Consider the following 55,788-nt stretch of genomic DNA (forward strand, 5'->3'; position numbering starts at 1 on the left):
CAGCCCGATCCTGCGGAACGCGAAGCTCCAGCACCCCGACCCGCGTCACCAGCTTGCGCTCGTAATAGCCGGACCGGTAACTCGTCCGCTCCGCCGTCCGCTCGCCTTTCTCGGCCCCGATCGCCTCCGTCATCTCGGCTTCAAGAACCTCCTGCACGACACTCTGCAATGCCTGGCGAAAGCCGTCCTCGTCCGACAACAGCAACGCTTTCAACTCGCCTCTGCTCAGTCTAACTTCTCGATTGGTCATGGCACTTCCCCTTCCACGGGAATCGGTGATCGCAACGTCACCACCGTGCCATGGCCGCTCGCCCCTCAGAGCAGGCGCCGTTCTCTCTCCAAAACTTTTTGCAGAACCTTCAGCACACTATCCTAAACTGGCGAATGAAGCCGTTCAACGGCAGAACATCGAATGACCGCTCATGGCGCAACTACGCCCTCAAGCGCGGTCGCCGGTGATGTCCGCTGTAAGGCGGTGGCACAACTAACTTTAACGGCCGACATTAGGCGCAAAGCGGCCATTTAGGCCCGGGCGGACGTCAGTCGCCTTTGGATCATGGGCGTGAATTCGCGGGGCGGACGAGCGGCCGCTTAAGATCAAAACTCGGTCGCTCGAGGTAATTGGGTTTTGACCTCAGCGATACTCGAAGATCGACCTGAAAATCCCGGGCGCGATTACCGATAGCGGATTGACGTCGAGGATCGGCTTGTTGGCGTTGCCCTTGAGCCTGTAGGTGACGCCGATCAGGCCGCGGTCGCGGCCGTTGCCGAGCAGTGCGCCGATCAGCGGCAGTTCGCCGAAGATGCGGTTTACGCCGTAGGCCGGCATGAACGTGCCGGTCATGTCCATATTGTTGTTCTGGTCGTACAACGTGCCCTGGAAGGTGGTGCCGATGCGTGAGCCGCGCAGCACGCCGTTGCGCAGCTTCAGATAGCCGCTGCCCTTGTCGATTTCGCTGAAACCGCGCTCGAACTTCACCCTCGACGTGTCGAGATTGCCTTTGACCGCTTCGTTGAGGCTGCGGTTGTCGCCGGCCGGCGTCGTCGACACGATCGAGGCGAGCTTCGGCTCATTAACGATAAAGAAGTTCTTGGCGTCGACCTGGCCTTTCATCGGCCCGTCGCCGGCCCCGGTGAGCGCCAGCGTGATCGAGCCGCCTTCCATATGCTCGTAGATGTTGAGGAAGCGCAGTATGGCGCCGGCGTCGGCCGACTTCATGTTGAGCGTGCGCAGGCCGCCGCCGGTCGTGTTGCTGATGGTGATGGCGGCTCCCGAACTTGCCGTGGCGCTCACCTTGAGCCCGTTCACCCGGGACCCTGCGGCGCTGTAGTCGAGTTTCAGATTCGACAGCACCTCGTCGTGGAAGCCGGTCAGGGAGCTGACGTCGGCGCTGACCGAGATCGCATCGACGCCGGTGGTCTTGGTGGCGGTATCGACATCGGACGTGAATTGCTTGATCAGCGAGCGTGCGTCCAGCGCGCTGCCGCTGACCTCGACCGCATAGGCCTTGCCCGACCGCTTCACCGAGACGGCGACGTCGTCGCCCCTGTTCAAGGTGACCTTGCTGAACCGGGCCGAGGACAAGGCGCCCTTGACCAGCACCGCGCTGCCGTCGATGGAAAAGGTCTTGCCATCGAGTTCGAAATTGGAGAGCGTCGTGGTGTCGCCGGTCTTCGCCATGGCGAAGACGACCTTGGCGGGAATGCCGGGGCCCTTGCTCCAGCCGGCCCAGGGGATGTCCAGCCTGGCATTGGTCAGGTCGGCCGACACGTTCTGGTTGCCGGTGCCACTCTTGTCGATCGCCACCTTGATGGTTCCGGAAAGCAGCGTCGACAGGCCAGGCATGGCGGTGGCGCGCGTCTTGTCGTCGAGCACCAGCGCCACTTTACGACTGCGCGGCGGGCCGCCATCCCTGAGCGGCTCGATCAGGTCGAGCTCGGCCGGAATGCCGTTGAGCAGCGCCTTCGCCGAGATCACCGCCCGGTCGGGCGCGACCGTGATCGAGCCGTCGGCATGGCTGACCGTCTGGCCCTCGAACGGCTTGCCCAGCGACAGGTCCTTGTAGTCGAGCGCCACCAGCCAATCGAGTTTGGAAGAGTCGACACCGGACTGCAGCGGAATATCGGCCTTGACGTGGCCGGTCACCGTGCCGGACAGGTCGTCCGGCAGCAGGCCGACATGGCGCATGGCATTGATCGGGTCAAAGGATGCCAGCTCGGCGATTGCCGGCGCCTCGCCGGCGACATCGATGTCGAGCGCGCCGATCACCGGCGGATGGTTCGCCGCCTTGACGGTGAGCGTGCCGTTGCTCGCCGCCACCGTGCGGCCGCTCGGCATATAGACGCTGCCCGACGACAGCGCGACGTCGACGTCATTGCCGTGGAAGCCGACGACGCCAACGGCATCGCGGATCGGCGGAATGCGGCCGGCCGTGTCGAAGCGCGATCCTTCGACCTGGAATCGGCCGAACACTTCATCGGCGGAAAGCGGCACGCCGTTGCCGAGCCGTCCGGGCACGACCTGGAACTGCAGGCTGCCATCGACGACGCGGCCGCCGAACAGGTTCTTAAGCACCCACAGCCTGGCATTGCGCGCCGAAAACCAGGGCCATAATTGCTTGACGTGCGAGACCGGCATGTCGTGGACATTGAGCGCGACCGATATGCCCGGCGCCTGGTTGGCGACGAATGAAACCGAAGCCGTGCCCAGCACTTCGCTGCCCGGTCCGGACCGGACGCCGATCTGCTCGGCGACCAGTTTTTGGCTCGTCGGCTGGTAGACGCCGGCAATACGGGCAATGAAGCTGAGCGCCGGCTCCGGCGAATCCGAAGGCGCCAGGGTCGAACCGTCGCTGGTCAGGTCGTAACGATAGGATGGCTCCTCGCCCGCTGCGCCGGTAGCCGGCTTCGGGCCGATCGAACCGGCGAAATCGAAGGTCGAGCGGCCGGTTTTCACCAGCAAGCTGTCGACCTGGATCTTGTTCGACCCGGCGACGAGCGTCGCATCGAGATCGATGTCGGCCGGAAGCAGGCCGCGCGAGCCGAGATCGAGCACCGATCCGGTCAGTGACAGGGCAGCGGTCAGCCGCGAACCGTTGTCGCCGGTCCCTTCCGACCCCGCCAGCTTCAAGGCGATCGCGCCCAATTTGCCGCCTGTTGCCGCAGCGTCGGCATCCGCCGCCTGGATGCTGGCGTCCAGCGTGGTGATGCGTCGCGTCGCCGGATCGCGGGTGGCGGAAGCGGCGATGGTAAGTGCCCTGCCGTCGACATCCGCATCGGATGAAAACTCCATGCTTCCCGGTCCCGTCTGCGACACGGAGGCGTCGGCGATGGTGACCGACTTGACCGATCCGGTCTCGGGCAGTGCCAGCTCGACGTTGCGCAGATCGATCTGGCGCATCGAATCCTCGCGCACCGCATCGAGCGCGCGGTTGAGGTTGGCGAAGACGGCGGCGGAAAGTTTTTCCGGATCGATGAGGCCGTCCTGGTTGCGCAGCTCGGCCGTCCAGTCGCCGCCGGACGGCATCGCCGCCATGACGATGTGCGCGTCGGAAATCCGGGCGCTGGTCAGCCGTACCTCGCCCGAAAGCAGCGGGATCAGCCGGATGCCGAAGCGGACCCGGCCGGCATCGGCCATCGGTTTTCCGTCGGCGGTCTTGAGGCTGACGTCGCTGACCTGCAGCGCAATGAAGCTCGACCCGTCAAGCGTCAGCCGTGCCGGCCCGACGGCAACGTCGACATCGAAGCCGGCCAATTTCTCGATTGCCGTTTCGGCTTCCGCGCGAAGCCGCTCCGAGCCGAAGCCGGACACGCCGATCGCATAGACGCCGGCGGCAGCCAGCAGCACAAGGGCGACAAGACCGGCAAACAGCCGCGCCATCATACGGATGCCGCGACCGATCGACGCCTGGCCGAGCGGCGGGACGCGGCACGCGGACGGAAAGGTTCCCAGGTCGGTGATCTCGTCACGCCTGAACCTGATCTTCTCGTGCTGCGGTAGCTCCTGATCCACGCAATCTTCCGTTGAAACGAATTCGATCGTGGACGAATCCCCGCTCGACATTATATCGATGCAGCCTGGCGCGTAACCTCAAACAAGGGCATCGATATGGCTGACCTCGACGTGGGCGATGTTGCGCCGCAGTTCGATCTTCCGCGCGACGGCGGCGGTTCACTCAGCCTCGCCGCATTGCTGGGAAAACCCATCGTACTCTATTTCTACCCACAGGACGACACCACAAGCTGCACCAACGAGGCGATCGGCTTTTCGCAGTTGAAGCCGGAGTTCGAAAAGGCCGGGGCTGTCGTCATCGGGCTCTCGCCGGACAGCGTCAAGAAACACGACAAATTCAAGGCGAAATACGATCTGAGCGTCGACCTTGTCGCCGACGAAGAGCGCAAAGTGATCGAGGCTTACCGTTTGTGGGTGGAAAAGAAGCTCTACGGCCGCACCTATATGGGCGTCGAGCGGGCGACGTTCCTAATTGGCCGGGACGGACGCATCGCAAGGATCTGGCGCAACGTCCGCGTAAAGGGGCACGCCGAAGAAGTGCTGGAGGCGGTTCGCGCCCTTTGAGAGCTGCGCCAGGCCGCTGCAATTCGATGCCCGTTTTGCGCGAAGACCTTTGGCTGTCGTTCGATCCGGCAAAACTTTGTTAACCCTAATAATGTGTAATCAGGCTTGTCGTTGGTGTCGTAACGAAAGCTTGGTCCCGTGAACGTAGCCAGTCAGTCAGCGGTCTTCGGCAGACGCAAAGAGCCCCACACGGTCATCATCGCCCGGGGCGACCAGATAAGGCATTTCACCATACGCCCGTGGCTGGCGGCATTTTGCGGCTCGGCGCTGGCGGCGATCGTCATTGGCTACCTGCTGGCGACCTCCTATCTGGTGCTGCGCGACGATCTGATCGGCGCCACGACGGCGCGGCAGGCGCGCATGCAGCAGGCCTACGAAGACCGCATCTCGGCGCTGCGCAGCCAGGTCGACCGCATCACCAGCCGGCAGCTACTCGATCAGCAACTGATGGAAACCAAGGTCAGCGAATTGCTGGAACGGCAGAGCCAGCTCAGCCTGCGTCACGGCCGCCTCGGCCCGATCCTCGAACGAGCCGAAAACGAGGTCGCAACGCCGCCCGTGCCGGCGGCAAAGCCGGACGAACATGCCGACGCGACCGGGAGTATCCAGCCGACGGCGTATACTGTCGCCAGCCTTGCCGCTCCTGTGGGCGTTGACGACACTAGGCCGTTCTCGCTGTGGTCGACCCGCGCCGATCCGCTGCCGAGCGAAAGCGCGGCCGACCGGGCAGACAAGCTCTTCGTTTCGATCAACAACTCGCTGAAGGCCATCGAGAGCCAGCAGCTCACCCGCATCGCTACACTTGCCGACAATGCCTACAAAAGCGCCGACGCGATCTCGCAGGCGCTCGAGGCCGCCGGCCTGCCCGTCGATAGCGAATTCGAAAAGAGCGACGTTGGCGGCCCGCTGATACCACTCGACAGCTCGTTGGTCTTCGACAGCAAGGTCAAGGAGTTGGACGAGGCTCTTGACGCGCTGGATCATCTTAAAAAGGAAGCGCGCCGGCTGCCGCTCGCCAACCCCGCCCCCGGCCGCAGCGTTACCAGCCCGTTCGGCGTGCGCACCGACCCCATCCTCGGCACGGCCGCCTTGCATTCCGGCATGGATTTCAGGGCGCCGGTCGGTATGCCGGCCAAGGTCACGGCAGGCGGTGTCGTCGTCAAGGCCGGCTGGAACGGCGGCTACGGCCGCATGATCGAGGTCGACCACGGCAACGGCTTTGTAACGCGTTACGGGCATCTCAGCGAAATCGACGTCGCCGTCGGCCAGAAGCTCGATGCCGGAGACATCATTGGCAAGACCGGCAACAGCGGCCGCTCGACCGGCCCGCATCTGCACTACGAGGTCCGCCACAATGGCGAGGCGATCGATCCGCTGCGCTTCCTGACCGTCGGCAAGAAGGTCGCGCAGTATCTGTAGAGCCGGCGATTCATTCGGCGTGAAGCCTGGCGCGCGGTCAACCGCCCGCCAGGCAATATCAAAGATAGATCGCTTTCAGCCCTCAGCAGCAGCCATGAACGCGCCGAGCCGCCGGTTGAACGGCTCACCGGTCTGCTGAACGCTGTGCCCCGCGCCGGCGATCACGGCACGATCGGCACCAAGCACGTTTTCGAGCACGTCGCAGACGGCGTCGAATGCTGCGCTGTGCCCGCCGGATACCACCAGTTTCGGGAACGGCGCATCGGCAAGTTGCCGAAGCGGAATTTCGGCCTCCCATGGCCCGCGTTCGACGACGAGCATGGCCGCGCCTTGCGCGAGCGGGGGCGGCAGCGGGTCTGGCAATTGTGTCGCCGAGCCGACCAGATGGAGGAACTGGCGCAAGAAAAGCGCGGGATCGTCGCGGGGTCCGCTTTGCCAGTGGGTCTTCAGGCGCGTCACGAGTTCATTGACGGCAACATCCCCGCGCGCAAGGTCAAAGGCCGGCGGCTCGATCACCGTGAGCGAACGGATTGCTCGCGGGCGCATCGCTGCTGCAAGAAGAGAGATGACGCCGCCATAGGAATGCCCGACCAGATGGACGCGGCTTTCGTCCCAGAGGTCATGCGTCCGATCGAGGAATCCGGCAACCAGTCTGGCGTCGACGACGAAATCCTCGCGTTCGGCAGGGGAACTTGATCCGTATCCGGGCCGGTCGACCACAACCAGCTTCCAGCGCTCCGCAAGCGGTAGCTGCGCGGACCATGTCATCATGCCGTTCGTGACGCTGCCGTGGACGAACAGCACCGGCGGCCCGTCGCCCCGCACCTCATAGCCGAGATCAATCCCGTCGAGGGTCAGCTTCGGCATCGCATCTCCTCCCGCACACCGGCGAGAGGAAGTATGCTCCCTGCAACGGAAAGGCGCAACGAACTCCGATCCTTGGCCGGCTCACAACCGGTTCCGAAATGGGCTTCAGGGCGCTGATCGGAATGCCGGCCAAGGTCATGCCTGGCGTCCCGTCCAACCGGTGGCGCTTCATGCTGGAAAATTGCCAGAGTTGGGCCCATCCGCCGGCGGGCGCGAATTCGCCGGCGTTAGAAGGACCTTGGCCACAGGCGAATTATTTTTGAATTCCATTTGACTGAATAAATATTCGGTGCGAACCTCTGCTCTCTCGAGAGGGCGCCAGACATGGCATTGCGCGGGACCAATCAGGAGTTCGGGCGGCCGTATAACCGGCGTATCGTGCTCGAATCCATCCGCCTTCACGGACCGATCGCCCGCGGCGACATTGCCAGGCGGGTCGGACTCACCGTGCAGACGGTGTCTACCATCGTTCGCGAGCTGGAAGAGCACGGTTACGTGTTGTCGCTGCGCGAAGAGCCCAAGGGGCGCGGCCTGCCACCGGCAACGCTGCGCATCAATCCCGAAGGCGGCTATGCCGTCGGCATCCACGTCACCCCGCTGGGCATCAATGCCGCCCTGATCAACCTAAGCGGCGATGTTATCGAGAGCACCTACCGCGAAGCCCCAAATGCAACGCCCGACCACGCTTTCGAGCTGATCGGCGCCATGGTGCTCGAATTGACGGCATTGCGGCCCGGTGGCCGCGTTCTCGGCATTGGCATGGCGCTGCCCGGACCGTTCGGCGTGGAGTCCATGAGCTTTGTCGGGCCGACCACCATGACCGGCTGGAAGGATGTGGCGCTGCGCGAGCGGCTGGCCGCCTCGACCGGACTGCCGGCCTTTTTCGAAACCGATATGGCGGCGGCTGCTATCGGCGAGCGCCTCTACGGCCTCGGAACGGCATATTCCGAGTATTACTATCTTTATTTCGGCGTCGGTCTCGGCGGCGTCATGGTGCATGACGGGGCGGCATTGCGCGGCGCCTGGGGAAACGCCGGTGAAATCGGCCACATTCCCGCGGTGCCGGGCGGCGAGCCCTGCCCGTGCGGCAATCGCGGCTGCCTCGAACGGTATCTCTCGCTCGAGGCGCTGCGGCGCCGCAACATCGCCGACGCCGAGTGGGTGAGCGAGATTGCGCCGATCTTCCGCAACGCCGTCACCATCATCGAAAACCTGTTCGATCCCGAAACCATCATCCTCGGCGGGCTGGCGTCCACCGACCTGCTCGAAAGGCTTGCCGGCGCGGCCGCGCACCTGCCCAATTCGGTCTCGGCGCGAAGCGACCGCACGACGCCCCGCGTCAGCGTCGCACGCGGCGGCCAGCACGCGGTGTTGCGCGGCGCCGCCGCGCTTGCCGTCTCAGGAGTGCTTTCGCCGCGCTTCGGCCAGATCTTCACCGCCGAGCGCGAACGCGGTCGGGATCTCTTGCATAACAAGGGGATCGCAGCATGAGTGAACCGCTGCTGGTGCTCGACAATGTAGCCAAGAATTACGGCGCCATCGAAGCGCTGAAAGGCATCAGCTTTTCGATCGACAAGGGCGAAGTGGTGGCGCTTCTTGGCGACAACGGCGCCGGCAAATCGACGCTGGTCAAGATCATTGCCGGCGGCCTCGAGCCGACCTCCGGCCGCATGCTGTTCGAAGGCAAGGAATTCCTCGCCAAATCCCCCGCCGAGGCCAAGGCCGCGGGGATCGAGACGGTCTACCAGGACCTGTCGCTCTGCACCAATGTCGACGTGGTCGCCAATTTCTTCATGGGCCGCGAGATCAGCAGGAAGGTTCTCGGCATTCCGGTGCTCGACGAGCGCGCCATGGAGCAGGTGGTGCAAAAGGCACTGGCCAGCGCCGGCACCCGCATTCCCTCGCTTCGCACCAATGTCGAGCATCTTTCCGGAGGCCAGCGGCAGGCCATCGAGCTCAATCGGTTCGTGCATTTTGGCGGCAAGCTGGTGCTTCTCGACGAGCCGTTCGCGGCGCTCGGCGTCGAGCAGACGCGGCGCGGCCTCGACATGATCCGCCAGGTGGCGAGCCAGGGCATCGGCGTCGTCATAATCACTCATATCATGCAACAGGCCTTCCAGGTCGCCGATCGGATCGTGGTGATCCGGCAAGGCGTCGTGGCGGGCGACGTCGCACGCAACAAAACAAGTCCCGACGCGGTGATCAACATGATCACCGGAGAGACGCTCGCCGGTGCCGGACCGACGAACTGAGGGACAAACGAGGGGTCCGGCGCAAGAGGAGCGAACGACATGAAGAAAATACTTCTTTCCGTCTTCGGTATCCTGGCACTGGCCTTTGCCACGCTCACGCCGGCATTCGCCCAGTCCAAGGGCACCGTCTACTACATGGTGCCGACATTGCTCGATGAGTTCCAGACCGGCTCGGTGAGCGCGCTGGAATTGTTCCTGAAGCAGGTCGGCTACGAGATGAAGACGCTGAACGCCGACAACAAGACCGACGCTCAGCAATCGCAGATGAACGACGTCATCGCGCTGAAGCCGTCGGCGATCATTCTTGCCGCCGTCGATTTCAATGCGCTGAAACCGTCGATCGAGGCCGCCCGCGCCGCCGGCATCCCGGTCGTCGAGTTCGACCGCCAGATCACCTCGACCCCGTCCGACTTCACCTCGGTGGCCGGAACCGTCGAGATCGGCTACGTCGCCGCCGACCAGGCGCAAAAGCTCCTGACCGCGAAAAACGGCTCGGTGAAGGGCAAGATCCTGCAGGTGCTCGGCGATCCGGGCGACCCCTACACGCTCGATATCCAGAAGGGTTTCGAGGAGAAGATGAAGGCGTTCCCGGACGTCAAGATCATCTCGCTGCCGGCCATGCAATGGGCGGCGGATGCAGCCGGGACCATCGTGAACGACCAGCTGCTCGCCAACCCCGACATCGACCTGATCTTCAGCCATGCAGCGCATCTTTCGGTCGCTGCCGTCGCCTCGCTCGAGGCCGCCGGCAAGAAACCGGGCGACGTCATGCTGATGAGCTCGAACGGCGCTCCGGTCGGCCTCGACCTGATCCGCAAGGGCTGGCTCAACGTCGAAGTCGAGCAGCCGCTCTATGCCCAGGCCGCGGCGGTCGCCATGTTCATGGACAAGGTGGTCAACAAGCAGGAGATCAAGCCCGGCGAATATGATGTGCTTGGCCTGAAATCGACCCTGACCAAAGAAGCGTGGGGGCCGAACATCAAGATCCCCGGCGCTGCGATCACCAAGGAAAATGTCGATAACCCTGCCTTCTGGGGCAACATGAAGCCGCCGACCGAAACCATAAAGCCGGTCGAATAGCAAACTCGCCAGAAGCTCCGGGCCACACAGGCCCGGAGCCAAGCCCTGCAGCCCGGTGCGTTCAAGCGGACGCGCACGGGAACGTTGCAGCAAATTTCAACCGCGCCTGATCTTTCCGAAAACCGAGTGGTTTTTTCGGGGTCGGCGCCAACTGGATCCGCAGATGAATCCCCGCACGCGCCAAACCCTCGAGTTCATCCTCGACAATCTCGTCTGGTTCATGCTGGTCTTCGTGCTGGTGGTCTTTTCCATCCTCATCCCGAACTATTTTCAGCTCGGCATCTTCGCCAACATCATCGAGGCATCGAGCGTGCTCGGCGTCATGTCGATCGGCCTGGCGCTGGTCATCATTGCCGGCCATATGGACCTGTCGGTCGAATCGGTGGCGGCGCTCAGCGCCATGGCGGTCGGCATCCTGTTCTGCTCGTCGGGCATCGGCCTCGGCATCCAGTTGCAGCCGCAATGGCTGATGGTTCCGGTTTCGCTGCTCATCGCGCTTGCGGTCGGCGGCCTCATCGGCGCCTTCAATGGCTACCTGGTGATCAGGGTCAAGATGAGCGCCTTCATCATCACCCTGGCGTCTTACATCTGGGTGCGCGGCCTGGTGCTGGTCATCTCCGGCGGCCGCTCGGCGCAGGACCTTGCGCCGGCGATCCGCTGGTTCGGCATCCAGCGCCTGGGTGGCCTGCCGCTGACAGCCTGGATCGCCATTGCGTGTTTCGTGGTGTTCTCGCTGATCATGGCCAAGACGCCCTTCGGCCGGCACCTGGTCATGATCGGCGGCAACGAGACGGCGACCTTCCGCGCCGGCATCCGCGTCAACCGCAACCTTGTCATAGCCTTTGTCCTTGCCGGCGCCATCGCCGGCCTTGCCGGCTGGGTGCTGGCGATCCGCACCTCCGGCGCGACAGCTAATCTCGGCGTCGGCCTGTTGTTCAATGCCTTCGCCGCGGTCGTCATCGGCGGCGTCAGCCTGAAAGGCGGCGTCGGCACCTTGCCCGGCGTCTATGCCGGCGTGCTGCTGCTCTCGGCCATTAACACGGCGATCAATTTGATGGGCCTGCCGGCCAACTTCACCCAGGTGATCCACGGCCTGCTCGTCCTCGCCGCGGTGCTGCTCGACGCATTCAAGCAAACCATCCGCCAGAGGCTCGCATGACCGGCCGTCTGGAAGATAAGGTCGCGCTGATCGTTGGAAGTGCGCGCGGGATCGGCAAGGGCATCGCACAACGCTTTGCCGAAGAGGGCGCGACGCTTGTCCTGGCCGATACCGAGGCTGAGGCCGGGCAAGCGACTGCGGACGAGCTCGGTGCCGCCTTCATCCGCACCGACATCTCGCAGATGGCTGATGCCGAGGCTGCTGTTGCACTGGCGCTCGACCGTCACGGCCGGCTCGACATCATGGTGCAGAATGCCGGAATCTATCCCTGGCAATTGCTGGAAAACACCAGTCCCGACGATTGGGACCGGGTCATGGCGGTGAACTTGCGCGGCAGCTTCATCGCTGCTCGCGCCGCACTGGTGCCAATGAAGGCACAGCATTTTGGCCGCATGCTGTTCACCTCCTCGATCACCGGCCCGCATGTCACCAGCCCCGGCCACGGCCATTATTCAGCGACCAAGGCCGGCATCAATGGGCTGATCCGTTCGGCTGCGCTCGAATTCTCGGGCTACGGCATTACAGTCAACGGCGTCGAGCCCGGCAACATCCTCACTGAAGGCATAGAGCAGCATCGCGGTGCGGCCTTCATCAAGAACATGGAAGACGCCATCCCGCTCGGCCGTCTCGGCAGCCCTCGCGATGTGGCCAATGCCTTCCTGTTCCTGGCCTCTGACGATGCCAGCTACATCACGGGCACGACCATCATCGTCGACGGCGGGCAGCTTTTGCCCGAGGGCAAGGATTTCCGGCTGCTGCCGCCATGATCCTCGATTTCGGCGGCGGTTTCTTCCTGCGCCGGGCGACCACCGCCGATCATGCAGCGCTTGCGATGATCTGTCTCAAGACCGGCGATGCCGGCAAGGACGCCAGCGGCCGCGAGGACGACCCGGAACTGCTCGGCCTCCTCTACACTATTCCCTACCAGGTGCTCGAACCCGAGCTGGCCTTCATTATCGATAGTCCCGCAGGTGCGGCCGGCTACCTGCTTGGCGCGGCCGATACGGGCGCTTTCAATGCCAGCCTGGCATCAGAGTGGTATCCCGACCTTCAGCGGCGCGTGGCGGACCCGGGACCCGACAGCTCGCGCTGGCGCGGCAGCGACTGGGCGCGGCATCGGGTCCATCATCCCGATTTCGCTGTTCCGCCTGCGCTGACCGCCTATCCGTCGCATGGCCATATCGACGTGTTGCCGCAAGCGCGCGGGAAAGGCATCGGCAGGCGCGCGATGGCCTTCCTCGAGCAGGGGCTTGCCGCGAGCGGCTCGACCGGCATCCACCTCGAAGTCATGCCGGAGAACGATGGTGCGCTAAGGTTCTACAAGGCGATTGGATTTGCGGTGGTGCAGGACGCTGATTCATCGAAGCGTTGTGTTTATGTGGCGAAACGGATTGCTCACGCTCCGGCGATTGCAGGCTGATCTGCGACAAGCCAATCGCCCAAGTTGCAAAGAACCGGGAGGCCTATGGAAGTACAATGCTGCCGTTCTGTAGCAGCCAGTTGCCCCGCGTGAACACCTTTGCCGCGGGAACGAAACCTTCGTCGCGTGCTCCACCGCAGACACGAAAGTCACCAGCATCACGGTGCGGGGCTAATTCGAGTGTTGGCGGAGCGTCTACTAGTTCATATGGGCGGCAGGGGAACATCCGCGACCGTTCCCCCGGCCACAATCGAGAGCACATAAAGCAGATAAATGGCTAATACCAACAGGGCGAGGAATGAACCGCTGGCAAAGACTCCTGCAACCGCGGCGTCGGGATAAGCTTCGACTTGTTCTTTCTTGAAGGTGTCTTCTTCGTTACGGGTTGTGTTCACAACCCGTTCGCCTGGAAGCCGGTTTTTTTCAGCTTCCTTCGATATCTTATCCGCGAGATCTCCTGCGATCACGGGATCGTCCGGAAGATGACTCACAAGCCATCCAGGAATATTTTCGCTCCCGCCCATGCCCATACGCAATTGAGATACTGCAAGTTGTAGCTTTCGGCAATCGTTTCCCTCATGAGAGGCAAGCAGATCAGACTTAAGTCCCTGCGGAAAGACAGTTCGAATCAGACCAAAGTCCGAGTAGCACAGTGGTCGGATGCGTCTCACCTGGGCGATCAGCTTGAGCGGTGTAGCCCAAACTGAACACATCGAGGAAAATGGTGGGCGATGACGGGCTCGAACCGCCGACATCTTCGGTGTAAACGAAGCGCTCTACCAACTGAGCTAATCGCCCGCCCCGGGCCGGACCTTTAAGCAGTTAGGACCGGCTTCGCAAGGCCAAATGAGCGGCGAGTGGCTTGGCCGGGAGCCGGTTTCGGCAACAAAGTTCGGCTTGTCAAAAAACCTTCTCCTGTTTGCTGTTATGCTGTCCGGGTCCGCTTGACACCCGGTGGCTTACCCCTTATCCACCGCCCCAACGACGAACACGGCTGACACGTGCTCGTCTATGCGCGGGTGTAGCTCAGTTGGTTAGAGTGCCGGCCTGTCACGCCGGAGGTCGCGGGTTCGAGCCCCGTCACTCGCGCCATTTCTCCTTTGGGGTCACGTCCCCTTGATGTCGGAGAAATGTCGACGTTGATTTGTCAAAAACCGTCTTCGTTCATGATGTAATCCATACGGTCTCACCCCTCGGCGAGCAGCGCCTCGACCTCCTGCAGCGTCGGCATGGACGGCGCGGTGCCCGGGCGCGTCACCGAAATGCCTGCGACGGCGCAAGCGAAGCGCACCGCCTGCAGGGGTTCCATCCCCCTCGACAGCGCCGCAGCCAGGCCGCCATTGAAGGCGTCGCCCGCACCCGTGGTCTCGATGACCGGGCCGGCGGCGACCGCTGCGACATGCTCGGAACGGTCGGCCGTGTGCAGCAGCGCGCCCTTTTCGCCGAGCGTCACGATTACAGCGCCCACGCCCTTCTCGAGCAGGCTGTCGGCGGCACGGCGGGCATCGTCGATGGAGGATACCTTGATGCCGGTCAGTTCCTCGGCCTCAGTCTCGTTCGGCGTGACATAGTCGCAAAGCGTGTAGATACGGTCCGGAAGCCTGGCCGCCGGCGCCGGGTTGAGGATGGTGGTCACCCCTGCCCCGCGCGCGATCTCCAGCGCCCCCAGCGCCGCCTCGATCGGCTGTTCGAGCTGGGTGACGAAAACGCCGGCCGCGCGGATCAGGCCGGCATTTGCCTCGATATCGGCGGGCGAGATCAGCATCGCCGCACCAGGGCTGACGATGATCGCGTTGTTGCCGCTCGTCTCCTCGATGAAGATATAGGCGGCACCGGTGTAGCTTTCCGGCGTGTCGATGACGGCGCTCTTCACGCCGGCGTGCGACCAGGTCTGTCTCGCCATATCGGCAAAGGGATCGACGCCGAGGCGGGTAAGGAAGGTGATATCGGCGCCGAGCCGGCCGGCTGCCACCGCCTGGTTCGAGCCCTTGCCGCCGGGGCCGAGCGTGAAGGACGTGCCCAGGATCGTCTCGCCCATGCGCGGCTGGCGGGCGGCGCGGTAGGCCGTATCGGCGACGAAGACGCCCAATATGACAACCGGCTTCATGACGATCGGTTTCGCCGGCATGCCGCTACTCCGCATCCGGTGGCACGACGCCCTTGCGGAACGCAAAACAGCCATAGAAGCGGCGCTCGCCGGTCTGGATGACGCAATAGGCCTTCTTGGCGCGTTCGTAGAAGGCGTAGCGCTCGACCGAGATCATCGGCCAGGCCTTGCCCTCGGCGGCATCGATCTCTTTTTGCACTTCCTGCTGCACGGCGGGAATGTCGTCCGGCTTGCCGACGATCTCCATGCGCGCGGCCGCGTCGTCGACGAAGGTGTCCAGCGGATAGAGCGACAGTACCGCCTTGACCACGTCGGCCGCCGACGCATCGATGCGCAGCAGCCGGCCAAGCACGGTCTGGCGCGCCACCGAATCGGACGGGAAATTGGTGTCGGCGATAATCAGATCGTCACCGTGGCCCATCGCCCGCAGCGCCTGCAGCACATCGGCATTGAGCAGCGGATCGATTCCTTTGAGCATGGTATTCCTCGCGAAGTTTGCTGGGGCGAAATCAGAGACGCTTGCCGGTCTCTGCGTCGAAGAGATGCACCTGGTCGAGCCGCGGTTTCAGGTGCAGTGTGTCGCCCGGCTTGAAGTCGTGGCGCTCACGGAACAGCGCCACCATCTCGCCCTCGCCGAAGCGCAGGAACACCAAAGTCTCGGAACCGGTCGGCTCGACCACCGAAATCTTCGCCGGAACACCATCGGGATGGATTTCGAGATGCTCGGGCCGCACGCCGTAGACGACATTACGGCCATCCTCGACGGCACTGGTTGCCGCAATCGGGAACGGCGTCCCGGCGATCTCGACGACGGGCTTGTCGCCCTTGCGCACGACGCCCTTGAGCAGGTTCATCGAGGGCGAGCCGATGAAGCCGGCGACGAACAGGTTGGCCGGCCGGTCGAATAATTCCAGCGGCGCGCCGACCTGTTCGATGCGACCGTCGCGCATCACCACGATCTTGTCGGCCATGGTCATGGCCTCGATCTGGTCGTGGGTGACGTAGATGGTGGTGGTCTTCAGCCGCTGGTGCAGTTCCTTGATCTCGGTGCGCATCTGGACACGCAGCTTGGCGTCGAGATTGGAGAGCGGCTCGTCGAAGAGGAACACCTGCGGGTTGCGCACGATGGCGCGGCCCATGGCGACGCGCTGGCGCTGGCCGCCAGAGAGCTGGCGCGGATAGCGCTTGAGGTAGGGATTGAGGTCGAGGATGTCGGCGGCGCGCTTGACCCGCTCAGTGACCACCGCCGGGTCGGTTTTGCGCAGCTTGAGAGCAAAGGCCATGTTCTGCTCGACCGTCTTGTGCGGATAGAGCGCGTAGTTCTGGAACACCATGGCGATGTCGCGCTTGGCCGGCGGCAGATGGTTGACGACGCGCTCGCCGATGGCGATGGTGCCGCCGGAGACCGTTTCCAGCCCGGCCACCATCCTCAGCAGCGTGGACTTGCCGCAGCCGGAAGGCCCGACCAGCACCACGAACTGCCCGTCGGCGATGTCGACGCTGACATCGTGCAGAACCTTGACGGTTCCGAACGCCTTGGCCACATTGCGGATCGCGACTTGAGCCATCATTCCCCCTTCAGTTGCCGTGAAGCTAAACAACGCAAACGGCGAGGGCAAGTCAGTCTCTTATAGATAAAAAACCCATTCACGTTGACACCGCACTTCGTTGTGCGAATAGTGACAGTGTCCGGCTTATGACCCTGTTCCGGGCGCACCGGTACGCTTGTCCGGCACTGAATGCCAAGCGTCGCGGGAGGGAGAATTCGGGCCGCTATTTACGGGAGTCGCTGTCGTTGGGGAACATAATCGGCGCTCCACCATCTGAACCAATTCACAATTGACCTTCTGGGAGGAACGAAATGAAAGTCAGCCTTTATAACCAACTTGTCCGCGCCGGGGCCACCCGCCGCGACGTGCTGAAGGGAGCGGCCAGCATGGCCGCCCTCGCGGCGGCCTCAAGCGCCGGACTTGGTGCGCTGACGCGCACGGCTGCGGCCGCCGACGACCTGCGTGCGCAGATCCTGCAGATCCCGGGTGTCGGCAAGGGTCAGCCGACCGATGCCGACTTCCAGCAGGTCGGCGAGCTTTGCCTTGGCGCCACCAAGGCCAATGTCAAGGAAGGCGAATTCGCCGGTGTCGAACTCACCTTCATGGGCCTCAACAACCAGAACCTGCACAATGTGCTGTTTCGCGGCTTCCTGAAGCCGTGGGAGACCTATACCGGCGCCAAGATCAACTGGATCGACCTGGCGCAGGCTGACTACAACGCCCGCCTGCAGCAGTCGATCGCGACCGGCACCGTCGATTTCGACATCATCGAAATGGGGGCACCGTTCGAAGGCGACGTCTGCGGCAAGGGTCTCACCTCCGAGATGCCGGACTGGGTCAAGGACCAGATCGACATGAAGGATGTCGTGGCCTATCTGCAGCCGCCGGTGGGCACATGGGACGGCAAGCAATATCGCGTGACCGTTGACGGCGACGCGCATAACTTCAACTACCGCACCGACGTGTTTGCCGATGCCGACCTCGCCAAGGCCTGGAAGGACGGCGGCGGAGAAGGCGAATGGGGCGTGCCGAAGACCTGGCAGCAGGTGCAGGCGGTGACGAAATTCCTCAAGGGCAAGCAGGTGAAGGGCCAGGATGTCTTTGGCTATCTCGATGCGCCCAAGCCCTGGGGCGGTTTCGGCTTTTATTTCCTCGGCAGCCGCGCCAGCGCCTACGCCAAGCATCCCGACGACAAGGCCTGGCTGTTCGATGCCGACACGATGAAGCCGCGCGTCAACAATCCGGCATGGGTGCGGGCGATCCAGGACGTCATCGATGCCCTGCCCTCCGAACCTGCCGACCAGATCAACGCCGACCCGAACACCACCGCCTTCCAGCAATTCTTGGCAGGCACCGGTTCGATGGTTACCTGGTGGGGCGACGTCGGTTCGAACGTCAAGACCAACGATTCCTCGGTCGTCGGCGACATCACCGGCTTCTCGATCCTGCCGGGCTCGGACGATGTCTACAACTCCAAGACCGGCCAGTGGGACAAGCTCGCCAGCGGCCCGAACCATGCACCGAACTGCGCCTATCTCGGCTGGGGCGTTTATGTCATGGCCCGCGTCGACAGCGACGAAAAGAAGAAGAAGGCGGCATGGTCTGCCGCTGCCCATCTCGGCGGCAAGGACCTGTCGCTCTGGTGCGCGGCCTATCCGTCGGGTTTCCAGCCCTATCGCAACTCGCATTTCAACATTCCGGAATGGGTGGCGGCGGGCTACGACGAGGCGTTCATCACCTCGTATCTGAAGTCGGAAGCCGACAGCTACAACCATCCGAACGCGGCGATCGAGCCGCGCATCCCCGGCATCTTCCAGTACTACAGCGCCGCCGAGGACATTTTGGCCAACACCTTTGCCGGCAAGATGAAGGCGCAGGAAGGCGCCGACGCCATCGCAGCCGCCTGGGAGAAGCTGACCGACCAGATCGGCCGCGACAAACAGGTCAAGCTCTACAAGGCCTCGCTCGGCATGTAGGCTGAGATAGTGAAACTGGTTCGGCGGCGCACAGCCGCCGGACCTCACCTTGACCGACTTGGCCTCGACCGGCTCGGCCGGTCATCGAGCCTCCTGTGAACGGGCAAGAACGCGTGGCTGACCGGACCCTGGCTGACCAGACTTTGTCGACAAGTGAATGGCCGGCAGGCGCCGTGCCATCCGACCTGATACCGCGGAGCCGCAAACGGCTTGGCTGGGCTCTGATGGCTGCTGCGACGCTCGGCCTTCTGGCGGTGATCGCACTGCAAATCCTCTACAAGAGCGAGGTCGACACTATCGGCTTCGAGACCTGGCGGCCGGTGGTCTACGCCTACGTGCTGTGGGGTGTCGCGCTCGGCATCGGCCAGGTACTGACGCGCGGCGAGGACGGCCAGCGCGCGCTGTTCCTGCTGCCGGCGCTGCTGTTTACCATTGCCATGGTGATCTTCCCGACGCTGTTCGGCTTCTATATCGCGCTGACCGACTGGAACCTCAGTTCCTTCAGCGGACGGCAGTTCAACGGGCTCGACAATTTCTGGCAGATGCTGAACGACGCCTATTATCGCAACGCGCTGTTCAACATGGTGCTCTACGTGCTGGCGGTGTTCGTCGAATATGTCATCGCCTTCGGCCTGGCGCTGCTGCTCAACGCGCAGATCCGGGCGCGAAAATTCTTCCGCGTCGTGTTTCTCATGCCGCTGATGCTGTCGCCGGTGGCGGTGTCGTGGATGATCGGCAAGTCGCTGATGGAATACCGCTTCGGGCCGGCCGCGACACTAGCGCGGCATCTCGGCTGGGAAAACCCCGCCTTCTTCTCCAACCCGATCACCGCCCGCATCTCGATCATGGTGCTCGACGCGTGGACGTTCATCCCGTTCATGATGATCATGCTGCTCGCCGGCCTGCAGGCGATGTCGCGCGAGGTGCTCGAGGCAGCGCGTGTCGATGGCGCCACTGCCTGGCAGACCTTCTGGCAGGTCACCTTCCCGCTGATGCTGCCGGTGTCGGTGACGGCGGTCATCCTGCGCATCATCTTCAAGCTGAAGCTCGCCGATATCATCATCACCGTCACCTCCGGCGGCCCCGGCGGCGCGACCGATTCGGTGTCCAGTTTCATCTACCGCGAATATCGCGACCGCTCGAACGTCGGCTACGGCACGATGCTGGCGATGGCCTATTTGATCATCATCATCGTGTTCGTGACCTGGCTGCTGAAATTCGCCAGCCGCTTCGTGCGCAACGTCAACTGATCGGGCTGGCAAGATGAGCGTTCAGACCACCGACTATGCCGCTTCCGAAATCCGCTCGCCGGCGAGCTTCGTCGCCAACCGCGTCTTCATCTATGGCGCGCTCATCTTCTGGGCTTTCATCTGCCTGTTCCCGATCTATTGGACGATAACCACTTCGTTCAAGACCGCGGTCGACGTCACCCAGGGCCATCTGATCCCGTTTCTCGATTTCAAACCCGACTGGAAGGGCTGGCGTTCGCTCGGTCTGTCGCCGGACTCGATCTTTCGGACGTCGACGGTTCGCGACGAGTTTATCAAGCGCTTCATGAATTCGGTCATCACTTCGGTCGGTGCGTCGAGCCTCGCCATCGTCATCGGCAGCCTCGCCGCCTACGGGCTGACCCGCTATCGTTACAAGTTCGCCTGGTTCAGGAACGAGGATATTTCCTTCTTCTTCCTGTCACAGCTGATCCTGCCGCCGGTGGTTTTGGCCCTGCCCTTCCTCGTGCTTTACCGGGAGGTCGGCCTGCTCGACACGCGCGTCGGGCTGATCCTGCTCTACACGCTGATGGTGCTGCCGATCGTCATCTGGATCATGCGCGACCAGTTCAACTCCATTCCGGTGGAGCTGGAGGAGGCAGCACTCGTCGACGGCCTGTCGATCTGGGGCGCCTTCTTGCGCATCGTCATGCCGATCGCGCTGCCGGGCATGGTCGCCGCCTTCATCCTGGCGATGGTGCTGTGCTGGAACGAGTATTTCTTCGCCGCGCTTTTGACCTCGACCGACGCAAAGACCATTCCTGTCATGGTGGCCAGCCAGACCGGCTCACAAGGCATCAACTGGTGGTCGATGGCAGCGCTTGCCACCGCCGCCATCACACCGCTCGCCGTCATCGGCATCGCGCTCGAGCGTTACCTGATCATGGGCGTGACAGCGGGCGCGGTGAAATAACTGCGCCGGTTCTCCCTTCTCCCCTTGTTGTGGGAGAAGGGAAAAGTGCGCTAACCCGAAAGTGTTGCCCGCAAATGCTCGAGGATCATGGCAACCCCTTTTTGCCCCAATTCCGCCGAGGCTTCGGGCGCACTTGCCGTGTACCAGCCGGTGTTGTCGGCGAAGCGGCCGGCATCGACCGCTTCCGGGCACAGCGCCAGCATCAGTGACGTCTCGCCGGTGCCGGCATGGTCGAACGGGTACCGGCTGTGCATTGAAGCCGGCATCAGCGGATGCACCTGCACCCAGTTGAAGAAATTGCTGCCCTCGGCGTGCTCGGCATAATAGTCGGCCATCGCCGGAGAGCCCCACCAGCCTTCGCCACGTTCTTTCTCCAGGAAGCGGAAGATCGCCTGCCGGCCGGCGGCCTTGAAGGCGAGATCGGTTGGCATGCCGGCGGCAAAATTTTCGGTCTGGTGGTGAATGATGGCGTGGATGTTGCGGAAGCCGACGCGCAGCAGGCTATAGAACAGTTCTTCCGCAAATGGCGCCAGCACATTGCCGCCGACCTGCAGCGAACCACTGCCCTCCGGTGCTGCAACAGCATAGCTCGCCGCGCCGTAATGGAAGGGCGGCAGAATGACGATTTCGGCTTCTTTTTCGAACAGTTCCAGGCTCTTGACCACCGCCAGCGTGTCCATGCCGACGGCCATGTGCTCGCCGTGATATTCAAGCACACCGAGCGGCAACACGACCGGCCAGTTTTCGGCGATCACCTTGCGTATCTGATGCGGCAGCATCAATTCGTAGCGCATGACACCTACTCCATATTGGTGTGGCGGGCGCGCATCGCTTCCGGCGAGACGCCGGTCAGATCCCTGAGCTTCAGCACCATCACTTCGAAGAGGACGAACAGCGCGCCTTCGAAAACCGAGCCCATCGGCAGGACGGATGTCTTTTCGGGACCCTGGTCGTCGGCCATGGTCTGAGCCGGGATAAGCAGTGCGAAATCGGCCAGCTTCGCGGCAGTGCTGTCGGCTTGCGCGGTGAGCAGCAGGACTGTGGTACCGGCCTCGCGCGCGACCTGCATCAAGGTCAGCACGGTCGACGTCTCACCCGGGCCGGAACTTGCGAGGAAGACATCGGCCTCGCCCAGCGGCGGCGTGGTCATGTCGCCGACGACCGACACCGGCAGACCGAGATGGTAGAGCCGCATGGCAAAACCCTGGACCTGCAGCGCCTCGCGGCCGCAGCCATAGGTGACGATCTTTTTCGCGCCAGCCAGGATGGCGCAAGCGGCGTCGATGCGGCTTGCGTCGATACGCTCCAGCACGGTGCCAAGCTCGTTCAGCGCAATCCCAAACAGGTTTTCGCCGGCGTCCGTCATAACATTTGCACCAGCTTGCAGGTGCCGGAGAACCATTTGAATATCTTAGTCACCTCTGCCCCGAACAGCTTGTTTTCACTCATGCTATCACCGCGAAAATCGGTGTCCAACGACACGCAGTGCTTTTGATGCGCTACAGCCGTGATAGTGTCACGGCAAATCCAAATGAGGAAACGACAGCATATGAAGACACGGCATTTCGACCGCATCGGTAATGGCGGCATCACCTTCACCGAGCTCGGCTTCGGCACTGCGCCGCTCGGCAATCTCTACCGCGCCGTCTCCGACGAGGATGCCAATGCTACGCTGGAGGCGGCATGGCGGGTCGGCTGCCGCTACTACGATACCGCGCCGCTCTATGGGCTGGGCCTAGCCGAAACGCGACTCAATCCGTTCCTGCGTTCGAAGAAGCGCGACGACTACGTGCTGTCCAGCAAAGTCGGGCGCATCATGCGCGCCTGCCCGCCGGAACAGCGCACCGGCATCGGCAAATTCTTCGACACCCCATCGCGCCGCGAGGTCTACGATTACAGCTATGACGGCGTCATGCGCTCCTTCGAAGCCTCGCTGGAACGACTCGGCGTCGACCGCATCGACATCCTCTTCGTGCATGATGTCGACATCTTCACCCATGGCAGCAAGGAAGCCTCGGACCAGCGCATCCAGGAATTCATGAGCTCCGGCTATTACGGATTGCTAGCATTGCGCGACCAGGGCGTGATCAAGGCGTTCGGCGGCGGCATCAACGAGTGGCCGGTTGCCCAGACGCTGGCCGAGCGCGGCGATTTCGATCTGTTCCTGCTTGCCGGGCGTTACACGCTGCTGGAGCAGGAAGCGCTGCAGTCTTTCCTGCCGCTATGCCAGCAACGCGGCATCGGCATCGTTCTCGGCGGGCCGTACAATTCCGGCATCCTGGCAACCGGGCCGAAGCCCGGCGCCTACTACAACTATTCGGAGGCGCCGCAGGACATCATCGACCGCGTCACCCGCATCGAGGCCGTCTGCAAGCGCCACGGCGTGCGCCTGATCGAGGCGGCGCTGCAGTTCCCGCTGCTGCATCCTTCGGTCGTCTCGGTAATCCCCGGCGGCCAGCGGCCGGGCGAAGTCGAAAGCAATCGCTCGCTGCTCGACGCGAAACCGCCATCGGCGCTGTGGGCCGATCTCAAGAAGGAAGGCTTGATGCGCACTGACGCGCCGACGGCATAGCGCCGCCTTTTCCAACGACGCTGCGGGCACAGAAAAGAAAAACCGGATATACCGGCTTTTCTTTTCTCTGAAAGACTTAAGGAGGCGCTTAGTTGACCGCGTCCTTGAGGCCCTTGCCGGCCGAGAACTTCGGCACGGTGCGCGCCGGGATCTTCACTTCCGCACCGGTCTGCGGATTGCGGCCGGTCGACGCGGCGCGTTGTGACACGGTGAAATTTCCGAAGCCGACAAGCCGGACATCGCCGCCCTTTTTCAGTTCGCCGGTGATGACGGAAAACACCGCATCAACCGCCGACTGCGCGTCACCCTTCGAAATACTCGCGGCATCGGCGACAGCGGACACCAGTTCGTTCTTGTTCATAAAAATTCCCTTCCATGAGAAAACCGGAACACTCGACTCATCCGGCAGGAAACGGACTTTAGAAAGAAGCGCTCCGGCAACCAAGTCGAAAAGCGCCGGGAAAGTCGAAAAAAGCCCGGAAATCCGGGGTTCTTCACATGAAAAAGCCGGGCTCAAGGCCCGGCTCTCTCTTTGTGCATTGCAACTTTAGCAAGAGCTAATGCGCCAGCGATTTACCAGCTTCGTCCCCGACATCGACCACGGCCGGCGCATTGACGGGTTCAACCCACTGGATCGGTTCCGGCATGCGCACCAGCGCATGGCGCAACACTTCGCCAACCCGTGAGACCGGAATGATCTCCATGCCGCTCTTCACGTTCTCCGGAATCTCCGCCAGATCCTTGGCGTTCTCTTCCGGGATCAGCACCTTCTTGATGCCGCCGCGAAGTGCGGCAAGCAGCTTCTCCTTGAGGCCGCCGATCGGCAGCACCCTGCCGCGCAGCGTGATCTCGCCGGTCATCGCCACATCGGCCTTGACCGGGATTCCGGTCAGCACCGAGACGATCGCCGTCGCCATCGCCACGCCAGCCGACGGTCCGTCCTTGGGCGTTGCGCCTTCCGGCACGTGGACGTGGATATCGCGCTTGTCGAACAGCGGCGGCTCGACGCCGAAATCGATGGCCCGCGAGCGGACGTAGGACGCCGCCGCCGAAATCGATTCCTTCATAACGTCGCGCAGATTGCCGGTCACGGTCATGCGGCCCTTGCCGGGCATCATGACACCTTCCACCGTCAACAGCTCGCCGCCGACTTCCGTCCAGGCGAGCCCGGTGACCACGCCGACCTGATCGTCGCTCTCGACCTGGCCGAAGCGGAAGCGCGGAACACCAAGATAATCGGCAAGATTGTCCGCCGTGATGTTGATCGTCTTCTTCTTCGTCTTCAGGATCTCGGTCACCGCCTTGCGCCCGAGCTTCATCAGCTCGCGCTCCAGGCTCCTGACGCCCGCTTCACGGGTGTAGGTCTGGATGATGCCGCGGATCGCGTCCTCGCCGACGGAGAATTCCTTCGGCTGCAACGCGTGGTCGCGGATCACCTTGGGCATCAGGTGACGCTTGGCGATCTCGATCTTCTCGTCCTCGGTGTAGCCGGCGATACGGATGATCTCCATGCGGTCCATCAAGGGCGCAGGGATGTTCAGCGTGTTCGCCGTCGTTACGAACATCACGCTCGACAGGTCGTATTCGACCTCGAGGTAATGGTCCATGAACGTCGAATTCTGCTCGGGATCGAGCACCTCGAGCAAAGCCGATGACGGATCACCGCGGAAATCCTGGCCCATCTTGTCGATCTCGTCGAGCAGGAAGAGCGGGTTGGATTTCTTCGCCTTCTTCATCGACTGGATGACCTTGCCGGGCATCGAGCCGATATAGGTGCGGCGGTGACCGCGGATCTCGGCCTCGTCGCGCACGCCGCCCAGCGCCATGCGGATGAACTCACGGCCGGTCGCCTTGGCGATCGACTTGCCGAGCGAGGTCTTGCCGACGCCGGGAGGTCCGACGAGGCACAGGATCGGCCCCTTCAGCTTCTTCTGACGGCTCTGCACGGCGAGGTATTCGACGATGCGGTCCTTGACCTTGTCGAGGCCGAAATGGTCGGTATCGAGCACGTTTTGGGCAAAGGCCAGATCCTGCTTGACCTTGGAGTTCCTGCCCCACGGGATCGACAGCAGCCAGTCGAGATAGTTGCGCACGACGGTCGATTCAGCCGACATCGGCGACATCGTCCGCAGCTTCTTCAGTTCGGCTTCCGCTTTTTCGCGGGCCTCCTTGGAGAGCTTGGTCTTCTTGATGCGCGCCTCGATCTCGGCGGCCTCGTCGCGGCCGTCCTCGCCCTCGCCGAGCTCCTTCTGGATCGCCTTCATCTGCTCGTTGAGGTAGTATTCGCGCTGCGTCTTCTCCATCTGGCGCTTGACGCGCGAGCGGATGCGCTTCTCGACCTGCAGCACCGAGATTTCGGCTTCCATGAAGCCCATCGCCTTCTCCAGCCGTTCCTTGACGGAAAGCGTGGCGAGCATCTCCTGCTTCTCGGGGATCTTGATGGCAAGATGCGAAGCGACCGTGTCGGCGAGCTTGGAATAGTCGTCGATCTGGCTGGCGGCACCCACCACTTCGGGCGAGATCTTCTTGTTCAGCTTGACGTAGTTCTCGAAGTCGGTGACGACGGAACGGGCCAGCGCCTCGACCTCGACCTCTTCCTCCTCCGGTTCGACCAGCGCCGCAGCACGGGCTTCATGGAAGTCGGGACGGTCGGTGAACGCGACGATTTTCGCGCGCGAGGCGCCTTCGACCAGCACCTTCACGGTGCCGTCCGGCAGTTTCAGCAATTGCAGCACATTGGCGAGCGTGCCGATGTCAAAGATGGCATCGGGCTCCGGATCGTCGTCGGCGGCATTCATCTGGGTCGCAAGCAGGATCTGCTTTTCCTGACCCATCACTTCTTCCAGCGCCTTGATCGACTTTTCACGCCCGACGAAGAGCGGAACGATCATGTGCGGGAACACCACGATGTCGCGCAGTGGGAGGACTGCGAAGACGCCGTCGCTGGGAGCCTTGGATAATTTGGCCATTGTCCAACCTTTCATGTCGCGGCTGCCAATCGGCCAACCGCGAATCTCATATTAACGACCGGGGATCGTTCCGCCTACCACCGTTTGTGACGGGAGTTTTACAGCACAGAATTCGGCACCACGGCCTTCTGCCATTAGTTGGAGGCACGGGGGGTAAAGATCAAGGGTCAACACGGTCCGTCCCTCCAATCCGCAGCCATTACGCGGCGCCGTACGCGGTCTGCGACAGCAAAACGGCGCCCTGCGGCGCCGTTTCGGAAAAAAAATCCATTGCCGGCTCACGTCAGGCGCTGACGTTGCCCTTCTTTTCCTTCTGCTCGGAATAGATGTAGAGCGGCCTGGCGTTGCCTGACACCACCTCTTCCGAAATAACGACTTCGCGCACGCCTTCCAGCGCCGGCAGTTCGAACATGGTGTCGAGCAGGATCGCTTCCATGATCGAACGCAGGCCGCGCGCGCCGGTCTTGCGCTCGATGGCGCGCTTGGCGATCGCCGAGAGCGCGTTCTCGTGGAAGGTCAGGTCGACATTCTCCATCTCGAACAGCCGCTGATACTGCTTGACCAGCGCGTTCTTCGGCTCGGTCAGGATCTGGATCAGCGCCGGCTCGTCGAGGTCCTCCAGCGTCGCCAGGACAGGCAGACGGCCGACGAACTCTGGAATGAGGCCGAACTTCAAGAGATCCTCAGGCTCGACCAGGCGGAAAACATCGCCGGTGCGGCGATCCTCGGGCGAAGCGACGATGGCGCCGAAACCGATCGAGGTCTTCCTGCCGCGATCCGAGATGATCTTGTCCAGGCCGGCGAAAGCGCCACCGCAGATGAACAGGATGTTGGCGGTGTCGACCTGCAGGAATTCCTGCTGCGGATGCTTCCTGCCGCCCTGCGGCGGCACGGAGGCGACAGTGCCTTCCATGATCTTCAAAAGTGCCTGCTGCACGCCCTCGCCCGAGACGTCGCGGGTGATCGAGGGATTGTCCGACTTGCGCGAGATCTTGTCGATCTCGTCGATATAGACGATGCCGCGCTGGGCGCGCTCGACATTGTAGTCGGCCGACTGCAACAGCTTCAGGATGATGTTCTCGACGTCCTCGCCGACATAGCCGGCCTCGGTCAGCGTCGTCGCGTCGGCCATGGTGAAGGGGACGTCGATGATACGGGCCAGCGTCTGCGCCAGCAACGTCTTGCCGCAGCCGGTCGGGCCGATCAGCAGGATGTTAGACTTCGCGAGTTCGACGTCGTTGTTCTTGCCGGCATGGGCGAGGCGCTTGTAGTGGTTGTGGACGGCCACCGACAGCACGCGCTTGGCGTAAGGCTGGCCGATGACGTAGTCGTCGAGAACCTTGAGGATTTCCTGTGGGGTCGGCACGCCCTCTCGCGACTTCACCATCGAGGTCTTGTTCTCCTCGCGGATGATGTCCATGCACAGTTCGACGCATTCGTCGCAGATGAACACCGTCGGCCCGGCGATCAGCTTGCGCACTTCGTGCTGGCTTTTGCCGCAAAACGAGCAATAAAGCGTGTTCTTGGAATCACCGCTGTTGTTGCCGACCTTGCTCATTTTCCTGTCCTTTCATGGCCGCCCGCCGATGGTCTGGTTGAAAGGGCGCATATTCAATCTATCGCGGGAATCCGCTGCCGCCAGTGCCCCGGCTCCCGCAACGCATTCCGTACGAAACACAAATCGGAAAACGGGGCAATGATTCGAACAACCCCACGCAAAGCTAAGCCGTCGAAAATCAACATAGCCTTAACGTAGGCAATTGCACCCGTCGAGGGAACAGCCAATTGTGGCCGAAATGCCGCAAGCTGCGCCAAAAGCGCGTGATCCCGCCACTCATTGCCACCGCAGGGCCACCGCGGGCCTATAAGGCAATACCTTCGACCGGCTCACGTGACGAAATGACCTTGTCGATGAGGCCGAAATCCCTGGCCTCGTCGGCAGTCATGAAATGGTCACGGTCGAGCGTTTTTTCAATCTCATCGTAGCTCTTGCCGGTGTGCTTGACGTAAACCTCGTTGAGGCGACGCTTCAGCTTGATGATGTCCTGGGCATGGCGCTCGATGTCGGAAGCCTGGCCCTGGAAGCCGCCGGAAGGCTGGTGGACCATGATGCGGGCGTTCGGCGTGGCAAAGCGCATGTCCTTGTGGCCCGCCGTCAAGAGCAGCGAGCCCATCGAGGCGGCCTGACCGATGCAGAGCGTCGACACGGCAGGCTTGATGAACTGCATGGTGTCATAGATCGCCATGCCGGAGGTGACGACGCCGCCGGGCGAGTTGATATAGAGGTTGATTTCCTTCTTCGGATTCTCCGCCTCGAGGAACAGCAGCTGCGCGCAGACCAGCGTCGCCATGCCGTCCTCGACCGGGCCGGTGATGAAAATGATGCGCTCCTTGAGGAGCCGCGAGAAAATGTCGTAGGCCCGCTCGCCGCGATTGGTCTGTTCGACCACCATCGGAACGAGGTTCATGTAGGTTTCGACGGGGTTCTTCATGGACTATCCCTTTTTGAGGATGGGATTCCGGCGCCGGAGATTTGCAATCGGGCAGAATCGGTTCTGGATCGTTATTGTGTAAATAGGATGCCGGCTCACCCTAGCGCAAGGCCGCCTCTCCTAGCCATCCGGTTAAGTCGAATCAAGGTTTCCAAACCAGTTTCGCCTGTCGCCGTGCCGGCAGCCCCTCTCCTGCCGTGGGAAGGGGCGCTCATGCTTGGCCGTTGTTTAGCAGTTTCTTAACCGCATCGCTTAACGAAAAGTGGTGAAACCGCTTTTTCCGGCCACGGCTTACCCTACAATTCAACGTTGAACTCGCTTCACGCAGTTCAAACAGGGGGAGTGCGATGATCAAGAAAGTTGCTTCCTTGGCCCTTGCCGGCATCAGCGTTCTCGGCATGGCGTCCGAAACGGCTGCCGGCGGACGCGCGGTCGAATGCTACGAGCAGGTCAATCGGCCGGCCGTCTACGACACCGTCTACGAGGAGGTGCTCGTCAGCCCAGCCGGCCAGCAGGTGCAGTATGAAGCGCCAATCTACGGGACGCGTGAGCGCGTGGTGCAGATCGCGCCGGCGCGCGTCAGCTACGAGATCGTGCCCGCCATCACCCGCACCATCTACCGGTCCGTGAGGGTCGATGACGGCGGCTATTCCTGGGAATGGCGCATCATCGATGGCCGCAAGGTGCTGTGCAAGGTCAGGCACAAGGCGCGCTATGAACGCGTGGCCGAGATCGTCGTGGTTGAGCCGGAACGCCGGCGGCGCGTTGTCCTCCCCGCCGAATACGAGAGCGTCGCCGAAGAGGTTCTCGTGCGGCCGGAGCAACGGCGCATCATCGACATTCCGGCGTCCTATCAGACAGTGGCTCGCCGCGTGGTGGTCAGGGAGGGCTCGTCGAGCTGGCGGCGCGTGCATATTCCGAGGCATTGCCAGTATTAGCGCTCAGGCCGCCTCGGCCCTGAGCCATTTCTTCAGGCCGTCGACATCGCCATTGCCGACGCAGGCCGCAACCCTTCTGCCGACCGCCGCGCCGAACTTGTAGCCGTGGCCGGAGCAGGCCGATACGACCAGGCATCTGCCTTTCCGGTGGGCCAAAAACTTCTCGTCGGCGGTGAATGTATAGGCGCAGGTGACCACGTCGGTGACCTTATACTCGTCGATGCGGGCAATCGGCGGCGAAAACAGGTTGCGGATCGCCTCGCCCTCGCCCGGCACCGGCTGGCGGTTCCAGTCGGCATCACTGGTCGGCACCCTGTGCAGGCCGGAGCCGAATTTCATGCCGGCCCCGCCCGAGGGCGGGATGGCATAGCCGTCGACAGTGCCGCCGATGTTGAGGACGACCGGTGCTGCCTGCCAGACCGCTTTCAGGTCCGCCGGCGGTTCGACATAGGCGAGCGCGGTGCGCCAGGTTTTCAGCTCGCCATCCAGCTCCGGGAACAGTTTTAGCACCCAGGCGCCGGCAGCGACGACGATCCGTTCGGCCTGCATGGTTTCGCCGCCCGCCAGCACGACATGCCCGGCCTCGGCGTCGATCTCGACCACCTTGCTGTTCTCGTAGACATTGGCGCCGTTCGCGCGCAGCCATCTGGCGAGGCCCGAGGCGATCTTGCGGCAGTGCAGGGCGCCGCCGTCCGGCGAAAAATACGCATAGCGGAATGAACCGGGCTGCAGGAACGGCCAGCGTTCGACCGCGGCGTCCGGCTCGAACAATTCGAACGGGTAGTTCCCGGCCTCCATGCCTTCTCGGTATTCCTCGGCCTCGTCTCCCGGCTGGCGCGAAATACAGATGAAGCCGCGCGGATCGAGATGGGTTTCACCGAGATCGGCCCACATCTCATCCCAAGCTTCATAGGCTTCGGTGATCAGCCGGCCGTAGCCCGTTCCGGCCCGGTAGGCGCGGCGGATGATGCGATGATGGTCGCCGGAGGCGGCGAGCGGATTGGGGATCGGTCCCTGCTCGACGATCGAGACGAGGTGCCCGGCCTTGACCAGCGACCAGGCCGTGGAAAGCCCGGCAATGCCTGCACCGACCACGATCACATTCATGAAAACCGTCCTTCCGCAACCGCTTCGGCGGCTCACCTCACGGGAGGGCCAACATACGGTCTGGCACCAGACTGGCAAGCCGCGCTAATGATCTGGCATGACCGAATTGAAGCCGCCCTATCTTGCCTTTGATCCAGCCTCCCGCCGCCTGCGGCTCGATCCGCACGAACCGGCTTTTTTCCAGAACCCTTACGAAGCCTATGCCTTCCTGCATGGCGCATCGAACGCCTTCTTCTGGGAGGAGTTTGGTTTCTGGTGCTTTGGCAGCTTCGACGACGTCAACCGGCTGCTGCGCGATCGCCGCTTCGGCCGCCAGAACCCGGCCGGCATTCCGGACAGCCGGGGCATCGGCCAGGACCGCACGCATCTCAGCGCCTTCGACGGTGTCGAGGCCAATTCGATGCTGGAGTTGGAGCCGCCCGTCCACACACGGCTCAGAACGCTGGTCAACCGCGCCTTCGTCTCGCGTCAGGTCGAGCGGCTCAGGCCGCGTGTCGAAGCGCTGGCCAACGAGCTGATCGACCGTTTCGAACCAGGAAGAGTCGACCTGCTGCCGGCTTTCGCCGCTCCCTTGCCGATCACCATCATTGCGGAAATGCTCGGCGTGCCGGTCGAGATGGGGCCGCAGCTGCTCGACTGGTCGCATCAGATGGTCGCCATGTACATGCATGGCCGCACCCGCGAGACGGAGGACACGGCCAATCGCGCCGCGCGCGACTTTTCGAATTTTTTGCGCGGCTACGTCGCCGAGCGGCGAAAGAGGCCGGGCGAGGATCTTCTGTCGCTGCTGATTGCGGCACAGGAGGACGGCCAGAAACTGTCGGAGGACGAGCTGGTATCCTCGGCCATCCTTTTGCTCAATGCCGGCCATGAAGCAACTGTCCACCAGACCGGCAATGCGGTGCGCTCGATCCTTGCGCAAGGCGGCGACCCGCGCCGCTTCTTCGCCTCACCGGAAGCAACAGCCGCGACGGTCGAAGAGTGCCTGCGCTACGACGCGCCGCTGCACATGTTCACGCGCTACGCCTATCACGAGGTCGAGGCCGGGCCGGGGATCATCGTCCAGCCGGGCGAGACGATCGGGCTGTTGCTCGGCATGGCCAATCGCGACCCTACTGCGTTTGCCGAGCCTCTCGCCTTCAGGCCGGACCGTGCCGACCAGAAGAACGTATCGTTCGGCGCCGGCATCCATTTCTGCATCGGCGCGCCGCTCGCCCGGCTCGAACTGCAGGTGTCGCTGAAAACCTTGTTCGACCGGCTACCGCAGCTGCATCTTGCCGAACAGCCGCGCTTCCGCGACACCTATCATTTCCACGGCCTGGAAACGCTCGCCGTACACTTCTGAGCATTCGGTCCGGCAGGGGTGATCAAAGCTTGATCACATACTCCTTGCGCGTCGTTTCAAGCACTTCCCAGCTTCCTCTAAAGCCCGGCCTCAGCACGAAGCTGTCGCCTGCCCTGACGGTGCGCGCATCGCCGCCGTCTTCGGCGATCACCGAAACCCCTGACAGGATGTGGCAGAACTCCCATTCGTCATATTCGATGCGCCATTTGCCGGGCGTTGCTTCCCAGATGCCGGCATAAAGGCCGCCGTCCTGTTCCTCTACATTCCAGGTGCGGAATTTCGGATCGCCCGAAATCAGGCGATCCGGCGCCGGTGCGCCATGCTCGGCTTCGACGGCGTCGATGTCGACGGACAGAAATTTCGGCGTGGTCATGGCGATCAAACCTTGGCGAGAGCCTGTTCCAGATCGGCGACGATGTCGTTGACGTCCTCGATGCCGACCGAAAGCCTGACCGTGTCCGGCCCTGCCCCGGCATTGATCTTCTGCTCGTCGGAAAGCTGGCGATGCGTGGTCGATGCCGGGTGGATGACCAGCGACTTGGTGTCGCCGACATTGGCCAGGTGCGAGAACAGCTCGAGCGCCTCGACGAACTTGATGCCCGCGGCATAGCCGCCCTTCAGCCCGAAAGTGAACACCGCGCCGGCGCCAAGCGGCGAGTACTTCTTCTGCAGCGCATTGTTCTTGTCGCTGGGCAGGCCGGGATAGGACACCCAGGCGACCTTGGGATGGTTGGAAAGCCATCCGGCGACCGCCGCCGCATTGTCGCAGTGGCGCTGCATCCTGAGCGGCAAGGTTTCCAGACCGGTCAGGATAAGGAATGCGTTGAACGGCGAAATCGCCGCGCCGATGTCGCGCAGGCCGAGCACGCGAGCAGCGATGGCGAAGGCGAAATTGCCGAAGGTCTCGTGCAGGACGAGGCCGCCATATTCGGGGCGCGGCTCCGACAGCATCGGATATTTGCCCGACTTCGACCAATCGAAGGTGCCGCCGTCGACAATGGCGCCGCCGATCGAGTTGCCGTGGCCGCCGATGAACTTGGTCAGCGAATGCACGACGATGTCGGCGCCATGCTCGATCGGCCGCAGCAGGTAGGGGGAGGCCAGCGTGTTGTCGACGATCAGCGGCAGGCCGTGCTTGCGGGCAATGTCGCCGATCTTCTCGATATCGACGAAGACGCCGCCCGGATTGGCCAGGCTCTCGATGAAGATTGCCTTGGTCCTGTCGTCGATCTGGCTCTCGAAGGTCGAGATGTCATTGGTGTCGGCCCAGCGCACCTGCCAACCGAAATTCTTGAAGGCGTGGCCGAATTGGTTGATCGAGCCGCCGTAAAGCTTTGTCGCTGAAACGAAATTGTCGCCGGGCTGCATCAGATTGTGGAAGACCAGCACCTGCGCGGCATGGCCGGAGGCGACCGCAAGGCCTGCCGTGCCGCCTTCGAGTGCCGCGATGCGCTCTTCCAGCACCGCCTGGGTCGGGTTCATGATGCGGGTGTAGATGTTGCCGAACGCCTTCAGCCCGAACAGCGAGGCGGCATGGTCGGCATCGTCGAAGACGAAGGAGGTGGTCTGGTAGATCGGCGTCGCTCGCGCGCCGGTCGCCGGATCCGGCTTGGCACCTGCATGGACGGCGAGCGTGTTGAAACCGGGCGTGCGGGCCATCGAAAAACCTCCCTCAATGGTGAATAGTGAATGGTGAATGGTGAATGGTGAATGGTGAATGGCAAAGTCGGCCAGCCCCACCCTGATTGCAAGCGGCTCATATGCCGCCTTGCCGGCCTTCCAGAAAAATCCTTCTATTCACCATTCACCATTCATTACCTACTTCTGGCGAACGCCGAAACTCTGGAACCCCGGCCGCATCAGCGGCTTCTTCGACGACAGCACGCCGGAATTGACGCCGGTCCAGCCGATCTCGCCGGACAGCTTGCCATATTCGATCTTGGGGCAACGGTTCATCACCACCTTGATGCCGACAGCCTCTGCGCGCGTCGCCGCCTCGTCATGGCGTATGCCAAGCTGCATCCAGATGACTTTCGGCAGCGGATCGAGCCGCAACACCTCGTCGACAATGCCCGGCACAGCGGCGGAAGCGCGAAAGACGTCGACCATGTCGACAGGTCCCGGAACGTCGGCGAGCCTGGCATAGGTCATCTGGCCGAGGATCTCCTTGCCGGCCTGGCCGGGATTGATCGGGAACACCGAAAACCCTTTGCCGAGCAGATATTTCAGCACGAAATAGCTCGGCCGCACATCGTTGGCCGACGCGCCGACCAAGGCGATGGTCTTCACCGAATTGAGGATGCCGGCGATATAGGCGTTGTCGTAGGCGTCGTGGTTCATGCCTCGTCATACAGCGCTTCGGAGTGAGGTGCCAACAGCCGCGTCAGTTGCTTGCGATGAGCCAGAGGGGAACCTCGTCAGCCGGGCAGCGAAATCGATCCGTCTTCCGCGATCGGAAAAGCCGGATTGTGCGCCACTTCCCAGATGTGCCCGTCGGCATCGGCGAAATAGCCGTACCAACCGCCCCAGAATGCGCGGCCAGCCGGCTTGACGATACGGCCGCCGGCCCTCTCGGCCATCGCCAGCACTGCATCGACCTCGACGTCGGAGCGGGTGTTGTAGGCGAGGTAGACGGCCGACGGCGCCCTGGAGAAGGTGACGCCCGAATCCTCTTCGGCGCTTGGGCGCGGAAACAAGCCAAGAATGGCGCCGCCCATCTGGAAGAAGGCAACGCCCTCGGTGATCCCGGCATGGCGCTTCAGGCCCATCGCCTCGTAGAAGCGCACGGCGCGGTCAAGATCGTCCGTGGCGATGGTGATGATGGAGATGCGCGGTTCCATATCCGCCTCCTATTCCTCCGGCCATTCCGGCTTGCGCTTGCCGATGAAGGCGCCAATGCCCTCTTCCGCATCGCGCGCCAGCATGTTCTCGACCATGACGCGCCCGGTGTAATCATAGGCCTCGGCCAGCCCCATCTCGGCCTGCTCATAAAAGGCTTCCTTGCCGATCTTGACGACCAAGGACGATTTGGACGCAATAGTTTGCGCGTATTTGGTGACAATCTGATTCAGATATTCGCGCGGCACGACGCGGTTGACCAAGCCGAATTCCTTGGCGGTTGCCGCATCGATCGTCTCGCCGGTCAAAAGCATCTCCATGGCGTGCTTGCGCGAGACGTTGCGCGACAGCGCCACCATCGGCGTCGAGCAGAACAGTCCGATATTGACGCCAGGCGTGCAGAAGGTCGCCTCGTGCGAGGCGATGGCGAGATCGCAGCTGGCAACCAGCTGCAATCCGGCCGCCGTCGCCAGGCCGTCGACTTCGGCGATCACCGGCTTAGGATGGCGAACGATCGCCTGCATCAATGAAGCGCAGGCGGAAAACGTCTTTTCGAAGAAGCCCCTGCCGCGATCGGCATCGGCGCGGTGCGCGCTCAACTCCTTGAGGTCGTGTCCGGCGCAGAACACCTTGCCGACCGCCCCGAGCACGATGACGCGGACGGATTTGTCGGCCTTGGCGCGGTCGAGTTCCGCCATCAGCGCCGCCATCACTGCAAGCGAAAGAGCATTGGCCGGCGGATTGGCAAGCGTCAGGCGCAGCACGCCCTTGTCCAGCCTGGAGACGACCGGCCCTTCGGCAACGGCAGGTTTGATGGCAACGATTTCGGCCATGGGGTCATTCCTCCGCGATTCCGGATCGGTGATCGACTAATCTAGTATGCCGGTCTCGCTTCGTCCAACACCCCGCTTCTGCCATAATGAATGGCTGTTGCCAGAAACAGCACGCTACGCTCATACAGGCAGGCGCAAACGAGGGACCGACATGCCTGCCCAAAGCAACCTCAAGCCGGTGCTGACGGCTGCTGATGTCAACGCGCTGATGGCGACCGTTTTCCCGCAACTCAACGACCAGTTCACCTTCTATGAGGCGTTGGAGGTGTTTCCAGGCGGCTGTGTCGTGCGACTCAATGCCGACGAGCGCCATTTGCGTCCCGGCGGCACCGTGTCGGGTTCGGCGCTGTTCACGCTGGCCGACATAGGCGGCTATGTCTGCGTGCTCTCGCATGCCGGACCGGATGCGCTTTCGGTCACCACCAGTCTCAACATCAATTTCGTCCGCAAGGCCGAGGCCGGGCCGATCGACGGCCATTGCCGCATCCTCAAGCTCGGCAAGAGCCTGATGGTGTTCGATATCGACATCGTCGCCGGCCCGGAGGGACACACAGTAGCGCACGCAACGGGCACCTATTCGATCCCGCCAAAGCGGATTGATGGTGTGGTAAAATAATACCTTTCACCCAAGGCATTGTTTTTGCTGGATTTTGATAGCTTGCCGACATTTCACGCGCCTTGACGCAGTCGCCGTCCTCTCCTATAAGCCCTCACGGAACAGCGGCCCGCAAAGGCCGCCGTTTTGTTATTGGCGGCGGGCAAGCGCCTTTCGCCAATCCAAGCAACAAGAAACGCCTTCTTTTGAAGGTCCGAACCGAAAGCAACAATCCATGGCAACCTTTTCGCAGAAGCCTGCGGATGTGGTGAAGAAGTGGGTGCTGATCGACGCCGAGGGTCTCGTCGTCGGCCGTCTCGCCACTGTCATCGCCAATCATCTTCGCGGCAAACACAAGCCCACCTTCACCCCGCACGTCGACGACGGCGACAACGTCATCGTCATCAATGCCGACAAGGTGGTGTTCACCGGCAAGAAGTTCACCGACAAGGTCTATTACTGGCACACCGGCCACCCCGGCGGCGTCAAGGAGCGCACCGCGCGCCAGCTGCTCGAGGGTCGTTTCCCCGAACGTGTCGTCGAGAAGGCCGTCGAACGCATGATCCCGCGTGGCCCGCTCGGCCGTCGCCAGATGAAGAACCTCCGCGTCTATGCAGGCACGGAACATCCGCATGTCGCCCAGCAGCCTGTCGTCCTCGACGTGGCCAAGCTGAACGCCAAGAACAAGAAGGTTTCGTAAGATGGCTGAGCTTTCCTCGCTCGCAGAACTCGGAGCTGCCACCGGCAATACCAACACCCAGCCGGCCGCACCCGTCCACGTCCAGAAACTCGATAAGTCGGGCCGCGCCTACGCCACCGGCAAGCGCAAGAACGCCATCGCCCGCGTCTGGGTGAAGCCCGGCTCCGGCAAGATCGTCGTCAACGACAAGGTGTTCGCCGAATATTTCGCGCGTCCGGTGCTGCAGATGATCCTCAACCAGCCGATCATCGCCGCCAATCGCGCCGGCCAGTACGACATCGTTGCCACCGTCATCGGCGGCGGCCTTTCCGGCCAGGCGGGTGCCGTGCGCCACGGCATCTCCAAGGCGCTGACCTATTACGAGCCGGCGCTGCGCGCCGTGCTCAAGAAGGGTGGCTTCCTGACCCGCGACAGCCGCGTCGTCGAGCGCAAGAAGTACGGCAAGGCAAAGGCCCGCCGGAGCTTCCAGTTCTCCAAGCGTTAAGCGCTGCGCAATTACACGTTTTCGAAAGGCCGCCTCCGGGCGGCCTTTTCCACAAAAAGAGGCACCAATCACCCCATCGGGCGCGGCTCGCACGCATGGTGGCAGACTTCAGGCCTTGATGAAGTCAATGAACGCCCGCAACGGCGCCGGCACGAGGCGCCGGCCGGGATAGTAAAGGAACGGCCCGGAGAAGCTCTGCCACCAGGGTTCAAGCAGCGGTTCGAGCGCCCCGCTCTCGAAGTGAGGGCGTAGCCAATCCTCGAACAGGCTGATGATGCCGGTGCCGGCGATGGCTGCATCGACTTTGAGGTCAGTCGCCCCGCCCAGGGTCACGACAAGCGGCCCCGTCGGGTCGACCCGCACCACCTCGCCGTCGCGCTCGAATTCCCACGGCGGCATCGCACGGCTGGCAAAGCGGCCGCGCAGGCAGGCGTGGCCGAGCAGGTCGCGCGGGTGTTGCGGCCGGCCATGACGATCCAGGTAGGCCGGGCTGGCGGCGATGGCGAAGCGCTGCACGCGCGGTCCGATCGGCACAGCGATCATGTCTTGCTCCAGCCGCTCCTCATAGCGAATGCCGGCGTCGCACCCCGCCGCCAGCACATCGACGAAGCTCTCCTCCGAGATCACCTCCAACCGGATGCCTGGATAGGCGGCGAGAAAAGGCGGAACGATGCTGGGCAGTACCAGCCGCGCCGCGCTGACCGGCACATTGAGGCGCAACGTACCTGCCGGCCTGTCGCGAAAGCCGTTCACTACATCGAGGGCCGACTCCACCTCGGTCAAGGCAGGACCGAGCCGCGCCAGCAGGCCTTCGCCGGCTTCCGTCAGGACAACGCTGCGGGTCGTCCGGTTGAGCAGCCTGACACCGAGCTGCGTCTCCAGGCGCCGCACCGCCTCGCTCAAGCCGGACGCACTGCCGCCGCTGGCGCGTGCCGCATCCCGAAAACCTTTGGCGCGCGCTACGGCCACGAAGGCGTTCAGGTCCCCGAGATCAATCTGCATTGTTCGTCATTCCGCACAGCCCGTGCGAATTGTACCCAATTATCATGAGATCGGACAGCGTCTATCTGTGCACCGTTCCTGAAGGAGAAAGACCATGTCCAGCGTCGACCAGTCCGGCACATTCATCCTCGGCGACCGCAAGGTGAGACGGCTCGGCTACGGCGCCATGCAGCTCGCAGGGCCAGGCGTCTTCGGCCCACCAAAGGACCACGACGCGGCATTGGGCGTACTGCGCGAAGCCGTTGCACAAGGCGTCAACCACATCGACACCAGCGACTTCTATGGCCCGCACGTGACCAACCTGTTGATCCGCGAAGCGCTCGCACCCTATCCCGACGACCTCGTTATCGTCACCAAGATCGGCGCCCGACGCGGCACGGATGGCTCATGGCTGCCGGCCTTCTCGGCAGAAGAGCTGACACAGGCGGTGCACGACAATCTGCACAATCTCGGATTCGACGTGCTGGAGGTGGTCAACCTTCGGGTCATGTTCGACGCGCATGGCCCCGCCGAAGGGTCGATCGAGGCGCCGCTTGCGACGCTCGCCGGGCTCCAGCGACGGGGCCTCGTGCGGCACATCGGGCTGAGCAACGTCACCGCTGCACAGATCGCCGAAGGCCGCAGGATTTGCAGGATCGTCTGCGTGCAGAACCAGTACAATCTGGCGCATCGGGGCGACGATGCCTTGATCGACGATCTGGCCCGCGACGGCATCGCCTATGTGCCGTTCTTCCCGCTTGGCGGCTTCAACCCGTTGCAGTCGTCGACCTTGTCCAAGGTCGCCGCACGCCTCGGCGCCACGCCCATGCAGGTCGCGCTCGCCTGGCTGCTTCGCCGCGCGCCCAACATTCTTCTGATCCCCGGCACGTCTTCCGTCGCGCATCTGCGAGAGAACCTCGCCGCTGCCGACCTCGAACTGTCGGACGATGTCATCAAGGAGCTGCATGGTATGGCAATGGCGGCCTGCGGGTAGATTACCGAAGGCAGTGACGAGCCAATCTCCCCCAAGTGGGTTCCCTTGCGGGGGAGATGGCCGGCAGGACAGAAAGGGCGCGAAGGCGCGCGACCTTACAGGCGGGACAGCCGAAGCGCTGAAGGATAGTCGCATTTTTCTGCCACCACGCCACATTTTGTTCTTGCTTTGTGCCGGCAGCTATGCTACTAATCTGGGTATGGTGCTGATTGGCGCCGACGACCCGCCTACCTGGCGGGTTTTCTGTTTCTGGATTCCTTCGAAAGTTTTGGCGCTGCCGGCCTGGGGCCGGCGGGACAGCGCCCTCCTCTGCCCCCGGGCATCTTCCCCACATGAGGGAGATCGCAATTCTCGCCGCGCCGGTCTAGTTGATGCTGGCCGTGTTGGCCGGCTCGGCCGGGCGCTTCCCACCGGCATAGGGCACGCGAAAACCGTTCGCCGCCAGCCAACCGATGGCGGCCTTCGGTTCGTCGGTCTGGATGATGGTGGCGCCTCGCTCGACCCAGAAGCCATAAGTCTCGCGCGGCAGGCTGGCCGCAACCGCCAACTCGTCGCCGCGACCGCCAGCGAGGAAGCCGCCCGGCTTGTTGACGATGGCATAGGTGTCGGCCCAGATGTGCCAGTCGCCCCTCACCGCCAGCGCGCGCATGCGCGGGCTGAACAGCGGGCCGCCGGTCTCGGTCAGTGTCTCTGATCCCATGCGCCAGTTGATCATCTCGACCGCGCGCATCGGGAAGGCCCGGCTCACTTTCTCGGCAAACATGGCGTCGCGAACCGCGTCATCGGCGATAATCGGCATGAACTGGAAGCCGCTGCCGATCGCGTCCATGGCGGCCTTGACACTAGCAATCCGCTCCGCATTCCACAGGTTCTCCTTGACGATCACCTGTTCGGCCATGCCGAGGTCGCGCGCAACCGCGACCATGCCGACGAGGCTTTCGGTATCGAGCTTGTTGTCGAGATTGATGAGGATCCTGTCCCTGGTCGTCATCAACATCTCGCGCAACGTCGAGACCGTCTCGCCCGTAACGGCGCCGGTGCCTTCGATCACCAACCAGCAAGTCTTGAGTTCGGCCATCGTGCGGTTGACCACCTCACCCTTGCAATTCGTCGTGCGGTCGAGCCAACTGTCATGCATGACGACGAATTGTCCGTCCTTCGAGCGCCTGATATCGACCTCGACGATTTCGGCGCCCATTGCGATCGACGCCTCGACGGCGGCGATCGAATTTTCGGGATAGAGCGTCTTGCCGGATTGCATGCCGCCGGCGCGGTGCGCGGCCACTATCACATGGTCGCGCCATTGGTTGGCGTGCTCGAAGCGGTCGAGGATCTGCCTGGCGCGCGTTTCGCCTGCCGAGGCCTGGCCAAGGGAGAGCGCCAGCGCCGCGGAAAGCAGAAGGCTCAGCCAAATCGTTCGCATGAGACAGGTCATTCGCACGAGAATCGCTCCGTACCGGGATCGCACCCCGGTTAAGCGATGCCCGTGACAGGCAGGTGAACGAAGCCGGCTTGCAAAATGCCGGAAAATCAGGTCAGCGCCGGCCGAAGCAGTCTTCGGCGGCTACTTTCGGCTGCTTGCCAGGCAATCTCCTGGCGAGCCATGCCGGGTTCGCCTGGCGAGCAAGGATTTGTGACCGGATCGAATGGCCATGATCCTCCGCAGGGGTCGCAATTCTGAGAATTATGTCCAATAAGGTTGCGCGTCGACGCACAGGAGATCGCTTCATGCCGCCAAGGACCATCGATCATGCCTTCACCACCCGCTCCAGGACGGGTGCGTCGTTCGAGCCGACCTATGCCGGCGCCCTGTCGTTCATGCGGCGCAAATATTCGAAGGACGTGAAGGACGCCGATGCGGTGGTGTGGGGCATTCCCTTCGACGCTGCGGTCACCAATCGGCCGGGCGCCCGTTTCGGACCGCAGGCAATCCGCCGCGCCTCGGCCATCCTCGACAACGATCCGCAATATCCGTTTTCGCGCGATCTGTTCGAACAGCTTGCCGTGGTCGATTATGGCGACTGCCTGCTCGACAGCGGCAATCACCAGAAGACGCCTGCCACGATCGAACGCGAAGCGGCGAAGATCCTGAAATCCGGCGCCTTTCTGCTGTCACTCGGTGGCGATCACTTCGTCACCTGGCCGCTGCTCAAGGCGCATGCCGCCATCCATGGCCCGCTGGCTCTGGTGCAGTTCGACGCACACCAGGACACCTGGCCCGACGACGGCAAGCGCATCGATCACGGCTCCTTCGTCGGCCGTGCAGTCAAGGAGGGCATCATCGACCCCGACCGGTCGATCCAGATCGGCATCCGCACCCATGCGCCCGACACGTTCGGCATCAAGATCCTGTATGGCCATGAAGTGGAGGAAATGCGTGCGTCCGACATCGCCTATGCCATCGTCGACCGTACGGGCGGCAAGAAGACCTACGTCACTTTCGACATCGATTGCCTGGACCCGGCTTTTGCGCCCGGCACCGGAACGCCGGTCGCGGGAGGCCCGTCTTCGGCAAAGATCCTGTCGGTGCTGCGCCAGATCAACCAGCTCGATATCGTCGGCGCCGACGTCGTCGAGGTTGCGCCAGCCTATGATCACGCCGATATAACGGCGATTGCCGGCTCGATGGTGGCCATGCACTATCTTGGGCTGTTGGCGGAACGAAAGGCCCGACTCGAAGAAATGAACCAGGGCAATCACGGCGTTGCCGGATTGAATCAGGCAAGCGGCATATAGCTTTGAGATAACAGGAATTTTGGCAAGCAATGAAACCGAAAATCTTCATCGACGGCGAGCACGGCACCACCGGTCTGCAGATAAGGGCGCTGCTTGCCGAGCGTGGCGACCTGGAAATCATCTCCATCCCGACCGAGCGCCGCAAGGAAACGGCAGCGCGCGCCGAGTTCCTCAACGCTGCCGATGTCGCGATCCTCTGTCTGCCGGACGCAGCCGCCAAGGAAAGCGTTTCGCTGATCGCCAATGACACCACCAAAGTGATCGACGCCTCGACGGCCCATCGTGTCGCCGATGGGTGGGAATATGGTTTCGCCGAAATGGACAAGGACCAGGCGAAAAAGATCGCTTCGGCGAAGCGCGTCGCCAATCCGGGCTGCTGGCCGCAAGGACCAATCGCGACGCTGCGGCCGCTGATTGCGGCGGGGCTGCTGCCGGCCGATTTTCCGGTCACCGTCAACGGCATTTCCGGCTATTCCGGCGGCGGCCGGCCGATGATCGAGGATTATGTCGCCAAGGGCGAGGATGCGCCGGAATTCCTGCCCTACGGACTGACGCTGCAGCACAAGCACGTGCCGGAGCTCAGGACCTATGCCAGGCTTTCGCACGATCCGATCATGCAGCCGGCAGTCGGCAATTTCGCGCAAGGCATGATCACGGTGGTGCCGCTGCAACTTGGCGGCCTCGACCATGTGCCGACCGGCGCCGAGCTTCACGCGGCGATCGCCGATCATTTCGCTTCCATCGATGGCGGCGTGGTCGAGGTGGCGCCGTATCTGCATCAGGAACGCATGCCCGACATCGATCCGGAGATCTATAATGGCACCAACCGGATGAAGCTTTACGTCTTCGCCAATGACGATCGAGCGCAGGCGCTGCTGCTTGCGGTCTATGACAATCTCGGCAAGGGCGCCTCGGGCGCCGCCGTGCAGAACATGGATCTGATGCTCGGCCTCTGAATGGATGTGCCGGCATTTCCAAAGCGCTGGAAGGTCGGCGCGCCCGAACTCACCGCCGAAACGTTCAGCAGCCGCATCTGGAAGGTCGCGCGCGAGGACGGCTCGCCGGCAATCGTCAAGGATCTAAAGCCTTTCGACGATGTCGAGGACGAGTTGCGTGGCGAGCATTTCCTCGCCTGGCGACGCGGCGAAGGCGTGGTGCGGCTGCTCGGCAGCGACGGCCACCGCATGCTGCTCGAATACGCTGGCGACAGGATGCTGTCACACCATCTTGCCGAACACGGCGACAATGCCGCCACCGCGATCGCGGCGGGGGTGATGGCAAGACTGGTCTCGCCGTCGAAGCACCCTGCCCCGCCGGACCTTCAGCCGTTGCGGACCCGGTTTTTCAGCCTATTCAAAAAAGCGAGGGCCGATCGCGCCGCCGGCGAAAGGAGCCTGTATGTCGAAGCTGCCGAAATTGCGGAACGGCTGCTGTCCAATCCGCACGACGTACGGCCGCTGCATGGCGACCTGCATCATGACAACATCATGCACGGTCCGCGCGGCTGGCTGGCGATCGACCCGAAGGGCGTTCTCGGCGACCCCGGCTTCGATGCCGCCAATGTGTTCTACAACCCACTCGACCGAGACGATCTTTGCCTCGATCCGCGGCGGATCGCGCATATGGCGCATGTCTTTGCCGCAACGCTCGGCCAGTCGCCGCCCGCGATACTGGACCACGCCATCGCCTATGGCTGCCTGTCGGCTGCATGGCACCATGAAGATCGCAATGCGGTCGACGAAAACCGCGAACTGGCGATTGCCGCGGCAATCCGGCGGGTGCGGCTCAGCCTCTGAGAGCGATCTCGTGGGGCAGCGGGTAAGCGCCCTTGGTACCGCGCCAATGCGCGGCGGCGAAGCCGAGCAGAAACAGCGCGAATGCCTGATGCGTCAGGGCCATGTGCAGAGGCACCTGCATCAATAGCGTGCCGATGCCGATCGACGCCTGCACCACGACAATCAGGAACAGCAGCGTCGCGCGCCGGGCATGCGTCGTGCCCGGCAGGCGCCGGCGTGTCGCAATCATGTGCCAGAGCGCGACCGCGAAGATCGTGTAGGCGCCGACCCGGTGGACGAATTGCACCGTCTTCGGGTTTTCGAAGAAATTGCGCCATGCCGGCTCGAGCAGCAGCAGGTCGCCGGGGACCAGCTTGCCGTCCATCAGCGGCCAGGTGTTGTAGCTCAAGCCGGCGTCTAGCCCTGCGACCAGCCCGCCGAGATAGATCTGGACCAGCGCCAGCAGCACCAGGAAGCCGGCCAGACGTTGCGTCGAGCGGTCGGCGGCAGGTTCCGAGTGCGGCGCCAGCCCACGCGCGACCACCATGGTCGCCGTGAAGATCAGCGCCGCCAGCGTCAGATGCGTCGCCAGCCGATATTGGCTGACCGAAACCCGGTCAACCAACCCGGACGCCACCATCCACCAGCCTATCGCGCCCTGCAGAGCGCCGAGAAGGAGGATGCCCGACAACTTCGTGCCGAGGCCCCGCTCGATGCGGCGCGTCGCCCAGAAGAACAGCAGCGGCAGGGCGAAGACCACGCCGACACTACGCGCCAGGATGCGGTGCACCCATTCCCACCAGAAGATCGATTTGAACGCCTCGATGCCCATGCCGTTGTTGAGTTCGGCATATTGCGGAATCTGCTGGTAGCGCAGGAACTCCTCCTGCCACTCGGCATCATTGAGCGGCGGGATGACGCCGTGTATCGGCTGCCATTCGGTGATCGACAGGCCGGAATTGGTGAGCCTTGTAGCGCCGCCGACCAGTACCAGCGCAAACAGCACCAGGAGCACGACATAGAGCCAACCGCGTACCAGCGCGCGGTTGCGAAGGTCGCGATCGCGGGCGGCGAAAGGCGCGGCATCGGATATGGCAGCAGCCATGGATTTGTCCCGGCAGTTGAAGTCGCGGATTGGTGAACCATCGCAACCCGGCTTGCAAGACCGGACAGCGCGGCACGCCGTCGCGCCGTTTTCTGGCGGGTTGCGCGTATTGGCTGTTCGGCCTAAGCGATAGCGATCAACGAGATCGCGTCATGCCCATTCGCCTGAAAAAGCTGATCGGAAGCTTCCTGCTGGTAGTGCTGGTCATAGTCTATGCGCTGGTCGCCTCGATCGTGGCGGTCGCCCAATTGTCGCAGTCCGGGCCGCTGGCGCACTTCATCTTCTTCCTGCTCAGCGGGCTTTTGTGGGTGCTGCCGGCGATGGGCATCATCAAATGGCTGATCCTGGAGCCGCGGCCGAAGGGGCGAGGCAACAGTTAGATCGTCACCACCGTCTTGCCAGCATTGGCCAGCGGCGTCGTCACGCCCGACAACATTGTTCGGATGTGGGCGACGCTCTGATAGCGGCCATTGACCGAAATGCGCGGCAGGGCGTGCAGGAAGCCGGCATGCTCGGCGCGGAGTATGCCGTGGCGGGTCGTCACCGCCGAGGCGTAGCCCGCATCGCGGACTAGGCCTACTTCGCGGCGGCCGACGGCACTGGCATAACCGTAGGGATAGGCGAAATGGCGCGGCTCCTCGCCGAGTTTGGCCTGCAATATGCGCTTGACGTCGCCGATCTCATGTCGCGCATCGCTCTCGGAAAGCCGCTTCAGATTGCAATGATTGACGCTATGTGCGCCGATCGTCACCAGCGGGTGCTCGGCCATGGTGCGGATCTCGTCCCAGTTCATCAGCGTGCTCGGGCGCGGACCACCCAACTCGATGCCGTTCGACCGCGCCAGATCCCGCAACACCGCACGCTGGTCCTGCTCGCGCACCTTCAGCGTCAGATGAGCGTGCAGGCGCGCATTGGCCTGGACCTTTTTTCCCGGACTCGAGCAGTCGATTGTCACCGGGCCATCCGGCGTCGTCAGCGTCAGGCGATCGCGCGCATTGACGATGTCCTCGACCACGTCCCACCACAAATCGGCAGCGCCGTCGATCAGTCCCGGCGCGACGTAGATGGTGATCGGCGCGCCGTGTTTCTCCAGCACCGGCAGCGCCTCGGTCATGTTGTCTCGATAGGCGTCGTCGGCGGTGATCGTCGCAAACTGGCCGTCCTTGTCGCCAGCCTTGATGCGCTTGATCGCCTCGTCAAGCGTGACGAAACTGTAGCCGTTCGCCTTCATGTCGGCGATCACGGTGTCGAGAAACCCAGGCGCGATGTTCAAGTGGCGGTTGACGCCGTTCGGCTTTTCCGGTGTCGCGGTTACCCGATGCAGCATCAGGATAGCGCCGAGACCGCCGATAAACGGCTTGGCCAGCGGAGCGAGACCGGAATAGCGGGCGAGATTGAGCGCCAGTTTGCGGATTGCCTCGCCCCCGTCGATCATTCATTCACCTTTTGCGCCTAAGCTCATCAAGCATGGAATGCGCCTGCGCGGACCCCCAATCGCGACGAATACGCCCTAAGGATTGAGGTATGGTTGACGCCACCGCGTCATTTGACGGCAATCGGCTGGCAAGCAGCGAGGCGTCGCCGTGTGCCTTGCCGGCCGGCAAAGCCGGCCTGTCACCCTCGGTCGCCGATAGTGCGGCGTTGGCGGCGTACGCAGAATTCAGCCATTCGGCGCTTTTTGCCCCTGCGCAAAGCGCAGGCTGGATCCTGAACTGGGCCGCACATACCGGCGCCGACGTTGTCGTTGCGACGCTGCGCGCCGAGGACAGGCCGGTTTTCTCACTGGCGCTGGAGGTCACTCGCAGTGGAGCGTTCCGCGTCGCCCGGTTCATGGGCGGCCGCCATGCAAACGGCAATTTTGCCGCCGCCGACCCGCAATGGCTGGCGAATGCCGATAGCGCGGCGATCCGCTCGATGCTGGCTGCGATTGCCAAGGCGCGGCGCGACATCGATCTTGTTGCGCTGGAGCGGCTGCTGCCCGATCTCGACGGCGTTGCCAACCCGCTCTCCGCCTTGCCGCATTTTTCGAGCCCCAATCTGTCGCTGGCCGCCGGTCTTGTGGGAGGATTTGACGCACTGCTCACCCGCGTGAGCGGCAAGCGCAGGCGCAAGAAGCATCGCTCGCAGGCGCGCAAGTTCGAGGCCGTTGGCAGCTATCGTCGCATCGAGGCGAGGACTGCGGACGAGGTGCACATGCTGCTCGATGCCTTTTTCGAGATGAAGGAATTCCGCTTCCGCAAGATGGGCATCGCCAATGTTTTCGGTGAGGCGGAGGTGCGAGCTTTTTTCCGCTCGCTGTTTGCCGACGCGCTTCAAGAGGAAGATCCGTCCTTCGTCCTGCATGGGCTGGAAGTCGCCGGCAAACTTCGTGCAGTCACCGGATCGAGCCGCTCGGGCAAGCGGCTGATCTGCGAATTCGGGGCGATCGCCGAGGACGACCTCGCACACACCAGCCCGGGCGACTTCCTGTTCTTCGAGAACATCCAGGAAGCCTGCGAGGCGGGTTTCGAAATCTATGATTTCTCGGTCGGCGACGAACCCTACAAGCGATTGTGGTGCGATGTCGAAACGCAGCATTTCGAGGTGCTGGTTCCGCTGACGCTGAAAGGTCGTGCGCTGGCGCTTGCGCTCAGGCACGGCGCAAGCCTGAAGGCATTCATCAAGCACAGCCCAATGGTCTGGAAGCTGACCAAGCTGCTGCGCCGCAAAGCCGTGGGGCGGACAGCACCGGCCGCAGGCGAAGACGACAGCTGATTTCGATTTGAGAGAAAACTGCCTCAGGCGGCCGAGCGCCGTCCCGGCATTGGGCCCGGCGCCACATGGCCGATGGGCGTGACCAGCGTCAGGTCGGGATAGCCACTCTCGATGAGCGCGACCGCGGCCTGCGTCACCTCGTCGTCCGGCTCAAGCATGGAGAGCAAGACCTCGGTCCCCTCGCCCACCAGGCGGCTGATGCCTTGCGCGTCGGCCGGTCCGCATTCGACCACGACCAAATCATAGGCGGTGGTCAGCGACTGCATGATGATCGGCAGCCGGTCGGCGGCGCGCATGGCGCGGACCGGATCGGCTGTGCCGACGGGAATAACGTGGCAGTCCGAATAGAGATCGGGGTGGATCACATCGCTGAACTGCGCTTGCGAGGCGAGCAGATCGGTGATGCCCGGAAACAGCCCGCTGTCCAGCATCGGCCGCGAGGCGGCACCCGAAGCGGTGAGATCAAGCAGCAGCACCCGTAGCCCGGCGTCGGAGACTGCGCGCGCCACCAACACCGCCGAGGCGGCCGCCTCGTCGCCTTCTGGCGACACGAATATGGCGCGGGCGGCACCGGTGGCGATCAGTTTTTCCGCAGCCTTGTCGATGTCGACCTCGCCGAGGATAGAACGTGCCGGTTCAATGTCTCCAGCGGCCATTTCAGAGTACTCCGGTTCGATTTTCTCGGCAGCCGCTTCCGCCACCGCGACGGGTTCCGGCTCCACTTTGCTTTCAGTGATATTGTCGTCGTCGGCCTCATCGATCTCGACGACTGCCGGTTCGGACCGGCCAACCGACGGGTCGGGCTCGGCCATCATGCGTTCGGCCTGGACAGCCGGCATCGCAACCTGCTCGATGCGCTCGAAATGGGCACCGGCGGCCGGACGCATGGCGCGGCCGGAAAACAGTTCCTGCAGCAGCGTGACGATCGCCATGATGAGCAACGAGCCGACAAAGGCCGCACTGACAATCGGACCAATCTTGGGGAAATAAGGTTCGGCCGGCACCTGGGCCTCCGAAAATACGCGAGCGTCGACGGGCAGATAGTTGCGATCCTTGCGTGCGGCCGCCTGGAGATAGCTGGATGAATAGAGATCGAGCTGCTGACGCTTGGTCGCGGCATCACGCTGCAGCGCATCGAGTTCCACCTGCTCTTCGCCGGCGCGGGCGGACGCCGCCTTCAGCGTGTTGACGTCTGCCACGAGTTGAGCCTCTCGCGCCTTCGCCGTCTCGGCCTGCGCCATCAGACCTTTCATGATCTTTTCCGCTTCGTTGCGGATCTGGCGGTCGAGATCCGCGAGCTGCGACTTCAGCGCGCGGATGCGCGGATGGTTGTCGAGCAAGGTGGTGGAAAGGTCGGCGATGTTGTTCTTGAGTTCGACTTGCCGCTCGCGCAGGCGCTGGATCAGTTCGGAAGACAACACCTCCGGAACGGCATCCAGCGAGCCGCCATTGCGCAACGCCCTGCGCACGCTGTCAGCGGTCGCTTCCGCCGAAGCGCGATTGGCGCGCACGCGTGACAGTTCGCTCGACAATTCGGACAGCTGCTGGGTGGCAAGCACCGAATTGTTGCCGCCCATCAAAAGATCGGACTGCGCACGGAATGCGGCAACCTTGGCTTCCGCCTCCTTCACCCGGTTCTGCAGATCCGCGATTTCCGGCGCCAGAAAGTCGGTGGCGGCGGAATTCGATTCGAGCTTGGCATTGCCCTTGGAGGCGATATAGGCGTTTGCAATGGCGTTCGGGATCGCGGCGGCAAGCTTTGGATCCTCTGACGAGAACTCGATTGCGATCGCGCGGGTTTTTTCAACGCCATAGACGTTGAGCTTCTCATGCATTGCGTCCAGCACGCGCTCTTCCAGCGGAATCTCGAACGGATCGCTTTTCAAGCCAACAAGGACAAGGGCGCGGCTCAGCGCCGACATCTTCAGCGCCTCGTCGAATTCGGGCAATTTCGCCAGGTTGAGCTTCGCCGCCACCTGCTTGAGGATGTCGGGGGAAGAGATGATCTGGACCTCGGTGGCCACAGCCTCTTCGTCGGGAATCGACCGCTCGTTGCCGTTGGCCCCGGCTGGCCGCGTGAACTCCGATTCTCGAGGCCCGATCTCCAGCTTGGCTGTCGCCTTGTATTCGGGCGTTGCAAGCCAGGCGAGCGCAAAGGCCAGGCCGGTTACAACCAGTGCGACGACAAGGATGCGCAACCAGTTTCGCGCCAGGCTGGCGAAAAGCTGCCTGAGATCGACGTCGACATCTGCGGCCGCGGATTGAACAGACATGCATCCCTGCTCCGGTACTGAGTCAGCATGCACCGTAAACAACTATGGTAACTCAGCCGTTAATATCGCGGTAAGAACCTGTTAGGCTCTACTAACAAGCCGCAAACAAGAGGCTGAAAACCATCTGCATTTGTCGATCCGGCCCGCATCGGCCGCGCGCCTTTACCGGCCATTAACCCTAACAGGATGATAACCGAGCTCGATCGTTAAGGTTTGCCGCAGAGTCGCCGGCTATTCAAAGGTACGTGTCCGCTCATGAAAAGCACTGCTCCCCTTTTCCGCGCGCTGCTTGCCGTATCGATGCTTTCGGGCTGCTCCAGCTACCGGCCGACGCCGGCCGCATTCCATGAAGTTCTCGACCAGCCCTATCGCCTCGGCGCCGGCGACCGCGTCCGCGTAACCGTGTTCGAGCAGGAAGGACTGACCAATACCTACAGCGTCGACCAGTCCGGCTATCTCTCGCTGCCGCTCGTCGGCAACGTGCCGGCGCGCGGCCACACCGCCCAACAGCTTGAAAGCGAGATCGCCGAGAAACTGCGCCAGGGTTATTTGCGGGATCCCGATGTTTCGGTCGAAATCGATCGCTACCGGCCGATCTTCGTCATGGGTGAAGTGGGTGCGGCGGGGCAGTATTCCTACGTTCCAGGCCTGACCGTGCAGAAAGCCGTCGCCATCGCCGGCGGGTTCACGCCACGCGCCAACCAGGAAAGCGTCGACATTACCCGCGACATCAACGGTAAGGTGATAACCGGACGCGTGGTGACCTCCGACCCGCTACTGCCCGGCGATACAGTCTATGTTCGCGAACGCCTGTTTTGATGTGCTGACAAAGTGGCGGACACACTCAGGATCGTCCACTGCTTTCGCTCACCGGTCGGAGGCATCTTCCGGCATGTGCGCGACCTGACCGAGGCTCAGGTCGCCGCCGGCCATGCCGTCGGCATCGTCTGCGATTCGACGACGGGCGGCGATTTCGAGGAACGGCTGTTCGAACAGATGAAAGGCAGCCTGGCGCTCGGCATTCACCGCACCCCGATGCAGCGGCATGTCGGGCCAGGCGATCTCGCCTCGGCCCGGCGCACCTATAGGATCATAAAAGAATTGCGGCCGGACGTGCTGCACGGGCATGGCGCCAAAGGTGGCGCCTATGCCCGTCTGTTCGGCTCATTGTTGCGGGTATCCAGGTCTCGCGTAGCCCGCCTTTATTCGCCGCATGGCGGCTCGCTTCACTATGACGAGACCACCGCCATGGGGAAGCTGTTCTTCGCGCTCGAGCGCTTCATGGCTCGCTTCACCGATTGCCTGCTGTTTGTTTCCGATTATGAGCGGCGGACTTATCGCAGGAAGGTCGGCGAGCCGCCCATTCCGAACGCTCTCGTCCACAACGGCCTGCGCGCCGCCGAGTTCGAGCCGGTGCGGACCGAGCACAATGCGGTTGACCTCCTCTATATCGGCATGATGCGAGACCTCAAAGGCCCGGACATCTTCATCGATGCGCTGGGGCTAGCCGCGACACGGCTCGGCCGCCCATTGAAAGCGCTGATGGTCGGCGACGGCGACGACCTACCGCGCTATCGCGCCCAGGTGAAGCAGCTCGGCCTCGAGGTCAGCTTCCTGGCGCCGATGCCGGCCAGGCTCGCCTTCAGGCTGGCCGAACTGGTCGTCGTTCCCTCGCGCGCGGAAGCCATGCCCTATATAGTTCTGGAAGCGCTCGCCGCCGGCAAGCCGATCATCGCGACGGCGGTCGGCGGCATACCGGAAATCTTCGACACCGGCTCGCCTGTCCTGATCCGGCCCGACCCGCGCGAACTTGGCGACAAGATAAGCGCCGCATTGGCCGATCTCGACACCTACAAAGGCCTGATGCCCGGCCTCGCCGACCTCAAGGCACGCTTCGGCGCCGATGTAATGGCCGCCGAAATCGAAAAGGCTTATTTCGCCGCGCTCAAAAAATAGAGCAACGGGTTTTCCACCGGGCTGCTCCTGGTGAAAGCGTCTCCAAAGCCATGTGTTGTTTCAAGGGTTTCTTAGCTCTCTTTTGCTATTCACCTGAGGGAAACCTGCGGACGCCCCATGAACGAAATCGACCCCGCGCGCCGTTTTTCGCTAGACGCGGTGCGCAAATTCGACGCCCCTGCCGAGAACAATACGGCCGGCGGCATGAACGATGTTGCCCGCCAGGTCGCCTCGCAATACCGGCGCGATACGATGTCGCCGATCATGGTGAGCGGCGTCCTGCGCATGGTGGAATTCGCGCTGCTGTTGGTGTCAGGTCTTGCCGTCTATTTCTATTATGTCGGCTTTTTCAACTATCTTGCCTGGCAATACTCACTGACGATCGCCGCCACCTCGTTCCTGGCGGTCGTTCTGTTCGACGTCACCGACTGCTACCAGATCGTCGCGCTGATGCGGCCGATCGCCAATTTCGGCCGTCTCCTGCTGGTCTGGGCCGGAACATTCGCCTTGATGGCGCTCACCGCCTTCACCATGAAAATGTCGGAAGACTATTCGCGCCTGCTCTTCGGCACGTGGTTCGTCGTCGGTTTCGTGTTGATCGTGGGTCTCCGCCTGGTGATGTCGAAGCTGATCCGGCGCTGGGCGCGCGACGGGCGGATGGAGCGCCGCGCCGTCATCGTCGGCGGCGGCAAGGCGGCGGAGGTATTGATCCGCTCGGTCGAAAGGCAGCCCTACAACGACATCCGCATCTGCGGCATCTTCGACGACCGCGGCGACAAGCGGTCGCCGCCGGTTGTCGCCGGTTATCCCAAGCTCGGTACAATTTCCGAACTCATCGAATTTGCCCGCATCGCGCGCATCGACATGCTGATCGTATCGCTGCCGCTGACCGCCGAATCGCGCGTGCTGCAGTTATTGAAGAAGCTGTGGGTGCTGCCGGTCGACATCCGGCTATCGGCGCATTCGAACGCGCTGCAGTTCAGGCCGCGCGCCTATTCCTACATCGGCTCGGTGCCGATGCTCGATATCTTCGACAAGCCGATCAACGACTGGGATTCGGTCGCCAAGCGCGCCTTCGACATCGTCTTTTCGATCATCGGCATCATCGTGTTCTCGCCGGTGATGCTGGCGACCGCAATCGCGATCAAACTCGACAGCAAGGGGCCGGTGCTGTTCCATCAGAAGCGGCACGGCTTCAACAACGAGGTCATCGACGTCTACAAGTTCCGTTCGATGTATACCGACAAGGCGGACCCGACGGCCAAACAGACCGTGACCAGGAACGATCCGCGCGTCACCCGCGTCGGCCGCTTCATCCGCAAGACCTCGATCGACGAACTGCCGCAGTTCTTCAATTCGCTGTTCGGTTCGCTGTCGCTGGTCGGGCCGCGCCCGCACGCCATTGCCGCGCAGTCGCACAACCTCCTCTACAATGAAGTGGTCGACGGCTATTTCGCCCGCCACAAGGTCAAACCCGGTGTGACCGGCTGGGCGCAGATCAATGGCTGGCGCGGCGAGATGGACACCAACGAGAAGATTCGCATGCGGACGGAATACGACCTCTATTACATCGAGAACTGGTCGCTCCTGTTCGACCTCAAAATCCTGTTCCTGACGCCGATCCGACTGCTCAACACGGAAAACGCATATTGAGCGCGACGGCCTATGAACTGCCGGCGGCGGCGGTCAACGCCAAGCTGATTGCACTGATTGCGTCGGGGGCGGTTTTCCTCGGCGTTTTCCTGTCCGGTTTCGTCATTGCCGAGCCCGCGCCGTACGATCTCTACATGATCGGGCTGATCGTGGTGTGGCCCTTGTTCGGCATGCGTATACAGCGCGCGGCGGTGCCACTTCTGGTGCTGCTGGTTATCATGAACATCGGCGGTATGATCTCGATGACGCAGATGTCGGACCTCGCCGGCACGCCGCTCTATCTCGCCGTCTCGCTGTTCCTGGCCTTAACCGCGGTTTTTTTCGCTTCGGTAACGGCCGTCCAGCCCAGTCTCTACCGGGTGATCTTCGTCGCCTATGTGGTGTCGGCAGTGCTGACTTCGTTGGTCGGCATAGCCGGCTATTTCCATGCCTTTCCAGGAGCGGAGATCTTCACCAAATACGACCGTGCCGCCGGCGCCTTCCAGGACCCGAACGTGTTCGGTCCGTTCCTGGTGCTGCCCGGCATCTACCTGCTCTACCTGCTGCTTACCGGCTCGGTCGCACGCATGCCGCTATTGGCGATGCCGTTGCTGATAATCACCGCCGGCATCTTCTTTTCCTTTTCGCGCGGCGCCTGGGGCATGTTCGCCGTTTCGGCGATCCTGCTGACCGGTGCCTTGTTCCTGCAGAGCGCCAGCGGCAAGTTCAGGCTGCGCGTCGTCGTCATGACCATCGCCGCCGTCGGACTGCTGGTCATCGCAATGATCGTCATCCTGCAACTGCCAGGCGTCGCCGAGATGTTCTCGAACCGCGCACAGCTCGAACAAAGCTACGACACCGCCCGACTCGGCCGCTTCGCCCGCTATACGATCGGCTTTCAGATGGCACTGGAGCATCCGTTCGGCATCGGCCCGCTCGTCTTCGGCAAGATGTTCGGCGAGGACACGCACGACATCTGGCTGAAGATGCTGATGGATTACGGCTGGCTCGGCTTCGTGTCGTTCCTGACGCTGACGTGCTGGACGATCGCCGCCGGCTTCCGCATTCTGCTGCGCGACCGGCCGTGGCAGCCTTATCTTCTATGCGCCTACGTCGCCTTCATCGGCAATATCGGGCTCGGCACCTTCATCGACATCGACCACTGGCGCCATGTCTACCTGCTGCTTGGCTTGATCTGGGGTGCCATCCCGCTCGAATACCGCCACCAGTGGCAGCTGCGGGCGGCGCAGCGACCGGCAATCCCCGTCGCGGTTGCTTCAGCAGGACAGCAACCGAATTCGGTTGACCGGACCCGGTCTATCACGATACATCGCGACCGGTCCGGAGTGTAGCGCAGCCCGGTAGCGCACTTGACTGGGGGTCAAGGGGTCGTCGGTTCGAATCCGGCCACTCCGACCATTAAAATCCAAAGGCTTAGCCAGTTTCCCCCCAAAACTGGCTGTACAGACGATAGCCGCACTGCAGCCAGCGCAACATACGCAGGCGTGATCTCATCGAGGGAACCGATCACGCATCACTCGTGCGCGAGGCACGGAGGCTGGCGTCTAGCCAGAAGCCCACCGAGAAACCGCGCGGTAATGGCTAGGTAAGCTTTGCTGCGTACGCCAACCTTTATCGTGAGCCCGTATTCCAGCTTCAATAAGAAAAGGTCCCGCCGCACATGCCAGAACGGCGGGACTCGATCAGGCGCCTTGCATCAGGCAGGGGTGACTCGGGGGTTGGGCATGCCCGGTGCGCGCGGATCGTAGTGAACCCTAGGCGCATCAGCTGCAATGCGTCCACCAACCGTCGGTTGGAAAGAACTAATTCAATCCCGACGGCTGGCCTGGCCTGAACAGGCGCGCGCTCAAGGCTCAGTTTCTTCCCGGGGAGGAACTTTTTGGTCAGGACAATCAGGATAGGGCAATTCTTCACACGGAGAGGGCCTGTCGCCAACGCTGCCATAATGTTCCGCGAGTTTTGCGAAACCGTAGGCGAAGGCGAAAAGAAGCGCGAGGACAACCGCTATTCGGACGGCCATACCGTATTGTAGCAGGATCCTCCATTGGAGCGCGGCGTTTTGGTACGTTTGAATGTTGAGTTCGAAAAAGGTTGGCTCTAG

General features: G+C 62.7%; 51 protein-coding genes and 3 tRNA genes. 29 read left to right on the forward strand and 25 right to left on the reverse strand.

Translation table 11 applies throughout. The annotated features are described in order from the left end of the window. Window positions 1–250, reverse strand: a 250-nt coding sequence (locus NKI29_RS11115; protein WP_352796259.1) for a transposase, incomplete at its 3' end; no start/stop codon positions are given. A 384-nt stretch (window positions 251–634) separates the two neighbouring features. Then, complete coding sequence (locus tag NKI29_RS11120; protein ID WP_352796261.1) at window positions 635–4,012, reverse strand: hypothetical protein; 3,378 nt, start codon at window positions 4,010–4,012, stop codon at window positions 635–637. Window positions 4,013–4,108: 96 nt separating this feature from the next. Between NKI29_RS11120 and NKI29_RS11125 the strand changes: the two genes are divergently transcribed. Then, entirely contained in the window at window positions 4,109–4,576 is a 468-nt protein-coding gene (locus NKI29_RS11125; RefSeq protein WP_352755218.1) for a peroxiredoxin, read from the forward strand. Window positions 4,577–4,714: 138 nt separating this feature from the next. Next, a complete protein-coding gene (locus tag NKI29_RS11130; protein ID WP_352755217.1) occupies window positions 4,715–5,995 on the forward strand; it encodes a M23 family metallopeptidase in 1,281 nt (426 codons plus the stop codon). Window positions 5,996–6,070: 75 nt separating this feature from the next. Here the strand turns inward: NKI29_RS11130 and NKI29_RS11135 are convergent, their stop codons facing one another. After that, a complete protein-coding gene (locus tag NKI29_RS11135) occupies window positions 6,071–6,862 on the reverse strand; it encodes an alpha/beta fold hydrolase (RefSeq protein WP_352700516.1) in 792 nt (263 codons plus the stop codon). A 324-nt stretch (window positions 6,863–7,186) separates the two neighbouring features. Here NKI29_RS11135 and NKI29_RS11140 point away from each other — a divergent pair, with 324 nt between their 5' ends. The 6 genes from NKI29_RS11140 to NKI29_RS11165 all read left to right on the forward strand — a co-directional run bounded on the left by NKI29_RS11140 (window position 7,187) and on the right by NKI29_RS11165 (window position 12,773). Then, on the forward strand, window positions 7,187–8,353 hold the full coding sequence (locus NKI29_RS11140; RefSeq protein ID WP_352619162.1) for an ROK family transcriptional regulator: 1,167 nt from the start codon (window positions 7,187–7,189) through the stop codon (window positions 8,351–8,353). Further along, window positions 8,350–9,114: an ATP-binding cassette domain-containing protein gene (locus NKI29_RS11145; protein WP_352571437.1), complete on the forward strand. Its 765-nt coding sequence runs from the start codon at window positions 8,350–8,352 to the stop codon at window positions 9,112–9,114. Before NKI29_RS11140 ends, NKI29_RS11145 begins: the two co-directional genes overlap by 4 nt. Before the next feature lie 39 nt (window positions 9,115–9,153). Then, window positions 9,154–10,194 carry a sugar ABC transporter substrate-binding protein gene (locus NKI29_RS11150; protein WP_352571438.1) on the forward strand — a complete coding sequence of 347 codons (1,041 nt, stop codon included), beginning with the start codon at window positions 9,154–9,156 and terminating at the stop codon, window positions 10,192–10,194. Window positions 10,195–10,357: 163 nt separating this feature from the next. Then, window positions 10,358–11,353, forward strand: a complete 996-nt coding sequence (locus tag NKI29_RS11155; RefSeq protein WP_352571439.1) for an ABC transporter permease — start codon at window positions 10,358–10,360, stop codon at window positions 11,351–11,353. After that, window positions 11,350–12,120, forward strand: a complete 771-nt coding sequence (locus NKI29_RS11160) for an SDR family oxidoreductase (protein ID WP_023674668.1) — start codon at window positions 11,350–11,352, stop codon at window positions 12,118–12,120. Before NKI29_RS11155 ends, NKI29_RS11160 begins: the two co-directional genes overlap by 4 nt. Continuing rightward, window positions 12,117–12,773 carry a GNAT family N-acetyltransferase gene (locus tag NKI29_RS11165; protein WP_352571440.1) on the forward strand — a complete coding sequence of 219 codons (657 nt, stop codon included), beginning with the start codon at window positions 12,117–12,119 and terminating at the stop codon, window positions 12,771–12,773. Before NKI29_RS11160 ends, NKI29_RS11165 begins: the two co-directional genes overlap by 4 nt. A 203-nt stretch (window positions 12,774–12,976) precedes the next feature. Here the strand turns inward: NKI29_RS11165 and NKI29_RS11170 are convergent, their stop codons facing one another. Both NKI29_RS11170 and NKI29_RS11175 read right to left on the reverse strand, forming a co-directional pair. Next, window positions 12,977–13,309, reverse strand: coding sequence for a hypothetical protein (locus tag NKI29_RS11170; RefSeq protein ID WP_352571441.1), 333 nt, complete (start codon window positions 13,307–13,309; stop codon window positions 12,977–12,979). 186 nt (window positions 13,310–13,495) lie between these two features. Further along, window positions 13,496–13,571 (reverse strand) — tRNA-Val (locus NKI29_RS11175). Window positions 13,572–13,788: 217 nt separating this feature from the next. On the opposite strand from NKI29_RS11175, the gene NKI29_RS11180 reads away from it, so the two are divergent. Continuing rightward, window positions 13,789–13,865 (forward strand) — tRNA-Asp (locus NKI29_RS11180). Between the two features lie 94 nt (window positions 13,866–13,959). Here NKI29_RS11180 and rbsK read toward each other — a convergent pair. Genes rbsK through NKI29_RS11195 form a run of 3 tightly spaced genes read right to left on the reverse strand, consistent with a single transcriptional unit; the run spans window position 13,960 to window position 16,448 of the window. Continuing rightward, window positions 13,960–14,901, reverse strand: a complete 942-nt coding sequence (gene rbsK, locus NKI29_RS11185; protein ID WP_031211227.1) for a ribokinase — start codon at window positions 14,899–14,901, stop codon at window positions 13,960–13,962. Between the two features lie 4 nt (window positions 14,902–14,905). Next, on the reverse strand, window positions 14,906–15,358 hold the full coding sequence (locus NKI29_RS11190) for an RbsD/FucU family protein (RefSeq protein WP_352571442.1): 453 nt from the start codon (window positions 15,356–15,358) through the stop codon (window positions 14,906–14,908). A gap of 31 nt (window positions 15,359–15,389) precedes the next feature. After that, window positions 15,390–16,448 carry an ABC transporter ATP-binding protein gene (locus tag NKI29_RS11195; protein WP_352456634.1) on the reverse strand — a complete coding sequence of 353 codons (1,059 nt, stop codon included), beginning with the start codon at window positions 16,446–16,448 and terminating at the stop codon, window positions 15,390–15,392. Between the two features lie 293 nt (window positions 16,449–16,741). Between NKI29_RS11195 and NKI29_RS11200 the strand changes: the two genes are divergently transcribed. From NKI29_RS11200 to NKI29_RS11210, 3 genes are all read left to right on the forward strand, one after another. Further along, window positions 16,742–18,406 carry an ABC transporter substrate-binding protein gene (locus NKI29_RS11200; protein ID WP_023674663.1) on the forward strand — a complete coding sequence of 555 codons (1,665 nt, stop codon included), beginning with the start codon at window positions 16,742–16,744 and terminating at the stop codon, window positions 18,404–18,406. A gap of 128 nt (window positions 18,407–18,534) precedes the next feature. After that, window positions 18,535–19,656 (forward strand): carbohydrate ABC transporter permease, encoded by a 1,122-nt coding sequence (locus NKI29_RS11205; RefSeq protein ID WP_031211226.1) that lies wholly within the window; start codon window positions 18,535–18,537, stop codon window positions 19,654–19,656. Window positions 19,657–19,669: 13 nt separating this feature from the next. After that, window positions 19,670–20,587 (forward strand): carbohydrate ABC transporter permease, encoded by a 918-nt coding sequence (locus NKI29_RS11210; RefSeq protein ID WP_352796263.1) that lies wholly within the window; start codon window positions 19,670–19,672, stop codon window positions 20,585–20,587. 50 nt (window positions 20,588–20,637) lie between these two features. Here the strand turns inward: NKI29_RS11210 and NKI29_RS11215 are convergent, their stop codons facing one another. After that, window positions 20,638–21,381, reverse strand: a complete 744-nt coding sequence (locus NKI29_RS11215) for a creatininase family protein (protein WP_023674660.1) — start codon at window positions 21,379–21,381, stop codon at window positions 20,638–20,640. A gap of 5 nt (window positions 21,382–21,386) precedes the next feature. Then, window positions 21,387–21,953 (reverse strand): SIS domain-containing protein, encoded by a 567-nt coding sequence (locus NKI29_RS11220; RefSeq protein ID WP_352465573.1) that lies wholly within the window; start codon window positions 21,951–21,953, stop codon window positions 21,387–21,389. 183 nt (window positions 21,954–22,136) lie between these two features. Here NKI29_RS11220 and NKI29_RS11225 point away from each other — a divergent pair, with 183 nt between their 5' ends. Then, window positions 22,137–23,159, forward strand: coding sequence for an aldo/keto reductase (locus NKI29_RS11225; RefSeq protein WP_352465572.1), 1,023 nt, complete (start codon window positions 22,137–22,139; stop codon window positions 23,157–23,159). 88 nt (window positions 23,160–23,247) lie between these two features. Here NKI29_RS11225 and NKI29_RS11230 read toward each other — a convergent pair whose 3' ends face one another. The 4 genes from NKI29_RS11230 to NKI29_RS11245 form a co-directional block, all read right to left on the reverse strand. Next, complete coding sequence (locus tag NKI29_RS11230; protein WP_023674657.1) at window positions 23,248–23,520, reverse strand: HU family DNA-binding protein; 273 nt, start codon at window positions 23,518–23,520, stop codon at window positions 23,248–23,250. Window positions 23,521–23,716: 196 nt separating this feature from the next. Beyond that, window positions 23,717–26,128 carry an endopeptidase La gene (lon, locus tag NKI29_RS11235; RefSeq protein ID WP_023674656.1) on the reverse strand — a complete coding sequence of 804 codons (2,412 nt, stop codon included), beginning with the start codon at window positions 26,126–26,128 and terminating at the stop codon, window positions 23,717–23,719. 283 nt (window positions 26,129–26,411) lie between these two features. Then, window positions 26,412–27,686, reverse strand: coding sequence for an ATP-dependent Clp protease ATP-binding subunit ClpX (clpX, locus tag NKI29_RS11240; protein ID WP_006332719.1), 1,275 nt, complete (start codon window positions 27,684–27,686; stop codon window positions 26,412–26,414). Window positions 27,687–27,990: 304 nt separating this feature from the next. Further along, a complete protein-coding gene (locus NKI29_RS11245) occupies window positions 27,991–28,620 on the reverse strand; it encodes an ATP-dependent Clp protease proteolytic subunit (protein ID WP_023674655.1) in 630 nt (209 codons plus the stop codon). A 347-nt stretch (window positions 28,621–28,967) separates the two neighbouring features. Between NKI29_RS11245 and NKI29_RS11250 the strand changes: the two genes are divergently transcribed. After that, window positions 28,968–29,558: a hypothetical protein gene (locus tag NKI29_RS11250; protein ID WP_352590600.1), complete on the forward strand. Its 591-nt coding sequence runs from the start codon at window positions 28,968–28,970 to the stop codon at window positions 29,556–29,558. Window positions 29,559–29,561: 3 nt separating this feature from the next. Here NKI29_RS11250 and NKI29_RS11255 read toward each other — a convergent pair whose 3' ends face one another. Beyond that, window positions 29,562–30,665 (reverse strand): NAD(P)/FAD-dependent oxidoreductase, encoded by a 1,104-nt coding sequence (locus tag NKI29_RS11255; RefSeq protein ID WP_352755214.1) that lies wholly within the window; start codon window positions 30,663–30,665, stop codon window positions 29,562–29,564. A gap of 97 nt (window positions 30,666–30,762) precedes the next feature. Between NKI29_RS11255 and NKI29_RS11260 the strand changes: the two genes are divergently transcribed. Continuing rightward, entirely contained in the window at window positions 30,763–32,010 is a 1,248-nt protein-coding gene (locus NKI29_RS11260; protein ID WP_352796265.1) for a cytochrome P450, read from the forward strand. A gap of 22 nt (window positions 32,011–32,032) precedes the next feature. Here NKI29_RS11260 and NKI29_RS11265 read toward each other — a convergent pair whose 3' ends face one another. From NKI29_RS11265 to NKI29_RS11285, 5 genes are all read right to left on the reverse strand, one after another. Then, window positions 32,033–32,383, reverse strand: a complete 351-nt coding sequence (locus NKI29_RS11265) for a cupin domain-containing protein (protein WP_352636877.1) — start codon at window positions 32,381–32,383, stop codon at window positions 32,033–32,035. Window positions 32,384–32,388: 5 nt separating this feature from the next. After that, window positions 32,389–33,669 (reverse strand): O-acetylhomoserine aminocarboxypropyltransferase, encoded by a 1,281-nt coding sequence (locus tag NKI29_RS11270; RefSeq protein WP_023674650.1) that lies wholly within the window; start codon window positions 33,667–33,669, stop codon window positions 32,389–32,391. Between the two features lie 159 nt (window positions 33,670–33,828). Further along, window positions 33,829–34,350: a CoA-binding protein gene (locus NKI29_RS11275; RefSeq protein ID WP_352636876.1), complete on the reverse strand. Its 522-nt coding sequence runs from the start codon at window positions 34,348–34,350 to the stop codon at window positions 33,829–33,831. Window positions 34,351–34,427: 77 nt separating this feature from the next. Continuing rightward, window positions 34,428–34,850 (reverse strand): VOC family protein, encoded by a 423-nt coding sequence (locus NKI29_RS11280; protein ID WP_352456609.1) that lies wholly within the window; start codon window positions 34,848–34,850, stop codon window positions 34,428–34,430. 9 nt (window positions 34,851–34,859) lie between these two features. Next, a complete protein-coding gene (locus NKI29_RS11285) occupies window positions 34,860–35,681 on the reverse strand; it encodes an enoyl-CoA hydratase (protein WP_352456608.1) in 822 nt (273 codons plus the stop codon). A 151-nt stretch (window positions 35,682–35,832) separates the two neighbouring features. Here NKI29_RS11285 and NKI29_RS11290 point away from each other — a divergent pair, with 151 nt between their 5' ends. The 3 genes from NKI29_RS11290 to rpsI all read left to right on the forward strand — a co-directional run bounded on the left by NKI29_RS11290 (window position 35,833) and on the right by rpsI (window position 37,460). After that, window positions 35,833–36,297 carry a PaaI family thioesterase gene (locus NKI29_RS11290; RefSeq protein ID WP_023674646.1) on the forward strand — a complete coding sequence of 155 codons (465 nt, stop codon included), beginning with the start codon at window positions 35,833–35,835 and terminating at the stop codon, window positions 36,295–36,297. A 214-nt stretch (window positions 36,298–36,511) separates the two neighbouring features. Continuing rightward, window positions 36,512–36,976, forward strand: coding sequence for a 50S ribosomal protein L13 (gene rplM / locus NKI29_RS11295; protein ID WP_023674645.1), 465 nt, complete (start codon window positions 36,512–36,514; stop codon window positions 36,974–36,976). 1 nt (window position 36,977) lies between these two features. Continuing rightward, window positions 36,978–37,460, forward strand: a complete 483-nt coding sequence (gene rpsI, locus NKI29_RS11300; protein WP_023674644.1) for a 30S ribosomal protein S9 — start codon at window positions 36,978–36,980, stop codon at window positions 37,458–37,460. A gap of 108 nt (window positions 37,461–37,568) precedes the next feature. On the opposite strand, the gene NKI29_RS11305 is transcribed toward rpsI, so the two are convergent. Further along, window positions 37,569–38,462, reverse strand: a complete 894-nt coding sequence (locus NKI29_RS11305; RefSeq protein ID WP_352796269.1) for a LysR family transcriptional regulator — start codon at window positions 38,460–38,462, stop codon at window positions 37,569–37,571. A 94-nt stretch (window positions 38,463–38,556) separates the two neighbouring features. Between NKI29_RS11305 and NKI29_RS11310 the strand changes: the two genes are divergently transcribed. After that, entirely contained in the window at window positions 38,557–39,435 is an 879-nt protein-coding gene (locus tag NKI29_RS11310) for an aldo/keto reductase family oxidoreductase (RefSeq protein WP_352796271.1), read from the forward strand. Window positions 39,436–39,799: 364 nt separating this feature from the next. Here the strand turns inward: NKI29_RS11310 and NKI29_RS11315 are convergent, their stop codons facing one another. Beyond that, a complete protein-coding gene (locus tag NKI29_RS11315; protein ID WP_352796274.1) occupies window positions 39,800–40,858 on the reverse strand; it encodes a glycerophosphodiester phosphodiesterase family protein in 1,059 nt (352 codons plus the stop codon). Window positions 40,859–41,163: 305 nt separating this feature from the next. On the opposite strand from NKI29_RS11315, the gene speB reads away from it, so the two are divergent. The 3 genes from speB to NKI29_RS11330 are packed head-to-tail and all read left to right on the forward strand — an operon-like array spanning window position 41,164 to window position 43,967. Beyond that, on the forward strand, window positions 41,164–42,171 hold the full coding sequence (gene speB, locus NKI29_RS11320) for an agmatinase (RefSeq protein ID WP_352449331.1): 1,008 nt from the start codon (window positions 41,164–41,166) through the stop codon (window positions 42,169–42,171). Between the two features lie 29 nt (window positions 42,172–42,200). Then, window positions 42,201–43,127, forward strand: a complete 927-nt coding sequence (argC, locus tag NKI29_RS11325; protein WP_352796276.1) for an N-acetyl-gamma-glutamyl-phosphate reductase — start codon at window positions 42,201–42,203, stop codon at window positions 43,125–43,127. Continuing rightward, a complete protein-coding gene (locus tag NKI29_RS11330; RefSeq protein WP_352796278.1) occupies window positions 43,128–43,967 on the forward strand; it encodes an aminoglycoside phosphotransferase family protein in 840 nt (279 codons plus the stop codon). Here NKI29_RS11330 and NKI29_RS11335 read toward each other — a convergent pair. Next, entirely contained in the window at window positions 43,957–45,051 is a 1,095-nt protein-coding gene (locus NKI29_RS11335) for a COX15/CtaA family protein (RefSeq protein WP_352796279.1), read from the reverse strand. The genes NKI29_RS11330 and NKI29_RS11335 overlap by 11 nt on opposite strands. A gap of 152 nt (window positions 45,052–45,203) precedes the next feature. Between NKI29_RS11335 and NKI29_RS11340 the strand changes: the two genes are divergently transcribed. Continuing rightward, window positions 45,204–45,431 carry a DUF2842 domain-containing protein gene (locus NKI29_RS11340; RefSeq protein WP_023674629.1) on the forward strand — a complete coding sequence of 76 codons (228 nt, stop codon included), beginning with the start codon at window positions 45,204–45,206 and terminating at the stop codon, window positions 45,429–45,431. Here the strand turns inward: NKI29_RS11340 and NKI29_RS11345 are convergent. Then, entirely contained in the window at window positions 45,428–46,486 is a 1,059-nt protein-coding gene (locus tag NKI29_RS11345) for a polysaccharide deacetylase family protein (protein WP_352796281.1), read from the reverse strand. The genes NKI29_RS11340 and NKI29_RS11345 overlap by 4 nt on opposite strands. Before the next feature lie 89 nt (window positions 46,487–46,575). Here NKI29_RS11345 and NKI29_RS11350 point away from each other — a divergent pair, with 89 nt between their 5' ends. Next, on the forward strand, window positions 46,576–47,805 hold the full coding sequence (locus NKI29_RS11350) for a GNAT family N-acetyltransferase (RefSeq protein ID WP_352796283.1): 1,230 nt from the start codon (window positions 46,576–46,578) through the stop codon (window positions 47,803–47,805). A gap of 23 nt (window positions 47,806–47,828) precedes the next feature. Here the strand turns inward: NKI29_RS11350 and NKI29_RS11355 are convergent, their stop codons facing one another. Then, complete coding sequence (locus NKI29_RS11355) at window positions 47,829–50,078, reverse strand: GumC family protein (RefSeq protein WP_352796284.1); 2,250 nt, start codon at window positions 50,076–50,078, stop codon at window positions 47,829–47,831. A gap of 255 nt (window positions 50,079–50,333) precedes the next feature. On the opposite strand from NKI29_RS11355, the gene NKI29_RS11360 reads away from it, so the two are divergent. The 5 genes from NKI29_RS11360 (at window position 50,334) to NKI29_RS11380 (ending at window position 55,085) form a co-directional block, all read left to right on the forward strand. Then, window positions 50,334–50,897 carry a polysaccharide biosynthesis/export family protein gene (locus tag NKI29_RS11360; RefSeq protein ID WP_023674625.1) on the forward strand — a complete coding sequence of 188 codons (564 nt, stop codon included), beginning with the start codon at window positions 50,334–50,336 and terminating at the stop codon, window positions 50,895–50,897. Window positions 50,898–50,909: 12 nt separating this feature from the next. Continuing rightward, window positions 50,910–52,034, forward strand: coding sequence for a glycosyltransferase family 4 protein (locus NKI29_RS11365; RefSeq protein ID WP_352456598.1), 1,125 nt, complete (start codon window positions 50,910–50,912; stop codon window positions 52,032–52,034). Between the two features lie 117 nt (window positions 52,035–52,151). Next, window positions 52,152–53,687: an undecaprenyl-phosphate glucose phosphotransferase gene (locus tag NKI29_RS11370; RefSeq protein ID WP_352796286.1), complete on the forward strand. Its 1,536-nt coding sequence runs from the start codon at window positions 52,152–52,154 to the stop codon at window positions 53,685–53,687. Next, entirely contained in the window at window positions 53,684–55,018 is a 1,335-nt protein-coding gene (locus NKI29_RS11375; protein ID WP_352796288.1) for an O-antigen ligase family protein, read from the forward strand. Before NKI29_RS11370 ends, NKI29_RS11375 begins: the two co-directional genes overlap by 4 nt. Then, window positions 55,009–55,085, forward strand: a tRNA-Pro gene (locus NKI29_RS11380). The genes NKI29_RS11375 and NKI29_RS11380 overlap by 10 nt, the downstream gene beginning before the upstream one ends. Window positions 55,086–55,788: the final 703 nt, after the last annotated feature.

The sequence above is a fragment of the Mesorhizobium sp. M0678 genome (genome assembly GCF_040320505.1).
GTDB lineage: Bacteria > Pseudomonadota > Alphaproteobacteria > Rhizobiales > Rhizobiaceae > Mesorhizobium.

What these genes read in the sequence shown, in the direction of transcription:
- clpX (WP_006332719.1), bottom strand. Translation starts at nt 27,686, where the DNA reads ATGAGCAAGGTCGGCAACAACAGCGGTGATTCCAAGAACACGCTTTAT.
- NKI29_RS11155 (WP_352571439.1), top strand. Translation starts at nt 10,358, where the DNA reads ATGAATCCCCGCACGCGCCAAACCCTCGAGTTCATCCTCGACAATCTC.
- NKI29_RS11260 (WP_352796265.1), top strand. Translation starts at nt 30,763, where the DNA reads ATGACCGAATTGAAGCCGCCCTATCTTGCCTTTGATCCAGCCTCCCGC.
- rplM (WP_023674645.1), top strand. Translation starts at nt 36,512, where the DNA reads ATGGCAACCTTTTCGCAGAAGCCTGCGGATGTGGTGAAGAAGTGGGTG.
- NKI29_RS11370 (WP_352796286.1), top strand. Translation starts at nt 52,152, where the DNA reads ATGAACGAAATCGACCCCGCGCGCCGTTTTTCGCTAGACGCGGTGCGC.
- NKI29_RS11345 (WP_352796281.1), bottom strand. Translation starts at nt 46,486, where the DNA reads ATGATCGACGGGGGCGAGGCAATCCGCAAACTGGCGCTCAATCTCGCC.
- NKI29_RS11280 (WP_352456609.1), bottom strand. Translation starts at nt 34,850, where the DNA reads ATGGAACCGCGCATCTCCATCATCACCATCGCCACGGACGATCTTGAC.
- NKI29_RS11250 (WP_352590600.1), top strand. Translation starts at nt 28,968, where the DNA reads ATGATCAAGAAAGTTGCTTCCTTGGCCCTTGCCGGCATCAGCGTTCTC.
- NKI29_RS11215 (WP_023674660.1), bottom strand. Translation starts at nt 21,381, where the DNA reads ATGCGCTACGAATTGATGCTGCCGCATCAGATACGCAAGGTGATCGCC.
- NKI29_RS11360 (WP_023674625.1), top strand. Translation starts at nt 50,334, where the DNA reads ATGAAAAGCACTGCTCCCCTTTTCCGCGCGCTGCTTGCCGTATCGATG.
- NKI29_RS11150 (WP_352571438.1), top strand. Translation starts at nt 9,154, where the DNA reads ATGAAGAAAATACTTCTTTCCGTCTTCGGTATCCTGGCACTGGCCTTT.
- NKI29_RS11145 (WP_352571437.1), top strand. Translation starts at nt 8,350, where the DNA reads ATGAGTGAACCGCTGCTGGTGCTCGACAATGTAGCCAAGAATTACGGC.
- NKI29_RS11200 (WP_023674663.1), top strand. Translation starts at nt 16,742, where the DNA reads ATGAAAGTCAGCCTTTATAACCAACTTGTCCGCGCCGGGGCCACCCGC.
- NKI29_RS11245 (WP_023674655.1), bottom strand. Translation starts at nt 28,620, where the DNA reads ATGAAGAACCCCGTCGAAACCTACATGAACCTCGTTCCGATGGTGGTC.
- NKI29_RS11340 (WP_023674629.1), top strand. Translation starts at nt 45,204, where the DNA reads ATGCCCATTCGCCTGAAAAAGCTGATCGGAAGCTTCCTGCTGGTAGTG.
- NKI29_RS11290 (WP_023674646.1), top strand. Translation starts at nt 35,833, where the DNA reads ATGCCTGCCCAAAGCAACCTCAAGCCGGTGCTGACGGCTGCTGATGTC.
- NKI29_RS11335 (WP_352796279.1), bottom strand. Translation starts at nt 45,051, where the DNA reads ATGGCTGCTGCCATATCCGATGCCGCGCCTTTCGCCGCCCGCGATCGC.
- NKI29_RS11195 (WP_352456634.1), bottom strand. Translation starts at nt 16,448, where the DNA reads ATGGCTCAAGTCGCGATCCGCAATGTGGCCAAGGCGTTCGGAACCGTC.
- NKI29_RS11230 (WP_023674657.1), bottom strand. Translation starts at nt 23,520, where the DNA reads ATGAACAAGAACGAACTGGTGTCCGCTGTCGCCGATGCCGCGAGTATT.
- argC (WP_352796276.1), top strand. Translation starts at nt 42,201, where the DNA reads ATGAAACCGAAAATCTTCATCGACGGCGAGCACGGCACCACCGGTCTG.
- NKI29_RS11190 (WP_352571442.1), bottom strand. Translation starts at nt 15,358, where the DNA reads ATGCTCAAAGGAATCGATCCGCTGCTCAATGCCGATGTGCTGCAGGCG.
- NKI29_RS11225 (WP_352465572.1), top strand. Translation starts at nt 22,137, where the DNA reads ATGAAGACACGGCATTTCGACCGCATCGGTAATGGCGGCATCACCTTC.
- NKI29_RS11355 (WP_352796284.1), bottom strand. Translation starts at nt 50,078, where the DNA reads ATGTCTGTTCAATCCGCGGCCGCAGATGTCGACGTCGATCTCAGGCAG.
- NKI29_RS11165 (WP_352571440.1), top strand. Translation starts at nt 12,117, where the DNA reads ATGATCCTCGATTTCGGCGGCGGTTTCTTCCTGCGCCGGGCGACCACC.
- NKI29_RS11255 (WP_352755214.1), bottom strand. Translation starts at nt 30,665, where the DNA reads ATGAATGTGATCGTGGTCGGTGCAGGCATTGCCGGGCTTTCCACGGCC.
- speB (WP_352449331.1), top strand. Translation starts at nt 41,164, where the DNA reads ATGCCGCCAAGGACCATCGATCATGCCTTCACCACCCGCTCCAGGACG.
- NKI29_RS11210 (WP_352796263.1), top strand. Translation starts at nt 19,670, where the DNA reads ATGAGCGTTCAGACCACCGACTATGCCGCTTCCGAAATCCGCTCGCCG.
- NKI29_RS11305 (WP_352796269.1), bottom strand. Translation starts at nt 38,462, where the DNA reads ATGCAGATTGATCTCGGGGACCTGAACGCCTTCGTGGCCGTAGCGCGC.
- NKI29_RS11135 (WP_352700516.1), bottom strand. Translation starts at nt 6,862, where the DNA reads ATGCCGAAGCTGACCCTCGACGGGATTGATCTCGGCTATGAGGTGCGG.
- NKI29_RS11285 (WP_352456608.1), bottom strand. Translation starts at nt 35,681, where the DNA reads ATGGCCGAAATCGTTGCCATCAAACCTGCCGTTGCCGAAGGGCCGGTC.
- NKI29_RS11125 (WP_352755218.1), top strand. Translation starts at nt 4,109, where the DNA reads ATGGCTGACCTCGACGTGGGCGATGTTGCGCCGCAGTTCGATCTTCCG.
- NKI29_RS11310 (WP_352796271.1), top strand. Translation starts at nt 38,557, where the DNA reads ATGTCCAGCGTCGACCAGTCCGGCACATTCATCCTCGGCGACCGCAAG.
- NKI29_RS11350 (WP_352796283.1), top strand. Translation starts at nt 46,576, where the DNA reads ATGGTTGACGCCACCGCGTCATTTGACGGCAATCGGCTGGCAAGCAGC.
- NKI29_RS11160 (WP_023674668.1), top strand. Translation starts at nt 11,350, where the DNA reads ATGACCGGCCGTCTGGAAGATAAGGTCGCGCTGATCGTTGGAAGTGCG.
- NKI29_RS11140 (WP_352619162.1), top strand. Translation starts at nt 7,187, where the DNA reads ATGGCATTGCGCGGGACCAATCAGGAGTTCGGGCGGCCGTATAACCGG.
- rbsK (WP_031211227.1), bottom strand. Translation starts at nt 14,901, where the DNA reads ATGCCGGCGAAACCGATCGTCATGAAGCCGGTTGTCATATTGGGCGTC.
- NKI29_RS11330 (WP_352796278.1), top strand. Translation starts at nt 43,128, where the DNA reads ATGGATGTGCCGGCATTTCCAAAGCGCTGGAAGGTCGGCGCGCCCGAA.
- NKI29_RS11270 (WP_023674650.1), bottom strand. Translation starts at nt 33,669, where the DNA reads ATGGCCCGCACGCCCGGTTTCAACACGCTCGCCGTCCATGCAGGTGCC.
- NKI29_RS11220 (WP_352465573.1), bottom strand. Translation starts at nt 21,953, where the DNA reads ATGACGGACGCCGGCGAAAACCTGTTTGGGATTGCGCTGAACGAGCTT.
- NKI29_RS11275 (WP_352636876.1), bottom strand. Translation starts at nt 34,350, where the DNA reads ATGAACCACGACGCCTACGACAACGCCTATATCGCCGGCATCCTCAAT.
- NKI29_RS11315 (WP_352796274.1), bottom strand. Translation starts at nt 40,858, where the DNA reads ATGCGAACGATTTGGCTGAGCCTTCTGCTTTCCGCGGCGCTGGCGCTC.
- NKI29_RS11265 (WP_352636877.1), bottom strand. Translation starts at nt 32,383, where the DNA reads ATGACCACGCCGAAATTTCTGTCCGTCGACATCGACGCCGTCGAAGCC.
- rpsI (WP_023674644.1), top strand. Translation starts at nt 36,978, where the DNA reads ATGGCTGAGCTTTCCTCGCTCGCAGAACTCGGAGCTGCCACCGGCAAT.
- lon (WP_023674656.1), bottom strand. Translation starts at nt 26,128, where the DNA reads ATGGCCAAATTATCCAAGGCTCCCAGCGACGGCGTCTTCGCAGTCCTC.